Consider the following 48,548-nt stretch of genomic DNA (forward strand, 5'->3'; position numbering starts at 1 on the left):
AGTGTGTATAAGAGAGTGGGGGAGGAGTCCAGGCCGAGGGTACGGAGCCGTTCCTCGGGGTCTGACAGGGAAGGTGTGCGCCGTGACCGGCGCGAAGCGGTCATGGATTCAACGCTAGGGAGGCCGGGACGGCCTGTCATCGGCCAGTTTCGATCTGTGGATAACTCGCAGGGGGAGCGGCGTACCCGATTTCGGGCAGGCTTGCGAGGGCGAAGACACAGGCGCCCCCGATATCGAGCAAACCAGGATCGGCGCCGACGTTCCAGGGGGCCGGTGCGACCTGTGGACAACTCCGACGCGAGGGAGTTCCCAGGCCCGGAGGGTGGGCCCCACCGAGTGTGCGCCTCTGTCCCGCACTGGTTTCGAGGACCCGCGCGGGGCGGGGCCGGTGCGGGGCGGCCCGCTGCTCCGGCAATCAGCGGGGCGATCGGGCGGGCCAGCGCGGGAGTCCCCGGGCATGACGGAGGGCCCGGTCCTGGTGGACCGAGCCCTCGCGAAGCCTTCTTGCCCTGAGTCCTTAGGCGGACTGAAGAGCGTCCAGGCGCTTGGCGATCGCGCTCTTGCGGTTCGCGGCCTGGTTCTTGTGGATGACGCCCTTGCTGCTGGCCTTGTCCAGGGCGCGAGCGGCGCCACGCTGCGCGATGGTGGCCTGCTCGACGTTCCCGGCCTCGGCAGCTTCGCGGAACTTCCGAACGGCCGTCTTCAGGGAAGAGCGCACCGCCTGGTTGCGGACACGAGCCTTCTCGTTCTGCCGAATGCGCTTCTTCTGCGACTTGATGTTCGCCATGCGAAAACGTGCTCCAGTTACTGTGATCTTCGCGTCGGTCGAACAGGCGGCTCATCTCATGGGCAGCCGTTCCATGAGAGGCCTGCGTGGGCGCCGACGCAGGGTGTGTGTGAGTCCACAGGGCTCAAATTCGAACGTGGAAGTCCGAGACACGGACTTCTCAGTATGCCGCACCACGCGGACCACTCGGGACCCCGGGGGTGCGCGACGCGGGTTCGCCCCTGTGGAGTCGGCCGCCGCGTGCCCCCGGAACCGTCACGGCGCTCCCACCGGGGACAGCCAGGCCGTCCGGTAGGCGGTCAGATCGCCCTCCTCGGCCTCGTCCACCAGGTACAGGGACACACCCAGGGTCATCGTCTCCGGGACCTCCTCGACCCTCGACATCCCCAGCCGGACGGCGGCGAGCGCGGTCAGCGCGGTCTCGTTGTCCGTGGCCGGCCCCCACTGTTCGCTCTCGTAGGTCGGCACCCCGAACCTCACGGTGACGTCCTCGCGGGTGGCCAGCGCGGTCACCCCCTCGGTCACCTGCCGCACCATGAACCCGCCGTACAACCCCGCCGTGGGCATGTTCGCGTCCACGCCCGGCAGCACGACCTGGTCCGCGTACTCGGTCACCCGGTCCAGGTACCCCTTGGACCAGTACTTCTCCTCGCCGCCCGCGACGAAGGACGGGACTCGGCCACCCGGCACCAGCTCCACGTGATGGGCCTGGACCGACAGCACCGTGTCCTCGTCCAGCTCCTCCCTCACCAGTTCCATGAGCGTGGGGAGTGACGGGTCGTTCACCGTCACCGGGCGGATCTCCAGGTGCACCCCGTCGAACCCGTCCGCGCCCACCTCGGCGACGGCCGGAGCCAGAGCCTCCCGCGCCGGGGCGTCGAACCGGTCCCGGATGAGCGAGGAACCCGACTCCACGTGGCGCAGCCACGCCAGCGCCTCGATGTCGGGGAAGTTCGCGTCCAACCACGACAGCAACGCCTCGGTGTCCGCCACCCGCTCCACACCGCCGTCCGCGTCCACCTCACCGGCGTACACGTACAGCGTGCTCACCGAGCCCGTGTCCAGCAGCGCCTCCAGAGTCCCGGTGTCCTCCCACGAGCCCACCCACGCCGCGTCCGCCCCCTGGGAGGCGGTCCACTCCTCGGGCGACCCCGAGTACTGGTACGCCAGCAGCGCACCGGCGCCCACCAGCACGACCAGGACCGCCGCCACACCGGCCAGCAACCGTTTCAGTAGCCACTTCACCCGTACGCCACCCGCTCTCGTCCGGCACCCTCGCCCGCTGGGCACCCGCATCGCCCGTTTCCGGTCCCAGGTCGCATAATCTGGACTCAGGTCCCGCGCTCGCGCCCATACTGCCGTATCCTCACCGGCCGCTTCCGGTGAGGACGGTCTCGGCGCCGTGGGATGATGGACGATGCCGTGGCCGGATGGTCCTCCCATCACCGAGAGCCCGGCGGGGCGGCGCCACCCCAGGCGCGTGACGACCCACACCCAACCCTGTGAACGGAGCACGGTGGCACAGCCGAACTGGACCGATCCCGCGCTGATCCGCAACTTCTGCATCATCGCGCACATCGACCATGGCAAGTCGACGCTGGCCGACCGGATGCTCCAGATCACGGGCGTCGTCGAGGACCGTCAGATGCGTGCCCAGTACCTGGACCGCATGGACATCGAGCGCGAGCGCGGCATCACGATCAAGTCGCAGGCCGTGCGCATCCCGTTCACGGCGGTGGACGACCGGACCTACACGCTCGACCTCATCGACACCCCCGGCCACGTCGACTTCACCTACGAGGTGTCGCGCTCCCTGGCCGCGTGTGAGGGCGCGGTCCTGCTGGTCGACGCCGCGCAGGGCATCGAGGCCCAGACCCTCGCCAACCTCTACATGGCGCTGGAGAACGACCTCACCATCATCCCGGTCCTGAACAAGATCGACCTGCCCGCCGCGCAGCCCGAGAAGTACGCCGAGGAGCTCGCCGGGATCATCGGCTGCGAGGCCTCCGACGTCCTCAGGGTGAGCGCGAAGACCGGCGAGGGCGTCGAGGACCTGCTCAACGAGATCGTCAACCAGATCCCGCCGCCCGTCGGCCAGGCCGACGCCCCGGCCCGCGCGATGATCTTCGACTCGGTCTACGACACCTACCGCGGCGTGGTCACCTACGTTCGGGTCGTGGACGGTCACCTCAGCCCGCGTGAGCGCATCCAGATGATGTCCACCAAGGCCTCCCACGAGATCCTGGAGATCGGCGTCAGCTCGCCCGAGCCGACCAAGTGCCAGGGTCTGGGCGTGGGCGAGGTCGGCTACATCATCACCGGCGTGAAGGACGTGCGCCAGTCCAAGGTGGGTGACACCATCACCTCCCTGGTCAAGCCCGCCACCGACATGCTCGGCGGCTACCACGAACCCAAGCCGATGGTGTTCTCGGGCCTGTACCCGATCGAGGGCACCGACTACCCGGTGCTGCGCGACGCTCTGGAGAAGCTCCAGCTGAACGACGCCGCCCTGGCCTTCGAACCGGAGACCTCCGCCGCCCTCGGCTTCGGCTTCCGCTGCGGCTTCCTCGGCCTGCTCCACCTGGAGATCACGCGTGCCCGCCTGGAGCGCGAGTTCAACCTCGACCTCATCTCCACCGCGCCCAACGTGATCTACCGCGTGGACATGGAGGACGGCGCCGAGCACGTGGTGACCAACCCCAGCGAGTTCCCCACCGGCAAGATCGAGGGCATCTACGAGCCGATGGTCAAGGCCACGGTCCTGAGCCCCTCCGACTACATCGGTCAGATCATGGAGCTGTGCCAGGACCGTCGCGGCGAGCTCCAGGGCATGGACTACCTGTCCGAGGACCGCGTCGAGATGCGGTACACGCTGCCCATGGCGGAGATCGTCTTCGACTTCTTCGACGCCCTCAAGTCCCGGACCAAGGGGTACGCCTCCCTGGACTACGAGCCCATCGGCGAGCAGAAGGCCGACCTCGTCAAGGTGGACATCCTCCTCCAGGGCGAGCCGGTCGACGCGTTCTCCGCGATCGTCCACAAGGAGAAGGCCTACGCCTACGGTGTGGAGATGACCAAGAAGCTGCGCGAGCTCATCCCGCGGCAGCAGTTCGAGGTCCCGGTCCAGGCCGCCATCGGCGCCCGGGTCATCGCCCGTGAGAACATCCGCGCCATCCGCAAGGACGTGCTCTCCAAGTGCTACGGCGGCGACATCAGCCGTAAGCGCAAGCTGCTGGAGAAGCAGAAGGAGGGCAAGAAGCGGATGAAGATGGTCGGCCGGGTCGAGGTGCCCCAGGAGGCCTTCATCTCCGCGCTGTCCACCGACACCAGCGGTGCCGAGGACAAGAAGAAGAAGTAGGGAACGGCCCCCCGGGTGGTGCACCGCCCGGGGCCGTACCGATGAGAGAGGGGCGCCCCCGCCAGGGAGCGCCCCTCTGCTCGTGCGTCGTGCGAGCGCACGGCGTGTGCCCCGGGCCCGGCGGACCGGGAGCAGCCCTACCCCTTCACCGCCCCGGCGGTGAGGCCGTCGCTGATGTAGCGCTGGAGGAACCAGAACACGATCAGCGTGGGCAGGGACAGCATCAGCGCGCCCACCGCGAACATCCCGAAGTTGGCGTTGCGCTGCGAGGCGACCAGTTGGTACAGCCCCAGGCCCAGCGTCTTGGCGTCGGTGTCCCTCAGGAACACGCTGGCCATCAGGAACTCGTTGATGGTGGAGATGAACACCAGCAGCGCCACGATCGCCAGCACCGGGGTCACCAGCGGAAGCATGATCCGGAAGAACACCTGCGCGTGGGTGGCGCCGTCGATCTGCGCCGACTCGTCCAGCTCCTTCGGCACCGTGTCGAAGAAGCCCTTCATGAGCCACGTGTTGATGCTCAGCGCACCGCCCAGGTACACCAGCAGCAGACCCCACCGGGTGTCGAAGCCGATCGCCGGGTAGAGCTCACCGATGTTGGAGAACATCAGGTAGATGGCGACGATCGCCAGGAACTGCGGGAACATCTGGATGATGAGCAGGCCGATCAGGCCCACCCTGCGCCCCTTGAACCGCATCCGGCTGAAGGCGTAGGCCGCCAGCGCCGAGAGCAGCACCGTCACCGCCGCGTTGGTGGTCGCGAAGAACAGCGAGTTCGCGTACCAGGTGGTGAACGGCGTGTTCCGGAACAGGTCCCGGGCGTTGTCCAAGCTCGCTCCGGTGGGCCACAGCTGCGCGCTGCTCAGGGTGCCGACGGGGTTGAGGGCGGCCGAGACCACGAACAGCACCGGGAAGATCGCGAAGGCCACGACCACCACCATGACCGCGTGCCGCCACCCCAGACGTCGGGCCCACAGCGCGAACCGGGTGGCTCCGCTGCGCGTGTGGGGCGCGCGTACCGCATCGGGAACGCCGACCGTCATCGGTCCACCTCCTTGAGGGCCTTGCTCCGACTCAGACTGACCACGGAGATCACGGAGACGATGAGGAAGATCATCACCGAAAGCGCCGCCGCGTACCCGTACTGCGCCGTGGCCTCGTTGAAGGCCAGCCGGTAGGTGTAGGTGATGAGCAGGTCCGTGCCGCCCGCCGTCGGGTTGTCCGGCGAGAACGGCCCGCCCCTGGTGATCAGCCACACCGCGTTGAAGTTGTTGAAGTTGAACGCGAACGTGGCGATGAGGATCGGGGTCATGGCGACCATCAGCAGGGGCAGGGTGACGTGCCGGAAGGCCTGCCACGGGCCCGCTCCGTCGATCTGCGCCGCCTGCCCCAGCTCGCGGGGGATCGCCTGCAACGCCCCGGTGGCCACCAGGAACATGTAGGGGTACCCCAGCCACACGTTGGCGAGGATGACGGCTGCCCGGGCGGTCCACACGTCGCCCAGCCAGTCGATCTGGAGCCCGAGCATCCGGTTGAAGAGGCCGAAGTCGGTGTTGAACATGTCCCGCCACAGCAGGAACATGGCCAGCGAACTCATGGCGTAGGGCAGGATCACCAGGACGCGGTAGAGCACCTTGCCGCGCATCCTCGGCACGTGCAGGGTCAGGGCGATCCCCAGACCCACCACGAACACTAGCCCGGTGACGGACACCGCGAACACCAGGTTCCACAGCAGGATGCCGAAGAACGAGCCGGCGAAGGTCGGGTTGAGCAGGAAGCGCGCGAAGTTGTCGAGACCGACGTTGACCTGCCAGCCCTGGGCCAGCCGCTGTCCGTCCTCGTTGTAGAAGGCGCCGCGTTCGTTGTCGGCCGTGTAGACCTCACCGCTCTCGGAGTCGGTGACGCAGTCGCAGCCCTGGTCGTAGACCCGGACGGCGCTGCCCTCGAACGCGCTGGACAGTCCGCTGGAGCGGATGCCCGATCCGTCGTCGGTGGGGACCGCGAACTCCTGGAGTTCGTCGCTGCGCGCGTTCACCTCGGCGGGCGTCAGGATCGTGTACCCGAACGCGCTGGTGACCTTCCCGGCCGCGTCGACGTCGGCACCGCCGAGGTCGCTCAGACCGTCCGCGGTGCCCACGTGGGCGCGGCCCTCGGCGTCGGTGAGCAGGAAGGCCAGCTCACCGGTCTCGGGGTCTCCCGTGGTGGCGACGGTGAGCACGTACTCGGGGGAGTCGGGATCGCGGGTGACCGAGAACGCCTCGATGGCCGCGACGGCCCGGTCCTTGTCGCCCCGGTGGCCGTCGCTGAGGTTGGTCACCGAGGTGCTCATCGTGTAGAGCACCGGCAGGATCTGGAACGCCAGAAGGAACACCACGCCCGGGACCAGGTACTTCGCCGGGACGGTGCGTTTGGACAGGTAGACGTAGTAGACCAGGCCGACCACCAGGGCGACCAGGCCGATACCCCACCAGTTGCCCGCCACGTACAACGGCAGGACCGCCCACACGCCGAAGGCGGTGAACACGCTGAGCAGGGCGATCCTGACGAGCTGGCCGACGATCGACCCGTTGGCGGCGAACCGGCCCCCGGGTAGCGGTGGACGGGCGGGCGTCCCGGAGGAGGGCGGGCCCGCGCCGTCGCGGCTGGAAGCTGCCACCTCTACTGGCCGATCTGCTCGGCGATGGTGTCGTGGGCGGCCTCCATGGCCTCGCGGACGTCCCCGCCCGCGATGGCCTGGGCCTGGGCCTGGCCCAGCGGGTCCCAGGTCTCGCCCATCTCGGGGATCGACGGCATCGGCATGCCCTCGGCACCGGCCTCGGCGATCGCGGCGATGTTGGCGTCGTCGGCGGCGACGGCCTCCAGCGCCTCGTTCTGCACGGGGGTGCGCGGGTCGGCGTCGTAGAGGCTGAGGATGAAGTCGGTGGAGGTGACGTAGTTGGTCACGAACTCCTGGGCCAGGGCGCTGTTGGCGCTGCCCTCGGTGACGAAGAAGGCGTGGTAGCCGATGTAGGGGCTGGCCGGGGCCTCGCCCTCGAAGCCGGGGATGGGGCTGATCCCGAAGTCGATGCCCGCGTCGTTGGCGTCACCGATGTTCCACGGCCCGGCGATGAAGAAGGGGGCCTCCTCCTCGTAGAAGAGGTTGGCGTCGTTCTCCGTGTCGATGGAGCGGCGCAGCACGCCCTCTCCGTCCTCGCCGTACTCGGCGATCCTCTCCATGGCGGCGACGGACTCGTCCGAACCCACGCCGAGGTCGGCGGGGTCCCAGGTGCCGGTCTCGTCCTGCCCGAAGAGGTAGCCGCCAGCCGAGGTGAACAGCGCGTTCATCCGGAAGGGCTCGCCCTCCTGGCCGATCGCCATGGCCAGGACCTCGCTGGTGTCACCCGCGTCCTTGAGTTCACCGCCGACCTCGACGAGCTCCTCGAAGGTCTCCGGGGCGTCGGGGACCAGCGCCGTGTTGCGCATCAGGAAGATGTTCTCCTGGGAGTACGGGACACCGAAGAGCTGCCCGTCGTAGGAGAGCGCCTCGACGGCGGTCTCGTCCACGCCCCCGGACTGGTCGCCGGTGAGCTCGACCGGGGAGACCGCGCCGTTGCGGACCAGGTTGCCGGTCCAGTCGTGCGCCCCGATGAAGACGTCGGGGGCGTTGCCCGCCTGGTGGGCGTTGAGGAGGTCGCCCTGGATGTCGTCGAAGGCCAGACCCTGGACGTCCACCTCGATACCGTTGGCCTCGGCGAACTCGGCGGCCGCGCTCTGGATGGCGTCGGCGCGTTCGGGGTCGGACCAGATGACGAGGGTGCCCTCGGCGGCTCCCTCATCGCCACCGTCCGAACCGTCGCTGCTGCATGCGGTCGCCACCAGGGCGATCGCGGCGATACCGGCGGCCGCTGAAGCGCTGCGGGATCTCATGGTGTCTTCCTTCCGGGAGGACTGCGGAGGTGGGCGCATGCGGGTCACCGGGGGGACCGGGTCCGTTGCGGGCATGCGTGGTGATGTGACGTTAGCAATAACTTGCAGGCTTTGAAAGTCTTTGCAGACGCCGGGGATAAAGATGTGGAAACACCCCGGAAACGAATGGGGTGACCGGTGCGGGGAGTGGCTCGGCGCTCACTCCGGGTCGGTGTCGCGCTCCGCGGCGCCCTCCGGGATCAGCCGTTCGGCCTCGGCCAGCGCCTCGGCCGGGCCCCCTTCGCCGATGATGTCCGCGCTGGCCTGCGAGAAAGGGTTCCACGCCGCCTCCATCCCGGGGGCAGCGGACACCGGAAGGCGACCCTCGCCCGCGCGCTGCAAGGCCAGCAGGGTTCGGGTCCTGGCTGGCCACCATCTCCAGGGCCGTGTCCGGCGCGGGGCGCGGCCACACCCGGGTCCGTGGGGTCGGGACCGCCCGAGGCGTCCTCCCCGAACAGGTAGCCGTCGGCAGAGGGAACGGGTGGACGTGGTGGGCGTCGCCCTCATCGCCCACCTGGACGCTCAGTAGCCGGTCCACCGCACCCGAGTCCACCCAGGTCCGTACCGGTCTCCACCATTGCCTCCGACGAGTCGGGGGGCTCCGGGACCAGGTCGGTGTTGCGGGACGGCGACAGCTTCTCAGTCGGGCAGGGCACCCGTACGCGCGGCCCTCGTGGGTCAGGGCGTCCAGGGCGCCCGCGGAGAACAGGGTGGTGTCGTCGGCGGACAGCCTGGACCGACCCCGCCTACGGCAGGCCCCGGACGAGCGGGCGGAGGTGCGCCCCGCGGAAGGGGACGTGAAGGGGGAACGCGTGGAGGCGGGTGCCGGGCGGCGCTCACACCGTCCGGCACCCGGGGGCTCACGCCCCGGTCAGGCGCGCAGCCACGCCGAGGTCTCGGCGGGCAGGGACAGCGTGCCGTCGGCCAGTTCGGCGCCGGGGCCGCTGGCCACCAGGACCTCACCGGAGGCAGGCAGTTCGACGGCGTCACCGCTCAGGTTGACCGCCACCCGCACACCGGGCTCACGCTCGAAGTACAGGACGCCCTCGGGGGAGTCCAGCCAGCTCATCGAGCCGTCGCCCAGGGCCTCCAGCTCACGGCGCAGACCGAGGGCGGCGGTGTACAGCTCCAGGGTCGAACCCTCCACACCGCGCTGACAGGCGCGGGCCAGCTCCGCCCACACCTCGGGGACCGGCAGCCACGGCGAGCTGCCGTCGGGGCCGAACCCGTACGGGGCGACGTCGCCCTCCCACGGCAACGGCACGCGGCAGCCGTCGCGGCCCCGCTCGGTGCGGCCCGAACGCTCCCAGGTGGGGTCCTGGAGCGACTCCTCCGGGAGGTCGGTGACCTCCGGCAGGCCCAGCTCCTCGCCCTGGTACAGGTAGACCGAGCCGGGCAGGCCCAGCATCAGCAGGGTGGCCGCGCGCGCACGCCGCAGCCCCTGGTCGCCACCACCGAAACGGGTCACGTGCCGGGTGACGTCGTGGTTGGACAGCACCCACGTGGTCGTCGCCCCGACGGCGCCGTTGGCGGCCAGGGAACCTTCGATCACCTCGCGCAGGCGCCCGGCGTCCCACGGCGCGGTGAGGTACTCGAAGTTGAACGCCTGGTGCAGCTCGTCCGGGCGCAGGTAGCGCGCCACCCGCTCGGCGTCCTCCACCCAGGCCTCGGCCACCAGAGTCCGGTCGCCCGGGTACCCGGCGGCGATACGCGACCAGCGGCGGTAGATGTCGTGGACGCCGTCCTGGTCGAAGTAGGGCAGCGAGGTACTGCCGTCGAGCAGGTCCGCCTTGGCGTCGGGGTCGATGTCGGGCAGCGCCGGGTCCTTGACCATGCCGTGCGCCACGTCGATCCGGAACCCGTCCACCCCGCGGTCCAGCCAGAAGCGCAGGACGTCGTCGAACTCGTCGTGCACCTCCTGGTTGCTCCAGTCGAAGTCCGGCTGCTCGGGGTCGAACAGGTGCAGGTACCACTGCTCGGGGGTGCCGTCGGCGGTCTTGAGGCGGGTCCAGGCCGGACCGCCGAAGATCGACTTCCAGTTGTTGGGCGGCTCCTCGCCGTCCGTCCCCCGGCCGTCACGGAAGACGTACCGCGAACGCGCGGCGCTGCCCGGTTCGGCGGCCACGGCCTCGCGGAACCAGCGGTGCGCGGAGGAGGAGTGGTTGGGGACCACGTCGATGATCATGCGGATGCCCAGTTCGTGGGCGGTGGACAGGAGGGCGTCGAAGTCCTCCAGGGTGCCGAACCGGGGGTCGACGTCGCGGTAGTCGGCGACGTCGTAGCCGCCGTCGGCCAGCGGCGAGACGTAGAAGGGGGTCAGCCAGATCGCGTCCACGCCGAGCTCGGCCAGCTGGGGGAGGCGCTCGCGGATTCCGGTGAGGTCCCCCTCACCGTCCCCGTTGGAGTCGGCGAAGCTGCGCACGTAGATCTGGTAGATGGCCGCCTCGCGCCACCAGTGAGACTGGTCCTTCATCTGTGGGGGTCCTTCCGGATCATGGCTGCAAGTTCTTGCGCAAGATTACCGCCAACTTTCGTCCCTGTGTCAGGAATCTCGACTAGAGTTGCCGCATGGGTCCACGACTTGCCGACATCGCACGGCACGCAGGCGTCAGCGAGGCCACCGTCTCGCGGGTGCTGAACGACAAGCCCGGCGTCGGAAGCGCCACACGCAAGGCCGTCCTCACCGCGCTCGACGTGCTCGGATACGAACGCCCCGCCCGGCTGCGCCAGCGCTCCGCCGGTCTGGTCGGCATGGTCATCCCCGAGTTGGAGAACCCGGTCTTCCCGATGTTCGCCCAGGCGGCCGAAGGCGCCCTGGCGCAGCGCGGGTACACGCCTGTGCTGTGCACCCAGACCCCCGGCGGGATATCAGAGGACGAGTACGTGGAACTCCTCCTGGAGCGCAACGTCTCCGGCATCCTCTTCGTCTCCGGAAAGCACGCCGACACCACCGCCTCGCACGAGCGCTACCAGGCCCTGGTCTCCCGGAGGCTGCCGATCGTGCTGGTCAACGGATACACGGAGTCCGTCCCGGCGGCCTTCATCTCCGCCGACGACCGTGAGGCCGGACGCCTGGCCGTCAACCACCTCGTCGCCCTCGGCCACACCCGCATCGGCTTCACCAGCGGACCCGAGCGCTACGTCCCGGTCCGCCGCAAGCTGGAGGGCTACCACCAGGCCCTCGCCGAGCACGGCCTGGACGGCGACGACCTCGTCCAGCTCTCCCTTTTCGGTGTCGAGGGCGGGCACGCCGCAGCGGGCCGCCTCATCGAACGCGGGGTCACCGCCATGGTCTGCGGCTCCGACATCATGGCCCTGGGCGCGATCCGCGCCGCCCGCCAGCACGGCCTGCGCGTACCCCAGGACTTCTCCGTGGTCGGTTACGACGACTCCCAGCTCATCGCCTTCACGGACCCGCCGCTGACCACTGTCCGCCAGCCCGTCAACGCGATGGCCATGGCCGCCGTGCGGGCCCTGTGCGACGAGATCGCCGGGCACCCCGTCTCGCACGCCGAGTACGTCTTCGACCCCGAGCTGGTCGTGCGCGGTTCCACGGCGGCCGCCCCCGCAGCGACCGTGCCCGGCCCGTCCGCGCAGAGCCACCTGGACGTCCCCTCCCCACTGCGCCGGGACCCCCAGGACGCCACCCAAGGAGTCTGATCCCGGGCCTGCCCGGACGGGGCAGCCGGGCCGCGGTGAGTGTCAGGGCACGTCGTCGGGTCGGCGACACTGGAGACATGCCATCCGTAGCCCTCGACGGCGAACCCGTGCCCCGGACCGGGGAACTCCCCGAGACCTCCCTCGCCGAACTCGGCGAGCGCCCGCTCGGGTTCTACGTCCACGTGCCCTTCTGTGTCACCCGCTGCGGCTACTGCGACTTCAACACCTACACCGCCGACGAACTCGTCTCACGGGACGGAACCGCCACGGCCTCCCGGGAGACCTACGCCGGGCAGGCGGCGGGCGAGGTCGCCCTGGCCGACCGGGTGCTGACCGGCCAACGCCCGCCGGTCAGCACCGTGTTCGTGGGCGGCGGCACACCCACACTGCTCTCACCCGAGGACCTCGGGCTCGTCCTCGGTGAGATCCGCGACCGCTTCGGACTCACCCCCGACGCGGAGATCACCACCGAGGCCAACCCGGAGACGGTCGACCCCGACTACCTCGTACGTCTCCGGAAGGCCGGGTTCACCCGGGTGTCCTTCGGCATGCAGAGCGCCCGCCCCCACGTCCTGCGCGTCCTGGAGCGCGGTCACACCCCGGGCCGCCCCGAACAGTGCGTGACGTGGGCCCGCCAGGCCGGGTTCGAGCACGTCAACCTGGACCTCATCTACGGCACACCGGGGGAGAGCCACGAGGACTGGGCGGCCTCCCTGGACGCCGCCATCGGTGCCGGGCCCGACCACGTCTCCGCCTACTCCCTGATCGTGGAGGACGGAACCCGGTTGGCCGCCCGCGTCCGCCGGGGCGAACTCACCGAACCGGATGACGACGCCATGGCCGACCGCTACCTCATGGCGGACGAGGCCCTGGCCAGGGCCGGGTACACCCCCTACGAGGTGTCCAACTGGGCCCGCAGCACCGGGGGGCGCAGCGCCCACAACATGCTCTACTGGACCGGCGGTCACTGGTGGGGGATCGGCCCGGGCGCGCACAGCCACGTGGGCGGGACCCGCTGGTGGAACGTCAAGCACCCCGCCGCCTACGCGGCCCGCCTGGCCGCCGGGGACAGCCCGGCCCAGGCCCGAGAGGTGCTCACCGAGGCCGAGCGCAGGTTCGAGCGGGTCCTGTTGGAACTGCGTGTGGACGGCGGCTGCCCGCTGGAACTCCTGGACGCCCCGGGCCTGGCCGCCGCCGAACGCCTGGTCAAGGAGGGGCTCCTGGACCCCGTGGCCCACTCCGGGGGGCGCGCCGCGCTGACCCGGCGCGGCAGACTGCTCGCCGACGCGGTGGTTCGCGACCTCACCTGAGTCACACGAGAAGGAGGGGCCCGGCTTCGCGCCGGGCCCCTCCTTCTCGCGTCGATCCCCGGGTCACTTCACCCAGTCGACGTCCATCGGGTAGCGGGCCCACTCGCCCCGGTCCACCGCCGACGCCGCGCGGAAACCGGAGACGATCGAGAAGATCACCAGGCCGATCCAGGTCAGGACGCCGATGAGCAGCCAGGCCAGGATGCCGGAGATGACGTAGCCGATCAGCATCACCAGCTGGAAGCTGAGCGCCCGGGCGGCCTGGTCACGGACGTACGGTGACTCGTCCTTCTTCGTGATGTACACGATGAGCGGCAGCAGCCAGCCGAGGAAGCCGCCGCCGATGTGGGCGAGCTTCGCTGAGCTGCGCTCCTCCGGGGTCGGCATGTAGGCACCGTAGCCCTGGGCGCCGGGCTGCTGGTAGCCGCCGTACTGACCGCCGCGGGGAGGCGGGTAACCACCGGGTTGCTGGTAGCCGCCCTGAGGGTAGGCGCCGGGCTGCTGGTAGCCGCCCTGGGGCGACGGGTAGCCGCCGGACTGGGGGCCGCCGTAGGGGGCGGGCGGACCACCGGGCACGCCGCCCTGCTGCGGGTAACCGGGCGGTGGCGGGTAGCCCCCGGACTCGCCCTGACCGTAGGGGTCGTTGGGGTTCGGGGTGTTCGGGTACGACATGGTGGTTCCTTGGTGTGTGGGAGAGAGGTGGCTACTTCAGGAGTCGGATGCTCACGGGGTAGCGGGTCCAGGCTCCCTTGTTGGCTCCGGAGGCTCCCAGAACGCCGAAGACGATGGAGATGATCCACACGAGGGCGATGAGCAGGTAGCCGATCCAGGACAGGCCGGGGAAGAAGATACCCAAGCCGAAGAACGCGACGCCAGCGAAGACGTACGGGATCAGCATAGTGATCTGGAAGTTCGCCGCTTCCGACGCGTGGTGCCGGATGAACGGTGACTGGTTGCGCTTGGCGAAGTAGACGGCCAGCGGCGGGATCCAGCCCAGGAAGGCGATCACGAAACCGGACAGGTGCGCGAGCATGGCGACGAGTACGTCGTTGCCGCCACCGGCGGGCTGTTGGACCGGCGGCTGACCGTAGACCTGCTGGGGCTGCTGGAACTGCTCCCCGTAACCGGCCTGGGGATGCGCCTGTGCGGGCTGGGCCTGCTGGAACTGCGGCTGAGCGTACCCCTGGGGGGCGTAGCCAGCCTGAGCCTGGTCAGCGGCTGGCTGACCCCAGGCGGGCTGTGCGCCGCTCTGCTGGGCCTGCGCCTCCGGCTGGCCCCAGTGCGGCTGCTGCGGCTGCGGCTGGCCACCGGCGGGCTGGACCCAGGTCGGCTGTGCGCCGCTCTGCTGCGGTTGGCCGTACGCCTGTCCCTCGGGCTGGCCCCAGTGGGGCTGCTGCGGCTCGCCGCCCGTCGACTGCTCCCAACCGGGCTGGACCTGTTGGGGCTGGCCGTAGGCCTGGGGCTGCGGAGTCTGCGCCCCGGGCTGGCCCCAACCGGGTTGAGCACCGGTCTGCGGTGGGCCGTACGCCTGCGCCTGTTCCTGCGGCTGTCCCCAGCCGAGCTGTTGGGGCGCCTGGGGCTGGCCACCGGTGTTGGGTCCCCAGCCGGGCTGTGCCTGTTGGGGCTGGCCGTAGGCCTGGGGCTGCGGGGCCTGTGCCCCGGGCTGGCCCCAGCCGGGCTGGGGTTGCTGCGGGTCGCCGCCGGGTACTCCCCAGCCGGGCTGTGCGCCGCTGGGCTGTTGGGGCGCCTGGGGCTGACCGCCGGTGTTGGGTCCCCAGCCGGGCTGTGCCTGTTGGGGCTGGCCGTAGGCCTGGGGCTGCGGGGCCTGTGCCCCGGGCTGGCCCCAGCCGGGCTGGGGTTGCTGCGGGTCGCCGCCGGGTACCCCCCAGCCGGGCTGTGCGCCGCTGGGCTGTTGGGGCGCCTGGGGCTGACCGCCCGTGTCGTGACCCCACCCGGGCTGTGCGCCGCTCGGCTGCGCCTGGGCCTGTTGGGGCTGGCCGTAGGCCTGCGCCTGCTGGGGCTGACCGGACTGCTCGGGTGCCTGCGGCTGAGCTCCGGCGGGCTGCCCCCAGGCGGGCTGAGCCCCGCTCTGCTGCTGGCCGTGGGCCTGCGCGTCGGGCTGGCCCCAACCGGGCTGCGCGCCGCTCTGCTGCGCGGGATCCTGCGGCGGTCGCCGCTGTCCCTGCGGGTCGTCCGGCGACGGATGACTGGACGGGGTCTCGCTCATGCTCTTCCTTGACTCCGCTGTTGGGGGCGCTTGCTGTCTGCCCGAAGGATTCGGGCCGTACCGACGACCGCGGAGGGCCGGAGGCCGTGTCGCCCGACGGAAACGGGGGAGCGGTTTCCCGGGGGATCCATCAGACCACGTGATCGTGACAATCCTAGTGTTCCGCGGTGTGCGGTCCCGTGACGAAGTCGATGAGCTCCTCCACCCGCCCCAGCAGGGAGGGTTCGAGGTCCCCGTAGCCACGGACCGAGCCCAGGATGCGGCGCCAGGCCTCACCCGTCTCCATCCGCCAGCCAAGAGCGTCCACGACGCCCTCCTTCCAGGGCAGACCCCGAGGGATCTCGGGCCAGGCCCCGATCCCCACCGCGCTCGGACGCACCGCCTGCCACACGTCCACGTAGGGATGGCCGACCACGAGCACGTCCGCGCCCCGGGCACGCTCGGCGATCCGGCTCTCCTTGGAACCCGGAACCAGGTGGTCGACCAGGACTCCCAGACGGCGCCCCGGCCCCGGCTCGAACTCCGCCACCACTGCGGGAAGGTCGTCGACCCCCTCCAGGAACTCGACGGCCACCCCCTCCACACGGAGGTCGTGGCCCCAGACCTTCTCGACCAGTTCGGCGTCGTGGGCGCCCTCGACGTAGATCCGGCTCTCGCGGGCTGTGCGCGCCCGCGCGTCGGTCACCGCGATCGACCCCGAGGCGCTGCGCAGCGGACCCTTGGGGGCCTCCGTCGGACGCACCAGTGTCACGGGTTCACCGTCCACGAGGAAGGCGGCCTGACCCAGCTCGAACACCCTGCGGCGCCCGTCCCGGTCCTCCAGGGTCACCGCGGCCTTGTCCCAGGACACCACGGCCCCGCAGAAGGTCTCGTCGGCGTCCTCCACGACCAGGTCACGACTGAGGGGTATCTCGCGGACCGCACCCTTCTTCGGTCGCCGCCAGTCTCCCGCCAGAACGTCGCGGCCGTAACGGCCGGTTCCCTTGGTAACCACGGTGGTGCAGTCTACTGGTGAAGGACCCCGGACGCCCGCTGGCGGGTGGCGCACGTCGCGGATCCGACAAGGAAGAAGCGACCCCCGTCCCCGTGTTACTGCGTGCGGGTAGCCGTGCGGGTTTGCGGCCGGGCATAGAATTAGCACTGAGGACCTTGGAGTGCCAGGAGGTGGCGAGTTGCTGGATGAGCGCAAGCTCGCGGTCCTGCGTGCGGTCGTCGAGGACTTCGTCAACACCAACGAACCCGTGGGTTCCCGGGCGTTGGCGGACCGTCACCCCCTTGGTGTCTCCCCGGCGACCATTCGCAACGACATGGTCGCCCTCGAGGAGGATGGCTACATCACCCAACCCCACACCAGTGCGGGACGGGTGCCCACCGACAAGGGGTACCGGCTCTTCGTGGACCGGCTCTCCTCCGTCAAGCCGCTCTCGGCGGCCGAACGGCGAGCCATCGAGTCCTTCCTCGGCGGTGCCGTGGACCTCGACGAGATCGTCGCCCGCACGGTGCGGCTGCTCGCGCAGCTCACCCGGCAGGTCGCGATCGTCCAGTACCCGTCGCTGACCCGCTCGTCGGTCCAGCACGTGGAACTGGTGCCGCTCGGCGGCCAGCGCATCATGATGGTCGTCATCACCAACACCGGCCGAGTCGAACAGCGCGTCATCGACGGGTTGGGATCGGTCAGCGAGACCGTGGTTGACGACCTGCGCAACATGCTCAACCGCGCCATCGCGGGCCGACACCTCGGTGACGTGCCGGACGCGGTGGAGGACCTGCCCGCCCAGGTCGCACCGGAGGACCGCCCCGTCGCGGTCGCGGTCCTCTCCATCCTGCTGGAGAGCCTCGTGGAAAGACACGAGGAGAAGATCGTTCTGGCGGGAACCGCCAACCTGGCCGCGGTCGACTTCGCGGCCAGCCTGCGCGAGGTGCTCGAAGCACTGGAAGAGAACATGGTCCTCATCCGACTGCTCGGTGAGGCCAAGGACCCCTCCATGCTCACGGTGCGCATCGGCGCGGAGAACTTCCACGAGGGCCTTCGATCCACTTCCATCGTGTCGGCTGACTACGGCGTGGGAAACCAGTCGCTGGCCAAGATCGGAGTGGTGGGCCCGACCCGTATGGACTACCCAGGGACGATGGGCGCCGTCCGTGCGGTGGCCCGGTATGTCGGACAGATTTTGGCAGGACAGTAACTCAGTGGCCAGAGACTATTACCAGGTTCTCGGGGTGCGTCGCGACGCGTCCAAGGACGAGATTAAGAAGGCGTACCGGCGGCTCGCGCGCGAGCTTCACCCGGACATCAACCCGGACCCCGCGACCCAGGAGCGCTTCAAGGAAGTGACCCAGGCCTACGAGGTCCTCTCCGACGAGAACAAGCGTCGGATGTTCGACATGGGCCAGGACCCCTTCGCCCCCGGCGGCGGTGGCGGTGCCGGAGGTTTCGGCAACGCTGGCGGGTTCGCCTTCGACGACATCATGAACGCCTTCTTCGGCGGAGGACAGCCCGGCGGCCGCGGCCCCCGGGAACGGGTCCGGCGCGGACGCAGCATCAAGATCCGCATCGAACTCGACCTCGTCGAGACCGCTTTCGGGGTCAGCCGGGAGATCACCTTCCCGACCGCGATCCTCTGTGAGACCTGCCAGGGCGAGGGCACGGCGGCCGGTTCGCACCGGACCACCTGCGACATGTGCCACGGCCAGGGCGAGGTCTCCCAGGTCACGCGCTCCTTCCTCGGCCAGGTCATGACCTCGCGCCCCTGCCCGCAGTGCTCGGGCCAGGGCTCGGTCATCACCAACCCCTGCGGCGACTGCGCGGGCGAGGGCCGGGTCCGGGAGAAGGTCACCCGGACCGTGAAGATCCCCGCCGGTGTCGACGACGGCACCCGCATCCAGCTCGCCGGCGAGGGCGAGGTCGGCCCCAACGGCGGACCGCGCGGCGACATCATCCTGGAGATCGTCCAGAAGCCGCACCCGACCTTCGAGCGTCGCGGCGACGACCTGCACTGCACCATCACCGTCCCCATGACGGCGGCGGCGCTGGGTGCCTCGTGCGCCTTCGACACCCTCGACGGCACCGAGAACATCGACCTGCGTCCGGGGACCAACTCGGGCCACGTCATCACCCTGCCCGGCAAGGGCGTCACCCACCTCGACGGCGGCGGCCGGGGCGACCTGCGCATCCGTGTGGACGTGGAGACCCCGGGCAAGCTGGACGAGGAGCAGGAGGCCCTGCTGCGCAAGTTCGCGGAGCTGCGTGGGGAGGACCAGAACCCGGGCCGCTTCAGCCCCGGGCACGGTGGGTTCTTCTCCAAGATCCGCGACGCCTTCGGAGCCAAGTGACCCCGCCGGTCTTCCTGGTCGGGACCGCCGTGCTGGCGGGCGACCGGATCCGTCTGGACGGTCCGGAGGGACGCCACGCGGTGGCGGTCCGACGCATCGGTGAGGGCGAGACCGTCGACCTCTCCGACGGTCTCGGCCTTCGCGTGCGCTGCGAGGTCGACGAGGTCGTCGGCAAGGACACGCTCGTCTGCCGTGTGGTGGAACGCCGGAGCGAACCCGAGCCCCGACCCCGGATCACCGTGGTGCAGGCCCTGCCCAAACGGGACCGGGGTGAGCTCGCGGTGGAGATGATGACCGAGGCCGGGGTCGACGCCGTCGTGCCCTGGTCCGCCGAGCGCTGTGTCACGCAGTGGAAGGGCGACCGGGGTGCCAAGGCCCTGGCCAAGTGGCGGGCGAGCGCCAGGGAGGCGGCCAAGCAGGCCCGCCGTGCCCGGACGCCCGAGGTCACCGAACCACTGGACCGCAAGGGGGTGTCCGCCCTGCTCGCCGAGGCGGACCTCGCCGTGGTCCTGCACGAGGAGGGGGCGGGGCGGCTCTCGGAGCTCCCACTGCCGGAGGAACCCCACGGTTCGGGGATCGTCCTGGTGGTCGGGCCCGAGGGCGGGATCTCCGAGGCCGAGCTGGCCGCCTTCGACGCGGCCGGTGCGGCCCGGGCCCTGCTGGGCCCCTCGGTCCTGCGCACCTCCACAGCCGGGGTGGCCGGACTGTCCGTGCTCCAGGCCCGCACGGGACGCTGGTGAACGGACACGGACACGGACACGGACACGGTCCGGGTCCGTCCCCGGTGACCGTGACCGTGACCGGGTAGCCGGGACACTCACGGAAGACACGACGAAGGGCCCGTGGAGGATTCCACGGGCCCTTCGTCATGTCCGTTCCCTGGTGCGGTCGGGGGTCAGCTCACGCTGGCCCCGTCCTCCTCACCGCCGCCGCCGGAACCGCTGCCGGGGTCCTCGGAGCCCTCGTCGGGATCCGGGTCACCGCCGCCTCCGGGGCTGGTGGGCTCGTCGGTGGGCTCTTCCCGCGGCTCGTCGGTCGGGGCGCAGGTCTCCTTGTCGGAGCCCCTGTCGTCCCGGTCGTCGTCCTTGTTCTTCCTGTCCTCGTCACGGGCGCCGTCGGTCGCGGCCGGGACGAGCTCCTCACCGGGCGGGCACGAGGAGGTGGCCTCGAAACCGTCGTCCTCCGAGGAGGAGGGCGAGCTGTCGGGGCTGGGGGAGCCCTCGGGGTCGTCCCCCGCCTCCTCCTCCAGCTTGCTGCTGCCGGAGGTGGAGTCCGTCGACGGGTCGGGAGCCGCCACGCCGTCGCCCCCGTCGGACTGGGTCTCGGGCGGGGTGCCCGCGCGGTCGGCCCCGGCCGGGACGATCTCCAGGACCTGTTCGCGGACCTGCGGACTCGACATGATCACCGAGGCGGCGATGAGCACGGCCGCAGCCACGGCCGTCACGGGACGGAGCCACGGCAGCCCGAACCACGACGATCCGCGTTGGCGCTCGGTGCGCTCACGGATGAGGTTGAGGCCTTCGGCCGAGGGTGTGACCTCGTCGGCCTCGGCGCGCAGTATCTGGCGGAGCTGGTCCTTGAACTCCGGTTCGTTCCTATCGTTGGGGCTACTCATGACGTCTGCTCCAGTACAGAGCGAAGGGAGGAGATGCCGCGCGAGGTGTGGCTCTTGACCGCGCCTCGGCTGATGCCCATGGCGTCCGCGATCTGTGCCTCGGACAGATCACCGTAGTACCGGAGCACGATGGCCTCTCGCTGACGGGTGGGTAGCTTGCGCAGGGCGGTGATGACCGCCTCGCGCTCGAGCAGGTTCATGGCCCCGTGCTCGGCGCTGGGTGCGTCGGGCAGGGCCTTGGGGGCGTGCTTCTCGACGACTGCCCTGTGGCGCAGTACCGACCTGGCCTTGTTCACCACCGCCTGGCGGAGGTAGGAGAGGGCCTTGTTCGGGTCCCTGAGGCGACGCCAGGCGCCGTGCATGGCGACGAAGGCGTCCTGGACGACCTCCTCGGCGGTCGCGTGGTCCCGCACGAGCAGGGCGGCGAGCCGAACGAGCGGACGGTAGTGCTCCCGGTAGAGCTCCGTCACGGCATGGTCAGCGTCCCACTCGACCGAGAGTGGCGCCGTGGTGGCATTGGCCACCAAGGTTTCTGTCGTCACATCAGTTCGACGCACACCCTTGTCGCGGGGTTTACGAAAGGGCATACCTCATCATTTCCAGTAGACGTGCGTTCCGATCCGAACACGTCGGACGTGGCCGAACAGCGGGGTGTGCCCACAGTCTGACGCGCACGGAGACCAAAGACTATCGCGCTCGGATCGGTGGCTGGAGGGGAACGTGGATCGGAACGGTTGCGGAAAGGTTGAGGGTTCATCTCCCCGTGGGCCGCGCACCTGCGGCGTTTCGTGCACCTGCGGCATCATGGGCAACGGACAATCCCGAGAACCGAATGAGCGGTGCCGCCACCGAGCGCGGGCCCGCGTGACGGAAGGTGAGCGATGGTCGACCCCGACTGCCTTTTCTGCAAGATCGTGAAGGGCGAGGTCCCAGCGGACATCGTCCGCGAGGGGGAGCGCACGGTGGCGTTCCGCGACATCAACCCCCAGGCGCCCACCCACGTCCTGGTCGTCCCGCGTGAGCACCACGCCGACGCCGCCGCTGCCGCCGCCACCGACACCGGGCTGGTGGACGCCCTGGTCAGGGAGGCCCACGAGGTGGCCAAGGGCGAGGGCGTGGTGGAGTCCGGGTACCGGATGGTGTTCAACACCGGGGCCGGCGCCGGACAGACCGTCTTCCACCTGCACGCCCACGTGCTCGGCGGTCGAGGCCTGAACTGGCCCCCCGGGTAGGCGTCGCGATAATCCATCGAGCCCGCCGTGCCCCCGTTGGTAGACTCGGGGACGGGCCCCACCGGCCACTTCGGTTGTCCCACACACCCGTGGTGACCGTGTCCGACACCGTCGGGCACGGTGTGCGGCCCGTCCGCGAGGAACCCCGGGCGACCGACCCCGGGGCCGTGACCGAAGGGTAGGGACAGCGGCCGCAAGGCCACACCATGGCCGAGTCAACTCACACGAACCAGGACCCGGAGACCCAGGTCAAGGTCGTGGTTCCGGACGAACACACGATGATCAGCCTGCTGGGTTCGGGGGACGAGCTCCTCCGGGCGCTGGAGCGGTCCTTCAAGAGCGACATCCACGTCCGTGGCAACGAGTTCACGATCAGCGGTACCCCCGAGGAGACGGCCGTGGTGGTCCGCCTCGTGGAGGAGCTGATCGAGCTCGCCAAGAGCGGCACCCACGTCACCCCCGACACCATCGAGCGCATGATCCACATGCTGCGCTCGCCGGGCAAGGAACGCCCCGCGGACGTGCTGACCACCAACATCCTGTCCAACCGGGGCAAAACCATCCGCCCCAAGACGCTGAACCAGAAGCGGTACGTCGACATCATCGACGAGCGCACCGTGGTCTTCGGCATCGGCCCGGCGGGCACCGGCAAGACCTACCTGGCCATGGCCAAGGCGGTGAAGGCCCTCCAGGACAAGGAGGTCAACCGGATCATCCTCACCCGGCCCGCCGTCGAGGCCGGGGAGCGCCTGGGATTCCTGCCCGGCACCCTGTACGACAAGATCGACCCGTACCTGCGTCCGCTGTACGACGCCCTGCACGACATGCTCGACCCGGACTCCATCCCCAAGCTGATGGCGGCCGGAACCATCGAGGTCGCTCCCTTGGCGTACATGCGTGGCCGGGCGCAGCCGCTGCACACGAAGGTGCTGACCCCGGAGGGGTTCCGGCCCATCGGTGACCTGCGGATCGGTGACCTGGTGATGGGCTCTGACGGGCGACCGACCCCGGTGATCGGGGTGTACCCGCAGGGGGAGAAGGCGACCTACCGTTTCTCCTCCCAGGACGGTGCCTCCACGCTGTGCTCAGAGGACCATCTGTGGACCGTCCGGACCAGGGACGACGCACGCAGAGGCAAGCCGCCCAGGGTGCTCACCGCCAAGGAGATCGTCGAGAGCGGGCTGCGCAGCTCGCACTATCGCAAGTACGAGCTCCCTCTGCTCAGCGAGCCCGTGGCCTTCCCGGAGCGGGAGGTACCCATGGACGCCTACGCCCTGGGCCTGCTCCTCGGGGACGGTTGCCTCACGGGTTCGACCACACCGCGTTTCGCGACCAACGACCCGGAACTGGCCGAGGCACTCGAGACGCTTCTCCCCGGTGTTCGCGTCAGGCACAAGTCCGGTGTGGACTACGTTCTCAACCGCGAGAGCGCGCCGGGCGACGTGATCACCATCACCAACCCGGTCACGGCGATCATGCGTGACCTGGGACTGTGCGGGACTGGGTCCGACACGAAGTTCGTCCCGGACGACTACCTGTACAACACGGCCGAGGTGAGGTTGGCCCTGCTCCAGGGCCTGCTCGACTCGGACGGGGGACCGGTCACACAAGCGGGGCGCACCTGCCGCGTGCAGTACGGAACGGCGTCCCCGTACCTGCGTGACGCGGTGACCTTCCTGGTCCGGTCTCTTGGAGGCGTGGTCTACGAGCGTTGCCGCCCAGCCGAGGGGCGTGCACCGGGCCTCGCCCGGGGACGGGAGGTCTTCCACCGCAAGGACGCCCATGCCCTCGACCTGCGTCTGCCCGAGGGAGTTCAGCCCTTCCGGCTCCGACGCAAGAAGGAGAAGTACGACGCGACCGGTGGGGGACGCCCGATGCGCTTCGTCGACTCCGTCGAACCCGCCGGAAGCGAGGAGTGCGTGTGCATCCAAGTGGCGGCGGAGGACTCCCTCTACGTCACCGAGGACTTCCTGCTCACACACAACACACTCAACGACTCCTTCATCATCCTGGACGAGGCGCAGAACACCTCTCCGGAGCAGATGAAGATGTTCCTCACGCGGCTCGGCTTCGGGTCGAAGATCGTGGTCACCGGTGACGTCACCCAGGTGGACCTGCCCGGCGGGCAGACCAGCGGGCTCCGGACCATCGAGAACATCCTGCGTGATATCGACGACATCGCCTTCTGCCGACTGACCAGTGAGGACGTCGTGCGGCACCGGCTGGTGGGGCAGATCGTCGACGCCTACGGGCGCTACGACGCCGATCAGGGCGGCCGGAGCGACGGCGACCGGGGCCGCCCGGGACCGCGCGGCGGACGGCGCGGGGGCGGTGACACCCCGAAGGACGGGGGCGGCGGCGCCGAGGGCCCCGAACACCGGGCAGACTGAGAAGAAGTACGTAGTGACACCGGCCGGTGGGCCCGCCTCGTGCGGGCCCACCGGTGTCGGTGGGCGCCCCTCGCCGGGCGCCGGGCGGAGCGAACCCGCCCACCCACACCGAATCCAAGTGAGGCAGCCCCAACCGATGAGTATCGACGTCGCCAACGAGTCCGGCGTCAGCACCGTGGACGAGGAGCGACTCTCCCGTCTGGCCCGGCACGTGCTCGACGCCATGCGGGTGCACCCGTTGGCCGAGCTGTCGGTCGTGCTGGTGGACGAAGGACCCATGACCGACCTCCACGTGCGCTGGATGGACGAGCCCGGCCCCACCGACGTGCTCTCGTTCCCCATGGACGAACTGCGCCCCGGCGGTCCCGGACGCACCAGCGAACCCGGTGTGCTCGGTGACGTGATCATCTGCCCGCAGGTGGCCGAGCGCCAGGGCGAGAAGGCCGGTCACGGTACCCGGGCCGAGATCGACCTGCTGTGCACGCACGGCATCCTCCACCTGCTCGGCTACGACCACGCCGAGCCCGAGGAGCACAAGGAGATGTTCGGTCTCCAGGGCGAGATCCTCGCCGCCTGGAACGAGCGTGAGGCCGCCGCCGACGGGACGACCGAAGGGGACGAGAGCGCCCGATGAGCGTGTCGCTGGCCACGGGTGACCCCGTGGTGTGGTCGGTGTCCCTGGCGGCCGCCCTCCTCCTGACCGCGGTGGCCGGTTTCCTGGTGGCGGCCGAGGTCGCCGTCACCCGAGTGATCTCCATGGGCATGGAGGACGCCCACGCCGAGCGCCCCGCACGGGTGCGCGCCGCGTGGGAGCGGGTGCGGGTCAATCCCACCGAGCACCTGAACATGCTGCTCTTCCTGCGCGTGGTGTGCGAGGTCTGCGCCGTGCTCGCCGCCGTGGTGGGCATGGTCTTCCTGCTGGGAGCCGGCTGGCCCGCCCTGGTGCTCACCGCCGTGGCGATGGTCGTGGTCGAGTGCGTCCTGATCGCGGTCACCCCGCGCATCCTCGGCCGCCAGTTCGCCAGTCCTCTGGCCCGGGCCAGCGCGACGGTCGTGTACCCGCTCCAGGTGGTGCTGGGTCCGCTCGCCCGCCTGCTGGTGGGGGCGGGCCGCGCGCTCACCCCGCGCGGCAAGGGCGACCGGGACGGCCCGTTCAGCACCGAGGTGGAGCTGCGTCAGCTCGTGGACCTGGCCGAGCAGGGGGAGGTGATCGACCCCGAGGAGCGCCAGATGATCCACTCGGTGTTCAAGCTGGACGACACCTCCGTGCGCGAGGTGATGGTGCCCCGGCCCGACATCGTCTTCACGGGCCGTGACGCGGACGCCGACGCGGTCCTCTCGCTCGCCATGGCCAGCGGGTACTCGCGTATCCCGGTCACGGGTGAGGACGAGGACGACGTGGTCGGCATCGTCTACCTCAAGGACCTGGTGGAGCGCCTGCGCGACCGCTGGGCGGCCGCCGCCGGGGGCGCGGACGACGTGCCCCTGACCGCCGGGGACGTGATGCGTGACGCCACGTTCGTGCCCGACACCAAGCCCATCGACGAACTCCTGCGGGAGATGCAAAAGCGCCGCAACCACGTGGCGGTGGCGATCGACGAGTACGGCGGCACCGCCGGGCTCGTCACGCTGGAGGACATCGTGGAGGAGATCGTCGGCGAGATCACCGACGAGTACGACCACGAGATCGCCCCGGTGGACTGGCTGGACGACGACCGTCTGCGGGTCACCGCGCGACTGCCCCTGGGTGAGCTGGCCGAACTCTTCCCCGAGCGCGACCTGGAGGTCTCCGACGTGGAGACCGTGGGCGGCCTGGTGGCGTTCGTGCTGGGTCGCGTCCCGGCGGGCGGCGCCCAGGCAGAATACGCTGGACTCCGGCTCACCCTGGAGGGCAAGAGCAGCCGCCGCAACCGGATGACCACGGTGCTGGTGGAGCGGCTCGCCCCCGAAGGGGACCAGGGCCCCGACCACGACGTAAGGAGCACGGACCAGTGACGGACACGACGGGACTCGGCCCCGAGGACGCCAAGCTGATCACCCTCGCGCGCGCCTCCCGGGCACGGAACGCGGCGGCCGAGGGCGCCGCGGTACGCGACGAGACCGGGCGCACGTACGTGGCCACCACGGTGTCGCTGCCCTCGCTCCAGCTGAGCGCGCTCCAGGCCGCCGTGGCCGCGGCGGCCTCCAGCGAGGCCTCCGCTCTGGAGGCCGCGGTGGTCGTCACCCAGGCCAAGGAGCTGACCGAGGCCGACCGCGCGGTGGCGGACGACCTGAAGACCCAGCTGGTGGTGATCGCGGCCCCCGACGGGGTGCCCGCGAACATCGCCCGGCGTTGAGAAGGACCGATGAACGACCTCGACCTTGAGAAGCTCCGCGTGCCGCTGGAGCCGCTCTCCTTCCCGGAGGGCTTCCGGAGCGGTTTCGCCTGCTTCGTGGGCCGCCCGAACGTGGGCAAGTCCACCCTGATGAACGCGCTGGTCGGGCAGAAGGTGGCGATCACCAGCAACCGGCCGCAGACCACCCGGCGGACGGTGCGCGGGATCGTGCACCGCCCGGACGCGCAGCTGATCATCGTGGACACGCCCGGTCTGCACAAGCCCCGCACCCTGTTGGGGGAGCGGTTGGACTCGCTGGTGCGGTCCACGTTGGTCGAGGTGGACGTGATCGCGTTCTGTCTGCCGGCCAACGAGCCGATCGGGCGCGGTGACACCTACATCGCCAAGGAGCTGGCCGAGCAGACCAACACCCCGGTGGTGGCGCTGGTGACCAAGACCGACCTGGTGGACCGGGCGGCGGTCGGGGAGCACCTGATGGCCGTGAACGAGCTGGGCGACTGGGCCGACATCGTGCCGGTGTCCGCGCGCGGGGAGTTCCAGCTGGACACGGTCACGGACGTGCTGTGCTCGCACCTGCCGAAGGGGCCGCCGCTGTACCCGGAAGGCGACCTCACGGACGAACCGGACGAGATGCTCGTGGCGGAGCTGGTCCGCGAGGCCGCCCTGGAGGGTGTCCGGGACGAGCTCCCGCACTCGATCGCGGTGGTCGTGGACGAGATGTACGAGCGGGAGAACACCAAGCCCGGCAAGGAGCTGGTGGACATCTACGCGTCGCTGTACGTGGAGCGCCCCAGCCAGAAGGCGATCGTGATCGGCTCCAAGGGTTCGCGTCTGCGTGACGTGGGCTCGCGGGCCCGCAAGCAGATCGAGGGGCTGCTCGGGCAGCGGGTCTTCCTGGACCTGCGGGTACGGGTGGCCAAGGACTGGCAGCGCGACCCCAAGCAGCTGCGCAAGCTGGGCTTCGACCAGCAGACGTAGTTCGGCGGTCTCGAAGCGGACGAGGGGGCGTGACCACATGTGGTCACGCCCCCTCGTCGTGGTGCGGGTCAGCTCTGGTTGTTGAGGTCGGTGGCCAGGACCCGGGCGCACCGCTGCACGATGGGTGCGGCGTGGTCCACGAAGTCCCAGCTCACGCGGGCCTCGGGGCCGGAGACCGACACGGCCATGCCGGAGGGTGCGTCCTTGACCGGGACGGCCACGCATCGCACGCCCACCTCCTGTTCACCGTCGTCGATCGCGTACCCGGTCTCGCGGATGCGCCGCAGTTCGGAGAGGAAGGCCTCGGGGTCGGTGATGGTGCGTTCGGTGGCGGCGGGCATCCCGGTGCGGCGGACGGCGGCCAGGGCCTCCGCGTCGCTGAGCTGGGACAGCAGGGCCTTGCCGACCCCGGCGGAGTGCGGCAGGACGCGGCGCCCGACCTCGGTGAACATGCGCATGGCGTGCGGTGAGGGGACCTGGGCGACGTAGATGACCTTGTCGCCGTCGAGCATCGCGAGGTTGGCGGTCTCGCCGAGGTCCTCCACGAGTTGGGCGAGGTGGGGGCGGGCCCAGGTGCCGAGCATGCGGGCGGCCTTGTCGCCGAGCCCGATCAGGCGGGGGCCCAGGGCGTACCGGCGGGAGGGGAGCTGGCGCACGTAGCCGTTGCCGACCAGGGTGCGGATGATGCGGTGGATGGTGGGCAGGGGCAGGCCCGAGGAGTCGGCGAGCTGACTCAGGGAGGCCTCGCCGCCCGCCTCGGCCATGATCTCCAGCAGGGCGAAGGCGCGGTCGAGTGACTGCACGCCACCGGAGCGCCGGGCCGTCTCCTCTGGAGGGCGTGGCTGGTCCGTTTGGGGGATCTGTGAGGCTGACAAGGGTCGTGCTCCCATGCTGAGGGCCGCTGCGGTCTCGACCATCATTCTGCAATACGAAAGGAGGTTTTCGCTCTCTGTTGCGTGCGGAAGCTTCGCGTTCGCAGGCGCGGGAGTCTCGGGACCCTTGTTCTTCCGAATGGCAGAAGTTATTATCCGCATATAGAAATTAGTGACCGGACTCTCAACGACCCCCGAGGGCCGGCACCGACGACGGAGGAGGACACGACACGTGGCGAGTGACAGCCTTGCTGGCCTGACCGACCTGGTCACCGAACTCGACACCCGGCTGGCCGAGGCCGACGCCCGACTGGACCGTGAGTACCCTGGGACCAGCGGCGGCCGCCAGCCCGTCCACAGCGTCTACGTTCCCGCCGACCGCATCCAGCCCGGCCTCGCCGCCGCCTGGGGCGAGGAGGCGATCGCCTCCCTCGACGAGTACGCGCCCAGGGCCGCGGACCTGGCCGGGATCACCGGTCTGAGCGAGGCCGCCGTGGCCGACGCGATCCCGCTGGTGCGCGCCAAGCTCGCCCGCGAGCCCATCGAGGACCTGCGAGCCGACTTCGAGGACGGCTACGGGTCCCCCGGTGACGAGGCCGAGGACGCCCACGTCCTGGCCACCGCGAACGCGTTCGTCTCGGACCTGAAGCAGGGGACGGCCACCCCCTACTTCGGGATCCGGATGAAGGGCATGGAGGCCGCCGGGCGCCACCGCGGCGTCCGCACGCTCACCCTCTTCCTCCAGACCCTGCTGGAGGGACACGGCTCCCTCCCGGACAACCTCGTCCTCACCCTGCCCAAGATCACCTCGGTCGAGCAGGTCGAGGCGATGGTGTGGGTCAGCGAGCGCCTGGAGGAGCGCTTCGGCCTGCCCGCCGGACGCCTGCGGTTCGAGCTCCAGATCGAGACCCCCCAGTCCATCCTGCTCACCGACGGCACCGTCGCGGTCTCCCGCATGATCCAGGCGGGCCAGGGGCGGGTCACCGCCCTGCACTACGGCACCTACGACTACAGCGCGGCCTGCGGGATCACCGCCGCCCACCAGAGCCTGGCCCACCCGGCCGCCGACTACGCGAAGGCCGTCATGCAGGTGGCCGCCGCCGGGACCGGCGTGTGGCTCTCCGACGGGGGCAGCAACATCCTGCCCACGGGCAGCACCGAGGACGTGCGCTCCGCGTGGAACCTGCACGCCGGGCTGGTCCGCCGCTCCCTGGAGCGCGGCTTCTACCAGGGCTGGGACCTGCACCCGAACCAGCTCCCCATCCGCTACCTGGCGACCTACGCCTTCTACCGGGAGGCCTTCGCGCCCGCCGCCGCCCGTCTCAGGGCCTACCTCGGCCAGGCCGGGGGCAACGTGATGGACGAACCGGCCACCGCCCAGGCACTGGCCTCCGTGCTGGCCAGCGGCCTGCGCTGCGGCGCCCTGGAGGAGTCCGAGGTGGTCACCGCCGCCAGCGCGGACGCCGGTACCATCGTCGCCCTGGCCACCCGCCGTGTCGGACAGGAGCAGTGAGTTGACCGAGCACGCACTCGTCGTACGCGCCCACCGCGCGCTCACCCCCGAGGGTGAGCGCGCCGTCAGCGTGGTCGTGGACGACCAAAGGATCACCGAGGTCCTCACCGGTGACGACGCCCCCGTCGAAGCCGCCCGCGAGGTGCGCCTGGCCGAGGACGAGATCCTCCTCCCCGGCCTCGTGGACAGCCACGTGCACGTCAACGAGCCCGGCCGCACCGAGTGGGAGGGCTTCGCCAGCGCCACCCGCGCCGCCGCGCTGGGCGGTGTGACCACCCTGGTGGACATGCCGCTCAACAGCGTGCCGCCCACCACCACGCTCGACGGCCTCAAGGCCAAACGAGCCGTGGCCGAGGGCAAGCTCGCCGTGGACGTGGGCTTCTGGGGCGGGGCCGTCCCGGAGAACTCCGGAGCGGACACCACCGGCACCCTCTCCGACCTCTGGTCCGAGGGAGTGTTCGGGTTCAAGGCGTTCCTGTCGCCCTCCGGGGTGGACGAGTTCGGGCACCTGTCCCCGGAGCAGCTGAACACCGCAGCCACGGCGATCAGGGCGTTCGGCGGCAGGCTGATCGTGCACGCTGAGGACCCCAAGGTGCTGGACTCGGCGCCCGCCGCGTCCGGCCGCGACTACGCGGACTTCCTGGCCTCACGCCCCGACGAGGCCGAGAACGCCGCGATCGCCCTGGTGATCGACACGGCCCGCCGAACCGGGGTTCGCGCGCACATCCTGCACCTGTCCAGCGCCTCGGCCCTGCCCCTCATCGCGCAGGCCAAGCAGGAGGGCGTGCCGCTCACGGTGGAGAGCTGCCCGCACTACCTCACGCTGGCAGCCGAGGAGATCCCGGCCGGTGGGACCAGCTACAAGTGCTGCCCGCCGATCCGCGACGGCGCCAACCGCGACCTGCTGTGGAGAGCGCTCCAGGACGGCCTGATCGACTGCGTGGTCAGTGACCACTCTCCGAGCACTCCCGACCTGAAGGACCTGGACACCGGTGACTTCGGCACCGCCTGGGGCGGCGTCGCCGGGCTCCAGGTGGGTCTGTCCGCCATGTGGACGGAGGCCAGAGGCCGGGGCGTCCCGCTCGAGGAGGTCGTCCGGTGGATGTCCGCCAGGCCCGCGAGCGTGGCCGGTGTGACCGGCAAGGGCTCGATCGCCCCTGGTATGGACGCTGACCTGGCGGTCTTCGCCCCCGACGAGCCCTTCCACGTGGAGGCGGGCTCGCTGGCGCACCGCAACCCGGTGAGCGCCTACGACGGCGCCGACCTCCTGGGCCGGGTCCGCCGCACCATCCTGCGCGGCACCGAGGTCACCTCGGACAGCGTGAACGGCCGGATGATCACCCGGAACTGACCGGTTCCGGCCCCGGGCGCCCCGCCACCACCGGGGCGCCCGTTCTTGTGAGCGGAGTCGTCAGACAGACCTCAGCCCCAGGGGGGCGAAACCCACCCACGTGCCGTAGTAACCCGCACAGGACAAACCCCCTGGTGCACAGGGGTGTGGACGTGCACGTGTGTGCTGCCTTGAGTTGTGCGGGGTTCGAAGTTCCGCCATGTGCTGTAGTAACCCGAACAGGACGATCCTCCTGGGGTGCAGGGGGTGTGGACGGGTACCCGTGTGCTGCCACCGGTGGCGGGGCTTCTAGCAAACTCCCTGGGCTTGAGGGGTTCGCGCCCTGTGCATGCTCGACCACCGGTGGCGGGGCTTCGCGTAACCCTCTGGGGCTGAGGGTGCCGCACACCTGCATGTGCTCTGAGGCCTGCGGGCATGTGGAAGGGCGGGCCCGCTGACGCGTGCCCGCCCTGGTCTCTGTGTGGGGGCTGCTGGCTGTGGATCAATTCGCACTTGCTTCCCAGCCTCGGTTCCACTCCCGCCCCGTCGCCTTTCGACGGTCGCGAGTCTCGTGAGCGATCTCCGAGCACGCGTCCACGAATCAGGCCTCTTGATTTTTCGGCAATGGTTCGTAGGCATCGCGGAGGCGGCGGACAGCGGCCTCCGCCACGGCCCGGACATCCGTCGCGTGTAGCGGAGTGGGAGCAAGGGCGGAGCTGAGCGAGAAGCCTTCGACCAGGGTGATGAGCAGAAGCGTCTCGCGGTGCAGCGCCTGTTCGTCGATGGCGCGGTCAGCTAGCGCCGCGCGCAGGAGTGGATCAATCGCGGCTGCTGCCGCGGCGCTCGCGGCGGCGATCTCGGCGCCGATCTCAGCGTCCGCCCGTCCCATGACTCGGTACTCGACGAGGGCGATGTTCTCCTTGCGCTCCTGCTCGCTGGTCGGAGCGGTGAAGGTGATCACGTCCACGATCCGTGTCGTTGGGTCTTCGGACAGGGTTGGAGCGCGTTGTTCTGCGCGTTGGATCAGGACGCGCAGGGTGAAGCGCATGAGTTCGCGGACGTTGTTGCCGAAGTAGTGCCGGATGCTCCCGATGGCCAAGCCGGTGCGCTCGGCGATGCGGGCGAGGGTCACTGACTGGAGGCCGTGCACGGCGATCTCGTCGATCACGGCGTCGGCGATCAGCTCCCGGCGAGTGTCTGGGTCGACTCTTTTTGGCATGCCGCCATCCTACCCACAAATAGCATGGACATGCTAATTTGATGAGCATTCTAATGCCAGAAAAGATCCGGGGGAATGCGCCATCGCTTCGCCCGAGGCCATTGGCGGCAGCCTGCTGGATTTCGAAAGCCCACCCGCCGGGGCTCGAAGAAGCCTCTGATCCCGCACGCGGGGCAATGGGGAAGGGATACGCGACTCCGACCGCAGAATCCCCGTTGATGCCAAGGGGGCCCGTACTTACACCGACGCGAGAGACGGCCCGGGAACACTGATGCCGCGACGCATGACATTGTCTCCGCAGCCGATGGGTCCGGCGGCCTGCACGGCAGTCATACTGATGTGCTGGTGATCGGCGCGGGGATTTCTGGGATCGGTGCCGCGCACCGGCTGAGGGTTGACTTCCCGAACCTCGGATTCGTGGTCATCGAGGCTCAGGGTGAGCGGGGCGGCACGTGGTGGACACATCGATACGCCGGTGTCCGTTCGGACAGCGACCTGTTCACCTACGGCTACCGACAAACTTTGCCGGGGGTCGGTCATCGCGGGCTGAGGCGAGATCCTCGACCCTCGACTAGGTGATCGCCCAGGGCATCCACTACTGCTGCCGAGTCGCGGGACTGGAGCGGTCGTCACACGATGGGCGATGGGTCCCGCAGGTCAACCGCCTTGATACCGGCGAGCAGCTGCAGGTCACTGCGAACTTCCTCTGGCGGGGCGTCGTCGGACGCAGGCGTGCTGGTGCCTCGGGCCGCGGATCATCGTGCTTCTCCTTCGGAGGGCCGCGTGTCAAGGGGGAACGGATCGCCTCGGTCGCCGCCCGGGACGTCGCCGCGACTTCGGCCGCGATCTCGGGGTCCCGTGCGAGCCATGACGCGGTACTCCACCAGGGTGAAGTTCTCCCGGTGCTGCTGTTCGTCGGTCGGCGTGGCGAAGGCGATCAGCTCCACGATCCCGGTCGCGGGGTCGTTGGACGGCTTCGGGTTCCGGTCCTGGACGCGTCGGATGAGGACGCCCAGCGTGAAGCGCATGAGACCTCGCCCAGGGTGTTGCCGAAGTAGTGCCGGATGCTCCCGATTGCCAGCCCGGTCCGGGTGGAGATCCGTGCGAGGGTCACCGAGCGGATCCCGTGGTCGGTGATCTCATTGATCACGGCGTCGGCGACCTGCTCGCGGTGCAGGTCGGGGTCGACTCGTCGGGGCACGGACTCATCATAGACGGGTGTGGCATGCCTGTGCTACTTTATTGGCATGAGCATGCTAGAAAACTCATCGTGGCCCGAAGACGCGGGGCAGAACCGATCCGCCCATCGCCCGGGTGAGGGATCGGACGTGCTCGGAGATCTCGGCCTCGGCGACGACCAGGCAGGGGTCTGGTCGACGGACGAGCCGGCTCCGGGCGCGTCGCTGCCGCCGTTCCCACGGTCCCTCTCGATGGAACGCACCCGCTTCACCGTCGACCTCCCTGATCGCTCGACGGCCACGGTCGACGTCGATCACCTCGCTGGTCGGGCCTCCCTCTACCGGGATGATCGGCATGTCCGGACTTGCGACATGCCGGCCCGGTTCGCGCTTGGACCGGACCACCTTGAGGTCGCGGCGAGCAGGTACGGCATGAAGCGCATCCACCTCGTCCACGCCGACGGTCGCGAGCGACGTCTCGATCCCGCTCCGGGCACGCCCGAACACTGGCGTGCGCAGCTCTCTCGTGAGCATCCTGGGCTCGGGCGCGCCCTAGCCGTCTGCGCGGTCCTCGTGCTCGCGATCAACCTGATCCTGCTCGCCCCGCAGGCACTCGACCTGCTCACCCACCAGGCGTTCTGGGCCGATCACTTCAGCTCGTTCGACTCACCGGTGACCCTGCCCGCTTGGGCCAACACCGCGCTCACCCTCGCCACGTGCCTCGCTGGCACCGAGAGGGCGCTTACCTTCCGTCATCACCGCCTCCTCGACGTCGAAACCGACGGCATCGCGGACTGACGACCCACCCAGACCATGAAGGAGACACCCATGTCGACCCGACCCCCCGCCCAGCGTGGACCACGGTGCTTCACGATCGGGCTCGCCGTTGTGACGCTCCTGCTGCTTGCCGCGTGCACGCCCGGCTCCCCCTCATCGGGCGCCGACCCCGGCCTGGATCCCTACCTGGAGCAGGACGTCGACTGGGGTGGGTGCGAGGAGCGCGCCACCACCGCGGTGGACGCCGAGTTGTTCGCTGACCCTGCGCTGGAGTGTGCCTCGGTCGAGGTCCCGATCGACTACGACGATCCGCAGGCCGAGCGTGCGCAGATCGCGCTGATGCGCCTGCCAGCCACCGGCGAGGCAGAGGCCGAGGGCTCCTTGCTGATCAACCCGGGCGGGCCCGGCGGGTCCGGGATGAGCTTCGTCGCGTCCCTCCTGCCCATGTGGCAGGACAATCCCATCGCCGAACGGTTCGACGTCGTCGGCTTCGACCCGCGCGGCGTCGGGGCGTCGACGCCCTCTCTCGGCTGCCATACCGACGAGGAGCGCGACGCGGGCGACGTCCCCGGGTTTGCCGCCGTCTACGACATCACCAGCGCCGAGCAGGCCACCGAGCTCGCGCAGCGGTGCATCGACGGCTCCGGCGGCGTCGACAATCTCGTCAACGCTGGGACCACGAACGTCGTGCGGGATGTGGACATCCTGCGCGCGGCGCTCGGCGATGAGCAGCTGACCTACCTCGGCTACAGCTACGGCTCTGAGCTCGGAGCGATGTACGCCGCGACCTACCCCGACAAGGTCCGCGCGATCGTGCTCGACGGAGCCACTTCGCCCGAACTCACAGCGCTCGAGTTCCGACGCACCCAGTTCATCGCTGCTCAGGAGCGCTTCGACGATGTCGCCGCGCTCTGCGCAGAGACGTCGGACTGCGTGCTCGGTCCCGACCCGGCGAAGGCGACCGATCGGCTGCACGAGATCCTAGAACCGGTCGTCGAGAACCCGGTACTCACGTCCGATGGCCGGGAGGTCAGCGTCTGGGACGTCTACCTCGGGCTCACCGCCGGGTTGGCCTCGGAGTCGACGTGGCCCGAGGTCGTCTCCGCTCTGACCGAACTGGACGCTGGCGACGCCGACGAGATGCTCGTTCTGCGCGACAGCTACTTCGAGCGCGGTCCGGATGCTGTCTACGCCAGGAACCTCGACACGAACATCGCCGTGCGGTGCATGGACTGGCCTCGGCCGACGTCGCAGGAGCTCACCGAGCACGCCCGTGAGCTCGGTGACGTGGCCCCGATGTACGACCTCGACCTGCTCACGGGAGGGACCTTCCACAGTGAGTGCGAGGCGTGGCCAGCGCCGCCCACGCGCAACGAACCCTGGCTCCCTGCTGACGTTGAGGACCTGCCCGAGACGCTGGTCGTGTCGATCACAGGTGATCCCGCGACGCCGCACGGGGGCGGTGTGGCGATGGCCGAAGCCCTCGGCGCGAACCTGTTGACCGTTGACGGCAAGCAGCACGGCGCCTACCTCCTCGGCGGCAGCAGCTGCGTCGACGAGGTGGTCGAGACCTACCTCCTGGATCTGCAGACCCCGCCCGACGACGCCACGTGCAGTCTCTGAGGTAGTCGGCGCGCGGCCAAGGGCGCCGTGGACTGTCAGGGCCGCGCAGTGCGATTGGCGCGACACCCGTCCGTCGTAGCGTGCTGCCCGTGATTGGAACCACGATGGAAGCATCCGCGAGCAGCATGTGGCGGCGCGCCTCACAAACGGTCGCTTCCGAGGGCCGGGTCCCGCTGGTGGCCAAGATCAAGGTGCGCGGTCCGGTGGGCCGCCCCAGGAGCCGACCGATCGTGGTCGCCGCAGACAAGGCGTACTCATCCCGAGTCAACCGCACCCACCTGCGCAGGCGCGGTATCAGGTCGGTGATCCCGGAGAAGGCTGACCAGGCCGTCAACCGTAAGAGGAAGGGGGCGGCCGGGGGCCGCCCCCTCAGCCACGACAGCGAGTTGTACAAGGACCGCAACACCGTGGAGCGGACCATCAACAAGATCAAGGAATGGCGGGGGCTGGCCACCCGGTACTCCAATAGAACCGGCACGAAACACGCGGGGCTCCATCTGCGCGGGCCGTCCTGTGGTTGCGCGGCCCGCCCGCCGCACCATGATCCAAACTCAGAACAGGCCCTGGCTCCGGGTGGCTTCCCAGCGGTCGCGGAGGTCGGCGGAGCCGGTCTCCGTGAGGGAGCCGAACACGTTCAGGCGGGCCATGCCGCCGTCGGGGAACACGTCGGTGCGCACGTGGGTCACGGTGACCGGCGAGTCCAGCACGAAGCGGTGGGCGCTGTCGGGCTGGAGCTTGGTGCGGCCGACGATCTCGAACCACTCGTCCGGGGTGTCCGAGTGCGTGTCACGGCCCAGGATGGCTACCCAGCCAGCCGAGTTGCCCTTGAGGTAGGCGGTGTCCAGCTCGATGGCGCGGACCGAGGCCTGGGCGGTGAGGCGGAAGCGGACCCAGTCGTTGCCGGTGTCGCGGCGGCGGCGGTTCTCCCAGCCGTCGTCCATCTTGTGCGAACGGCCCGGCAGGATGATGTTCTCCGGCGAGGAGTAGAAGCGGTCCGAGGCGTCCTCGACGGTGCCGCCGTTGACCAGCGCTGCCAGGTCGAAGCCGCCGAGCGCAGACAGCCAGGCCGGGTCGGCGACGGGCTCGCCGTGCACGCGCAGGCGCGCCACACCGCCGTCGGGGAACTGCTTGAGGCGCAGGTGGGTCCAGCGGCGCTCCACCTCGATCCTGAAACCGTTCTCGGCGTGGCCGTAGACGGGCGTGCGCGCCACGATCTCGGTCCAGTCGGCGGCCAGGAGCTCTTCGGTGGTGGGGGTCCCGTCGACGTGCGTGACCTCGACGCTGATCTCCGTGGGGTGGTTGCCGCGGAAGTGCGCGGTGTCCACCACGATGCCGTGGATGACTCCGGGCAGGGCGAGGCGGACCAGGGCCCAGTCGTGGTCGTCGGCGGTGGGGTGCGGCTGCTCGGCGCTCACTCCACGGCGGCGGCGGGTCTCCCACCCGTCCATGACCTTGCCCTTGTGCCCGAAGTGGTGCGGGTCGAACACCGCGGGCTCGGTCCGCAGCATGTTCTCGCGGTGGGCGAAGAACTCGTCGTTGGCGGCGACGACGCCCCCGCCCAGTCGGCGGTCGGCGAGGTCCACCAGCCCGGCGAAGTCCAGTTCGGTCTTCTTGAAGTCGGCGTAGGGGTCGCCGCCGGGGTAGGGCTGGGCGTTGTAGGCGCGGGGGTCGAAGGACGGGTCCTTGCTCACGTTTCTCCTGTCGTTCGCTGCTTCAGTCCAGCGTCGCAGGAGAGACTGGTTAATTCCAGCGAAAGTTTTTGATCACTATGTTCGCTTTGGCTGAACGTTTGACAGGCGCGCGGCGGCGTCGGCGAGAGCCCTGAGGGCGAGGGCGATCTGGGGGCGCCCACCGGCGCCGGAGCGCACGGCGGTGACCACGTGGCGGCGGGGCTGTTCGGAGTGGGGAACGCGCAGCGTGACCCCGGGGGTGTCACCAGCGGCGGCCAGTCGGGGGATCAGCGCCACCCCCATGCCTGCGGCGACCATGTCGAGGATGGCCCGCCAGTCCGAGGCCACGTGCGCCTGCTCGGGGACGAACCCGGCCTGGGCGCAGGCGGCGAGGGTGATGTCCCGCCAGGGCCCGGCGGCCCCGTAGATCCAGGGCTCTTCGGCGAGTTCCCTCATCCGCAGCGCGGGTGTGGTGGCGAGCCGGTGCTGGGCGGGCAGGGCCACGTCGAGGGGGTCGGTGAGCAGCTCGGTCCGGTCGTAGCGGCCGTCGTTGCTGGTGGGAGCCTGCGCTGCCAGGGAGAGACCGATGTCGATCTCCCCCGCGGAGAGGAGGTCGTACACCTCGGCCGCCTCGGCCTGGTGCACTCGCGTGCGCAGCCCCGGGTGGTCGGCGCGCAGGGCGTTGAGCGCCGGGACCACCAGTCCCGGGATGGCGGTGGCGAAGGTGCCCACGCGGACCCGTCCGGCCTCACCCCGGACGAAGCCGTCCAGTTCGGCCTCGGCCCTCTCCAGCTGGGCCAGCACCACGTCGGTGTGCCGCAGCAGCACGTGCGCGGCGTCGGTGAGCCGCACCCGGCGCCCGTGGGCCTCCAGCAGGGCCACGCCCACCTGTTGCGAGAGGGAGGAGAGCTGTTGGGAGACGGCCGAGGGCGTCATGGACAGGGCCTCGGCCGTCGCCCGGACGGTTCCGAGCTCCTCGAGGGTGCGGAGTACGCGCAGCTTGCGCAGGTCCCAGTCGGTCACCCTCACAGGCATACCATTCACCGTCACTTAACAGAAGCGGGGCGGGCGCGTGGTCACGGCGCTCCGCCCCCGGGGATGGGACTCGGGTCAGGTCCTCTCGTGCTCCCCGCCCCGGTAGGTGGCGCCCGCCTGGTCCGTGTACTTGGCCTCACCGGGCCCGGCGCTGCCGATGTCCGCCTGGTCGATCTCGGCGGGGTCCGCGGAGGGGCCCCGACCGATCACGTTGAAGCAGATGTTCAGCAGGATCGAGACGATGGCCGCGCCGATGATGCCCGAGTGCGCGATCAGCTCCACGGACTCCGGCAGGAACGCGTAGAAGGTCGGGTAGGCCAGCGGGATGACGGCCACGCCGATGGAGGCGGCGACCAGGATGAGGTTGAGGTTGTTGGTGAAGTCCACCTTGGCCAGGGTCTTGATGCCGCTGGCCGCCACGCTGCCGAACAGCACCAGCCCGGCACCGCCCAGGACCGGGGTGGGGATGGCGGCCATCACCCCGCCGAGCACCGGGAACATACCCAGGACCAGCAGGATGCCCGCGCCAGTGGCCACCACGAAGCGGCTGCGGATGCCGGTGAGGGCGAGCAGACCGATGTTCTGCGCGAACGAGCTGGTGGGGGTGGCGCTGAAGATCGGACCGATGATCGAACCGCTCACGTCGGCGCGCAGTCCGGCGGAGATGCGCTTGGCGTCCACCTTGGAACCGGTGATCTCACCGACCGCGATGATGTGCGAGGCACCCTCGGTGAGGACCACGAGCATGATGATGCACATGGTGATGATCGCGGCGACCTCGAACTGCGGAGCACCGAAGTAGAACACCGAGGTGGGGTTGAAGACGACGTCGGCCTCTCCCACCCGGCTGAAGTCGGTCATGCCGAGCGGAACGGCGACCAGTGTGCCCACGACCAGGCCCAGCAGGATGGACAGGCGTCCCCAGATCCCCGGGAACAGGCGGGAACCGACGAGGATGACGGCCAGGGTGAGCCCGGCCAGGGCGAGGTTGGCCACGGGCGCGGCCGGGACCTCGGCGCCGTCCTCCATGACGCGCACGGAGTCGTCCATGATCCAGCGCGCGGCCACGGGCATCAGGCTGACGCCGATCACCGTGATGATCGTGCCGGTGACGATCGGGGGGAAGAAGCGGATGAGCTGCCCGAAGAAGGGGGTCAGGAGCAGCGCGAACACACCGGCGGCCATGGACGCGCCGAAGGCGATGGGGAGGTTCTCCCCGTCCTGGCCGGCCGCGAGGGCGGTGATCGCGCTGACGGGCACGAAGGAGCAGGCCACCACGATCGGCATCTGCGCGCCGATCCTCTTGTGACCGACGGTCTGCATGAGGGTGGCGATTCCCGCCACCAGGAGCGCGCCGCTGACGAGGATTCCCATGGCGGCGGGGTCGTTCGCGAGCCCAGCGGCGGCGCCGATGACCAGGGCCGGTGCCACCGCACCGGCGTACATGGTGAGGATGTGCTGGAGCCCGTAGACAAGCATGAGCCGCACGGGCAGCTTCTCGTCCTCGGGCCGGGAGGGGGTAGTGGCGGTTGTTGTGGCCGAGTCCTTCGCGGACGGACTGTTCGACATGGCCAGTTTCCAGCCTTTGCGATCGGCGGTCACCGAGAGAGGGGGGTGACCGGGTTCTCCGGGGCGGGTGCCCGGTGGTGTCGCGCCGGCCTCGAACGCCCGGGACAGCTGTTTCCGGGCATGACGAAGGCCGGTGTGGCCCAACTCGGGTGGGCAGGCGAGGGTGACCTCGGGTGATGGAGGGTCCGGGGCCCGGCCGCACGCACGGGCCCCGGCGTTCAGAGAGCTCCGAAGAGCACAGGGGGCGGGCCGGGGGAGCGCCCCGGAGCCGTCACCGGGAGAGGGGGCTAGATGAAGCCCGGGACCGCCCTCCAGGCGTCGCCAGCGTCGGGGGCGTCGTCCCGCTCGACCGTGGCCTCGATCTTGCCGTAGGGCCGGTCGGCGGCGAAGAAGACCTCGTTGGGGTTGTCCAGGCCGAACGGGGACAGGTCCACCAGGAAGTGGTGGTTGTTCGGCATGGAGAAGCGGATCTCGGCGATCTCGGGGTGGGCCTCAAGGACGGCCGTGCCCATCGCGTACAGCGTCTGCTGGAGGGCGAGGCTGTGCGTCTCCGCGAAGAGCTCCAGGCAGAGGGCGCGGACCGACGCGTAGGCCTTGTCGAAGTCGTGGTCGGTGCCGACGTAGCGCCAGCGGGCGGTGACGTCGGTGGCCAGGATGCGGTCGTTGGTCTCGGGCAGGGTCGTGTACCGGGTCCGGGGATACCCGTGGAACTCCGAGCCGGTGGACTTGAGGACGGTCAGGCCCTCGAAGCCCGAGACCACCCACTCCTTGTCGCCGTCCTTGTTGACGACGGTGGTGCGGGTCTCGGCGCCCCTGCGGGAGAACGCGTGGTCGTGCGGGCCCCTCGAGGTGGCGATCCGGTCCCAGGAGTACTCCTCGATCTCCTGGCGCGCGCCGTACACGTACTCGTGCTCATCCACGAAATGGCGGGCCAGGCGCAGGGCGAAGTCCTCGATCGCGCCGACGCCGCCCCACTCACGGGCCTTGGCGTAGACGGTGTTCTTCTGCGTGTCCGTCGGCAGACACTTGGCGTTGTCGCCGACGGTGTGGACTTCCTCCAGGTCCCCGCGGAGCTGGGAGGTGACGTTGACGTCCTTGATCTGGTGGACGTCCGTGTCGCGCTGGACGTGGACGAGGCGGACCTCCGCCTTGCCGTACTGGTTGTCTCCGAGTCTGATGCCCATCAGGGGGAACTCCATCCGTGTGGATTCGGTTTCATCGCTCGCGCCGTGCGTGCTGCCACGCGTCGGTGCGCTGTGCGTATGAGGGAGGACCGCTGTGGTCATGCGGAAGGACCTGTCACGCACTCGAAGAGGTGAGGGTGCTACGTGGTGGGTGCCGCCAGGCGGGGCTCCTTGGTTCGTGGTCGGGACCGGGGGAGGGGCGTGCCCGTGGTCGGGCGCGGCCCGGTCTATGAGCCCCGGTAGGTCGAGTAGGCGAACGGGCTCAGGAGGAGCGGCACGTGGTAGTGCTGGCTCTCCTCCGCGAGGTCGAACACGATGGTGACCTCCGGGTAGAAGCCCCTCTGGCCCGTCGCCGCGAAGTAGGCCCCGGTGTCGAAGACGACCCGGTAGTAGCCGGCGGAGAGCTGGTCGGGTCCGAGGTCGGGCACGCGGCCGTCGTCGTTGGTGCGGCCCTCCGCGACGGTGGTCCACGAGGTGCGGCCGGGATCGACGGCGGCCTCCAGGCGCACCGGGACGTCGCGGGCGGGCGCGCCCAGGGCGGCGTCCAGGATGTGGGTGGTCACGTGGCTCATGCTGCCTCCAGGAGTTTGACCAGGCGGAGTCCGGAGATCCTACGGAGCTCCTCGCCGACCACGGTCAGCTCGGTCTCGGGGTCGTTGCCGAGTCGGCCGACCAGGTCCGCGAGGAGTTCGCGGCTGCTGCGGCCGCTGGCGCAGACAAGGTAGATCTGTCCGAACCTTCCCTCGTACTCACCCTGGGCGAACGTGAAGATCCGCTGAACCCTGGCGGAGGCGTCGTCGGTGTCGGCGGCGAACGCCGACTGTTCCCCGCGGGACCACGCCGACTCGGTGTCCTTTCCCTTGGCCTTCTCCCCGATGCGTGGGTGGCGGGCCAGGGCGGTGGCGACCTCGTCGGAGGTGATTTCGCGTGCGTGCGCGTCGGCCACCGAGAGCAGGCTCCGGCGGTCGGCGTAGGGCGCTTCGGAGGCCACGGCCTCGACCCAGCGGTCCACGTTCAGGCACTGCGCGAGCTCGGTGCGCAGGTCCTGCCGGGACAGGGTGTTCAGACGCGCCAGACCCGGATCGGGGGCGTCCCCCGACTGGTCCGGGGTGGTCTCGGGCATGTGTTCTCCCGTGGCTCGGCCGGCACTCGGCCCCGGCGCCGCACGCGGCGCCGGATCGTCGTACCGGCCTGGGCTTTCGTAGTGCAGATACCTGATTCCGTATTACGGATTGCAGGGACTCTAGTTGATGGCAGTGTGACCTTGTCAACACTCGCAAGGGGAGAAATCGGAAAAACAGGCGAATCTGTGGCCTGGTGCGAAGAAATCATGAAGTTCCTGCTCGCTCCTGAGGCCTCCGGGATGGGTGGGGTCGTGGCCTCGGGTTTTGTCGGGCGCGTTCGCGGGGGCTCGGGCGGTGAGGGTTCGAAGGTCGGCTCGGCGGGTGGTTGACAAGTGGTGGTGGTCCGGCCCACACTCAGATCATTCCTTAAAGTGAAAACTACTTTCCGCAATACGGAAGTGGATGCCGGAGGCAACGCATGAGCCACACACTCGGGTACACGGTGAACTGCTCCCTGCTGTTCACCGAGCTCCCCGTCAACGAGCGCCCCCGGGCCGCACGGGACGCGGGCTTCCACGCCGTCGAGTACTGGTGGCCCTTCGAGAGCGCCACCCCGGCGCAGGCGGAGATCGACGCCTTCGTCGCCGCCCTCGACGAGGCGGACGTGCGCCTCAGCGGCCTCAACTTCTTCGCCGGACAGCTCCCCGGTCCCGACCGCGGCGTCCTCTCCCACCCCTCCCGCACCGACGAGTTCCTCGCCAACGCCGAGGTGGTCGCCCAGATCGCCGAGCGCACCGGCACCACCGGCTTCAACGCCCTCTACGGCCTGAGGCAGGACGGCGTGGACCCGGCCGAGCAGGACCGCCTCGCCGTGCGCAACGCGGTGGCCGCCGCCGACGCGGTGGCCAAGGTCGGCGGAACCGTCCTCGTCGAGCCCATCAGCGGCTCCGAGGACTACCCGCTCAAGACCGCCGCCGACGGCCTCGCCTTCGTCGCCAGGGTCAGGGAGGCGGGGGCCGAGAACGTCGCCCTCCTCGCCGACTTCTTCCACCTGGCCGTCAACGGAGAGGACGTCGCCGCCGTCGTCCGCGACCACGCGGCCGAGTTCGGGCACATCCAGATCGCCGACGCCCCCGGACGCGGCGAGCCCGGCACCGGCGACCTGCCCATCGACGAACTCCTCTCCGCCGCCCAGGCGGGCGGCTACCGGGGCCTGGTCGGCCTGGAGTACAAGCCGACCGTCCCCAGCGCCGAGAGCTTCGGCTGGCGCGACTGACCCACCGGTCACCACGGCGACTACGGTCGCACCAGCCACCGCAATACCAGCCACACCCACAGCCTGAAAGGGGGCCGACATGGCCGCCAAGAAGATCGCCTTCATCGGCCTGGGCATCATGGGCCTTCCCATGGCCGTCAACCTCGTCCGCGCCGGACACACCGTCACGGGCTTCAACCGCAGCAGCGCGCGGGTGGACGCCCTGGTCGCCGAGGGCGGCCTGCGCGGCGGAAGTGTCGCCGAGGCCGTCACCGACGCCGACGTCGTCATCACGATGGTCCCGGACTCCCCGGACGTCGACCAGGTCCTGCGGGGCGAGGGCGGCGTCTATGACAACGCCAAACCCGGCACCCTGGTGATCGACATGAGCACCATCCGCCCCGACGTCGCCAGGGAGGTCGCCGCGGCCGGTGCCGAGCGCGGCCTGCGCGTCCTGGACGCGCCGGTCAGCGGCGGCGAGGCCGGAGCCATCGAGGCCAAGCTGTCCATCATGGTCGGTGGCGCCGCCGAGGACTTCGAGGCGGCGCGCCCCGTCTTCGATGTCCTGGGCACCACCCCGGTCCTGGTCGGTCCCAGCGGCTCCGGCCAGACAGTCAAGGCGGCCAACCAGCTCATCGTCGCGGGCAACATCCAGCTCCTCGCCGAGGCCCTGGTCTTCCTGGAGGCCCACGGCGTGGACACCGAGTCCGGCCTGGAGGTCCTGGGCGGCGGGCTCGCTGGCAGCACCGTGCTCCAGCGCAAGGGCAGGGCCATGCGCGAGCGCGACTTCAACCCCGGCTTCCGGATCGCCCTGCACGACAAGGACATGCGCATCATCACCGACTCCGCGAGCGCCGCCGGTGTGGCGATCCCGCTGGGAGCACAGGTGGCGCAGTACGTGGCCGCGCTCAAGAACCAGGGCCACGGCGGCCTCGACCACTCGGCCCTGCTCAAGATCGTCGAGCAGCTCTCGGGCCGCGAGGCCGAGTAGGCGCCCGGCCCACCGGCCGCGACCGCGGCAGCAGTACCCCTGGCACAGAGACTCCGTATGAACGGGGCGGCGCGCCGCCCCCGGGTGTTGGCCCACCCGGGAGGCAGGCGGCGACGTCGCCCCACCCCTGGCACTCACCCCTGGCAGCCGGGGCGTCCACGCACCAAGGACGTCCCCGGCACACCAGCCACCCCAGCACTGAAGGGTTCGCTCCCATGGCGAAAATGCCCGCGATGAACGCCGTCGTGGAGGTTCTCAAGGACGAGGGCGTCGACACCGCCTTCGGCTGCCCCGGCGCGGCGATCCTCCCCCTCTACAAGGCGATGGAGGAGGTGGGCGGCATCGAGCACCTGACCGTCCGCCACGAGGAGGGCGCCACCCACATGGCCGACGGTTGGTCGCGCACGACCGGCAGGGTCGGCGTGGCCATCGGCACCTCCGGGCCCGCCGGGACCAACATGATCACCGGCCTGTACACCGCCATCGCGGACTCGGTCCCGATCGTGTGCATCACCGGCCAGCAGCGCACCGACCTGCTGGACAAGGAGGGCTTCCAAGCGGTCGACATCGTCGAGATCGCCAAGCCCGTCACCAAGTGGGCCGTCCAGATCAAGGAGGCGGCCACCGCCCCGTGGATCTTCCGGGAGGCCTTCCGGATCGCCCAGGAGGGCCGCCCCGGACCCGTGCTGGTCGACATCCCGGTGGACGTCGCCCAGCAGCTCATCGAGTACGACCCCGAGCTGGACGCCGCTCTCAAGATCAACACGGTCGAGCCGCACCCGCCCCGGGTGGAGAGGGCCCTGGACCTGCTGCTGGAGGCCGAGCGCCCGCTTATCCTCGCCGGTGGCGGCGTGATCCTGGCCGAGGCCTCCGACGACCTGCGCGCGCTGGCCGAACACCTCCAGGTCCCGGTCCAGGTCACCCTCATGGGCAAGGGCTCCTTCGACGAGGACTCGCCCCTGTACTCCGGCATGACCGGCGTGCAGACCTCCCAGCGCTACGGGAACGCCTCCTTCCTGGAGTCGGACCTGGTCCTGGCCGTGGGCGCGCGCTTCGCCGACCGCCACACCGGCCAGATCGACGTCTACCGGGGCGAGCGCAGGTTCATCCACGTGGACATCGAGGCCACCCAGATCGGCCGGGTCTTCGAGCCCGACCTCGGCGTGGTCTCCGACGCCGGACTGTTCCTCCAGGAACTGCTGGCCGCCGCCAAGCGCCGCGACGCCAAGGCCAGGGTGGGTGCGTGGATCGAACGGATCAACGAACTCAAGTCGACCCTGATCCGCCGCGAGGACTTCGACACCGTCCCCGTGAAGGCGCCCCGCGTCTACAAGGAGATCAACGAGGTCTTCGACGAGGACACCTACTTCGTCACCGCCATCGGCCTCTACCAGATCTGGGGCGGCCAGCACCAGAAGGCCTACAAGCCGCGCCACTACCAGATCTGCGGCCAGGCGGGCCCGCTCGGCTGGGAGATCCCTGCGGCCATCGGCGTCAAGAAGGCCCTCAAGAACACCGAGCCGGACGCCGAGGTGGTCGGCATCGTCGGTGACTACGGCTTCCAGTACATGGTCGAGGAACTCGCGGTCGCGGCGCAGTACAACGTGCCGTACGTGATCATCATGCTCAACAACGAGTACCTGGGCCTGATCCGCCAGGCGTCGATCCCGTTCGACATGAACTACCAGGTGGACATCCACTACGACGAGTACGGCACCGACAGCGTCAAGCTGATGGAGGCCTACGGCTGCTCGGGCCGCCGCGTCTGGGAGCCGGGGGAGATCCGGGAGTCCCTGGAGTGGGCCCGCAAGCAGGCCCAGTCCACCTCGCGCCCGGTGCTCGTGGAGATCATGATCGAGCGCGAGGCCAACACCCCGCACGGCCCCGCGATCAACGCCGTCAAGGAGTTCGAGCCGCTGCCCGGCGAGTAGCTCCGAGGCCCGGGCGCCCCGGCGCCCGGAGCCCACAGACCGCCACGGGGTCGGACCTGCACCCCGACCCCGTGGCACGGGCCCCCTCCGCGACCGGCAGGAGGGGGCCCGCACCAGCCCCGGGGGGTGGTGACGTTCTTCGCTGGCTCAGCGCCACCCCCCGGTTTCCTCGCGTCCGGGCTCCGGGAGGACCTCTCCGAGCCCCGGGCGGTGGCGTGCCCCGACGCGCGCGCTCCCATGAACGACGGAACCCCCTCACACGTGCGGACCTTATCTCGGCACGTGCAAGGGGGCGTTCTGTCGGGCCTACGCGGGTGTGACCCTGTGGGTCAGGAGCAGTAGGCCTCCTCCTCACCGATGATGCGGTACGGGCAGTCCGCGTAGTCGAGCAGGCGCAGCACGGCCTCCTCGTTGCGGGCGGTCTCGCGTTCGATCACCGACGAGGGCGGGTAGAAGCCGCCGTCCCCGGCCGACTTCGGGTACATCTCATAGGTGTAGTTGACGATTGACTGGTCGGCCCAGAGCCAGTCGTTGATGGAGCCGTCCGTGACGTAGAGGTCGCTGGACTGCTGGGGCGTGTAACCGTTGGCCTCGGCCATGTACTCACCCAGGGCACGGTGGGTGTCGTACTCCTCGCGGTTCATGCCGTCGGTGACCTCGTCGTAGGTGTACCCGTACGGCCACAGGATCAGCTCGCTGTAGGTGTGGAAGTCGATCGCGCTGGTGATCTGCTGTTCGCCGTCCACCACGCGGCTCCGGACGAAGTCGGCGACGGCCCGGACCTCGGGGGCCGACTCGGCCGAGTCGCCCCGGTAGGTGATGCTGCTCGGGTCGCCGGAGGAGCCGTTGCAACAGCCCCAGTTGTACGCCCAGTTGCGGTTCAGGTCCGTGCCGATCGACGACGAACCCTCGTCGGGCTGACGGTTCTTGCGCCAGTCCCGCCAGGTGTCGCCCGCCATGTCGTACTCGCTGCCGTCCGGGTTGACGTTCGGCAGGATCCAGATCTCCCGGCTGTCCACCAGCCCGGTGACGCGCTCGTCCTCGCCGTAGCCGTCCGTGAACAGGCGCATCAGGTGGATCGCCATCTCCACGGTCAGGTGCTCTCGCGCGTGCTGGGAGTGGGTGAACAGCACCTCGGGCTGGTCCTCGTCCACGGACACGTTGTCACTGATCTTCACCGCGACGAGGTCCTGGCCCTCGTGGGACCGTCCGTACACCTCCTTGGCGGCGATGTCGGGGTTGGCCGCGACCAGCTCGTCGACGATCTCCAACAGCTCGGGATAGGTCGTGTAGCCCGGGTCGGGGTTGGCGAGGGTCTCTGGGATCGCGTAGGGCTCGGCGGCGTAGCCGAGGTCGTCCAGCTCGGCCATGTCGTGCACCGAACCGGTGACCAGGACGGAGTCCTCGCCCACGTGGTCGATGGCCACTCCGGACGCGGCGATCTCCTCGGCGGTGCTCACGCCGGTGATCTCGTACAGGTCGTAGGAGGGTTCGGCGGTCGCTCCGCCAGGGGCTAGCAGGCCGAGCAGGAGGGCGCTCGCCGCCACCGGGACCAGGGTTCTTCGGACGGGGGTGAGGGACACGATGCCTCCGTTGAGCGGGGGTGAGGCTTCGGATATCTGGCGATATTGGAGATCGGGGCGCCGTGAACTGTCAATGTGGGTGGCTTCGAGGCGCAGGGGTGCCCCATTGTCTGGTTTGGCGTCCTTGCCACGTGAAGCCCGCTTTTTCTGTCACGAGACCCTCGCTCTCCGTGTCCGGATGTGGCCACGGCGGGACTCCGTTCCCCAGCGGTGGGGGTGAGAGAGGAGTGAACGTGAAACGTCCCGTGGCGGACGGGCCACGGGACGCGTTTGCGGGTGGTGTGAGGAGAGAGGTCCGTCCCGACGGGAGAAGGGGGGTCCGTGCCCGGATCGGAGCCTTGGTCGGACGGTGGAGGGGGCGTCCGCCGCGCTGGTGTACATGCGCCGCTGTGCCGCCGGATGTCCCAGGCGGCCCCGCCCTCGGCGTCCGGGTCCAGGACGGCGTGGTGGCGGGTCCGGGGCCGGTCGCCCCTGGCCCGGTGTGAAACCGCCCCCGAACCGCTCCGTCACCTCCGAGCTGAGGCCGGGTTCGGTGGGGGCGGTTTCACACCGGGCCAGGGGCGACCGGCCCCGGACCCGCCAC

42 protein-coding genes and 3 pseudogenes are annotated in these 48,548 nt (G+C 69.9%); 23 read left to right on the forward strand and 22 right to left on the reverse strand.

What is annotated here, in order from left to right:
• Positions 1-517: 517 nt before the first annotated feature.
• Positions 518-787, reverse strand: coding sequence for a 30S ribosomal protein S20 (gene rpsT / locus ADX84_RS15175; RefSeq protein ID WP_049574246.1), 270 nt, complete (start codon positions 785-787; stop codon positions 518-520).
• 255 nt (positions 788-1,042) lie between these two features.
• On the reverse strand, positions 1,043-2,032 hold the full coding sequence (locus ADX84_RS15180) for a hypothetical protein (RefSeq protein ID WP_049574251.1): 990 nt from the start codon (positions 2,030-2,032) through the stop codon (positions 1,043-1,045).
• A 271-nt stretch (positions 2,033-2,303) separates the two neighbouring features.
• Between ADX84_RS15180 and lepA the strand changes: the two genes are divergently transcribed.
• Positions 2,304-4,145 carry a translation elongation factor 4 gene (gene lepA / locus ADX84_RS15185; RefSeq protein WP_049574255.1) on the forward strand — a complete coding sequence of 614 codons (1,842 nt, stop codon included), beginning with the start codon at positions 2,304-2,306 and terminating at the stop codon, positions 4,143-4,145.
• A gap of 137 nt (positions 4,146-4,282) precedes the next feature.
• Here the strand turns inward: lepA and ADX84_RS15190 are convergent, their stop codons facing one another.
• The 5 genes from ADX84_RS15190 to ADX84_RS15205 all read right to left on the reverse strand — a co-directional run bounded on the left by ADX84_RS15190 (position 4,283) and on the right by ADX84_RS15205 (position 10,563).
• Positions 4,283-5,188: a sugar ABC transporter permease gene (locus ADX84_RS15190; protein ID WP_049574259.1), complete on the reverse strand. Its 906-nt coding sequence runs from the start codon at positions 5,186-5,188 to the stop codon at positions 4,283-4,285.
• The gene (locus ADX84_RS15195) at positions 5,185-6,801 is read right to left on the reverse strand and encodes an ABC transporter permease subunit (protein WP_049574263.1); all 1,617 of its coding nucleotides are present in this window, start codon (positions 6,799-6,801) and stop codon (positions 5,185-5,187) included. Before ADX84_RS15195 ends, ADX84_RS15190 begins: the two co-directional genes overlap by 4 nt.
• Before the next feature lie 2 nt (positions 6,802-6,803).
• The gene (locus ADX84_RS15200; protein WP_049574267.1) at positions 6,804-8,051 is read right to left on the reverse strand and encodes an extracellular solute-binding protein; all 1,248 of its coding nucleotides are present in this window, start codon (positions 8,049-8,051) and stop codon (positions 6,804-6,806) included.
• 198 nt (positions 8,052-8,249) lie between these two features.
• Positions 8,250-8,402, reverse strand: a complete 153-nt coding sequence (locus ADX84_RS26045; protein ID WP_156208097.1) for a hypothetical protein — start codon at positions 8,400-8,402, stop codon at positions 8,250-8,252.
• A gap of 559 nt (positions 8,403-8,961) precedes the next feature.
• On the reverse strand, positions 8,962-10,563 hold the full coding sequence (locus ADX84_RS15205) for a glycoside hydrolase family 13 protein (RefSeq protein ID WP_049574270.1): 1,602 nt from the start codon (positions 10,561-10,563) through the stop codon (positions 8,962-8,964).
• Between the two features lie 95 nt (positions 10,564-10,658).
• Between ADX84_RS15205 and ADX84_RS15210 the strand changes: the two genes are divergently transcribed.
• Together ADX84_RS15210 and hemW are read left to right on the forward strand one after the other, a co-directional pair.
• The gene (locus tag ADX84_RS15210; RefSeq protein ID WP_049574273.1) at positions 10,659-11,750 is read left to right on the forward strand and encodes a LacI family DNA-binding transcriptional regulator; all 1,092 of its coding nucleotides are present in this window, start codon (positions 10,659-10,661) and stop codon (positions 11,748-11,750) included.
• 77 nt (positions 11,751-11,827) lie between these two features.
• Positions 11,828-13,060, forward strand: coding sequence for a radical SAM family heme chaperone HemW (hemW, locus tag ADX84_RS15215; RefSeq protein WP_049574276.1), 1,233 nt, complete (start codon positions 11,828-11,830; stop codon positions 13,058-13,060).
• A 63-nt stretch (positions 13,061-13,123) separates the two neighbouring features.
• Here the strand turns inward: hemW and ADX84_RS15220 are convergent, their stop codons facing one another.
• Together ADX84_RS15220 and ADX84_RS15225 are read right to left on the reverse strand one after the other, a co-directional pair.
• The gene (locus tag ADX84_RS15220) at positions 13,124-13,732 is read right to left on the reverse strand and encodes a DUF4870 domain-containing protein (RefSeq protein WP_049574280.1); all 609 of its coding nucleotides are present in this window, start codon (positions 13,730-13,732) and stop codon (positions 13,124-13,126) included.
• Between the two features lie 31 nt (positions 13,733-13,763).
• On the reverse strand, positions 13,764-14,093 hold the full coding sequence (locus tag ADX84_RS15225) for a DUF4870 domain-containing protein (RefSeq protein WP_049574283.1): 330 nt from the start codon (positions 14,091-14,093) through the stop codon (positions 13,764-13,766).
• On the opposite strand from ADX84_RS15225, the gene ADX84_RS15230 reads away from it, so the two are divergent.
• Entirely contained in the window at positions 14,082-15,299 is a 1,218-nt protein-coding gene (locus ADX84_RS15230) for a hypothetical protein (protein WP_049574287.1), read from the forward strand. The two genes, ADX84_RS15225 and ADX84_RS15230, sit on opposite strands and share 12 nt — an antisense overlap.
• Before the next feature lie 142 nt (positions 15,300-15,441).
• Here ADX84_RS15230 and ADX84_RS15235 read toward each other — a convergent pair whose 3' ends face one another.
• Positions 15,442-16,281 carry a DUF3097 domain-containing protein gene (locus ADX84_RS15235; RefSeq protein WP_017546306.1) on the reverse strand — a complete coding sequence of 280 codons (840 nt, stop codon included), beginning with the start codon at positions 16,279-16,281 and terminating at the stop codon, positions 15,442-15,444.
• Between the two features lie 178 nt (positions 16,282-16,459).
• Here ADX84_RS15235 and hrcA point away from each other — a divergent pair, with 178 nt between their 5' ends.
• From hrcA to ADX84_RS15250, 3 genes are read left to right on the forward strand one after another with little or no spacing between them, the layout of a single operon-like run.
• Positions 16,460-17,473: a heat-inducible transcriptional repressor HrcA gene (gene hrcA, locus ADX84_RS15240; RefSeq protein ID WP_049574291.1), complete on the forward strand. Its 1,014-nt coding sequence runs from the start codon at positions 16,460-16,462 to the stop codon at positions 17,471-17,473.
• Positions 17,474-17,477: 4 nt separating this feature from the next.
• Positions 17,478-18,620, forward strand: a complete 1,143-nt coding sequence (gene dnaJ, locus ADX84_RS15245; RefSeq protein ID WP_017546304.1) for a molecular chaperone DnaJ — start codon at positions 17,478-17,480, stop codon at positions 18,618-18,620.
• Positions 18,617-19,360 carry a 16S rRNA (uracil(1498)-N(3))-methyltransferase gene (locus ADX84_RS15250; protein WP_049574294.1) on the forward strand — a complete coding sequence of 248 codons (744 nt, stop codon included), beginning with the start codon at positions 18,617-18,619 and terminating at the stop codon, positions 19,358-19,360. Before dnaJ ends, ADX84_RS15250 begins: the two co-directional genes overlap by 4 nt.
• A gap of 155 nt (positions 19,361-19,515) precedes the next feature.
• On the opposite strand, the gene ADX84_RS15255 is transcribed toward ADX84_RS15250, so the two are convergent.
• Together ADX84_RS15255 and ADX84_RS15260 are read right to left on the reverse strand one after the other, a co-directional pair.
• A complete protein-coding gene (locus ADX84_RS15255) occupies positions 19,516-20,235 on the reverse strand; it encodes a hypothetical protein (protein ID WP_049574297.1) in 720 nt (239 codons plus the stop codon).
• Positions 20,232-20,762 (reverse strand): SigE family RNA polymerase sigma factor, encoded by a 531-nt coding sequence (locus tag ADX84_RS15260; protein ID WP_017546301.1) that lies wholly within the window; start codon positions 20,760-20,762, stop codon positions 20,232-20,234. The genes ADX84_RS15255 and ADX84_RS15260 overlap by 4 nt, the downstream gene beginning before the upstream one ends.
• 354 nt (positions 20,763-21,116) lie before the next feature.
• Here ADX84_RS15260 and ADX84_RS15265 point away from each other — a divergent pair, with 354 nt between their 5' ends.
• From ADX84_RS15265 to era, 7 genes and pseudogenes are all read left to right on the forward strand, one after another.
• Positions 21,117-21,467 carry a histidine triad nucleotide-binding protein gene (locus tag ADX84_RS15265; RefSeq protein ID WP_049574300.1) on the forward strand — a complete coding sequence of 117 codons (351 nt, stop codon included), beginning with the start codon at positions 21,117-21,119 and terminating at the stop codon, positions 21,465-21,467.
• Positions 21,468-21,673: 206 nt separating this feature from the next.
• Positions 21,674-22,372: pseudogene (locus tag ADX84_RS27095) on the forward strand (PhoH family protein); the annotation flags it as partial.
• Between the two features lie 1,080 nt (positions 22,373-23,452).
• Positions 23,453-23,857: pseudogene (locus tag ADX84_RS27100) on the forward strand (PhoH family protein); the annotation flags it as partial.
• A 136-nt stretch (positions 23,858-23,993) separates the two neighbouring features.
• Positions 23,994-24,491 (forward strand): rRNA maturation RNase YbeY, encoded by a 498-nt coding sequence (gene ybeY / locus ADX84_RS15275; RefSeq protein ID WP_049574307.1) that lies wholly within the window; start codon positions 23,994-23,996, stop codon positions 24,489-24,491.
• The gene (locus ADX84_RS15280) at positions 24,488-25,852 is read left to right on the forward strand and encodes a hemolysin family protein (RefSeq protein ID WP_049574311.1); all 1,365 of its coding nucleotides are present in this window, start codon (positions 24,488-24,490) and stop codon (positions 25,850-25,852) included. The genes ybeY and ADX84_RS15280 overlap by 4 nt, the downstream gene beginning before the upstream one ends.
• Positions 25,849-26,193 (forward strand): hypothetical protein, encoded by a 345-nt coding sequence (locus tag ADX84_RS15285; RefSeq protein WP_017546295.1) that lies wholly within the window; start codon positions 25,849-25,851, stop codon positions 26,191-26,193. Before ADX84_RS15280 ends, ADX84_RS15285 begins: the two co-directional genes overlap by 4 nt.
• A 9-nt stretch (positions 26,194-26,202) precedes the next feature.
• Entirely contained in the window at positions 26,203-27,171 is a 969-nt protein-coding gene (gene era, locus ADX84_RS15290) for a GTPase Era (protein WP_049574314.1), read from the forward strand.
• A gap of 68 nt (positions 27,172-27,239) precedes the next feature.
• On the opposite strand, the gene ADX84_RS15295 is transcribed toward era, so the two are convergent.
• Positions 27,240-27,974 (reverse strand): IclR family transcriptional regulator, encoded by a 735-nt coding sequence (locus tag ADX84_RS15295; protein ID WP_049574318.1) that lies wholly within the window; start codon positions 27,972-27,974, stop codon positions 27,240-27,242.
• A gap of 301 nt (positions 27,975-28,275) precedes the next feature.
• On the opposite strand from ADX84_RS15295, the gene ADX84_RS15300 reads away from it, so the two are divergent.
• Together ADX84_RS15300 and allB are read left to right on the forward strand one after the other, a co-directional pair.
• Positions 28,276-29,556 carry a DUF6986 family protein gene (locus ADX84_RS15300; RefSeq protein ID WP_049574322.1) on the forward strand — a complete coding sequence of 427 codons (1,281 nt, stop codon included), beginning with the start codon at positions 28,276-28,278 and terminating at the stop codon, positions 29,554-29,556.
• Between the two features lies 1 nt (position 29,557).
• The gene (allB, locus tag ADX84_RS15305) at positions 29,558-30,907 is read left to right on the forward strand and encodes an allantoinase AllB (protein ID WP_049574325.1); all 1,350 of its coding nucleotides are present in this window, start codon (positions 29,558-29,560) and stop codon (positions 30,905-30,907) included.
• Positions 30,908-31,487: 580 nt separating this feature from the next.
• Here the strand turns inward: allB and ADX84_RS15310 are convergent.
• Positions 31,488-32,105 (reverse strand): TetR/AcrR family transcriptional regulator, encoded by a 618-nt coding sequence (locus ADX84_RS15310; protein WP_017546290.1) that lies wholly within the window; start codon positions 32,103-32,105, stop codon positions 31,488-31,490.
• 345 nt (positions 32,106-32,450) lie between these two features.
• Between ADX84_RS15310 and ADX84_RS27105 the strand changes: the two genes are divergently transcribed.
• Positions 32,451-32,684: an NAD(P)-binding protein gene (locus tag ADX84_RS27105; protein ID WP_369801087.1), complete on the forward strand. Its 234-nt coding sequence runs from the start codon at positions 32,451-32,453 to the stop codon at positions 32,682-32,684.
• A gap of 176 nt (positions 32,685-32,860) precedes the next feature.
• On the opposite strand, the gene ADX84_RS26665 is transcribed toward ADX84_RS27105, so the two are convergent.
• Positions 32,861-33,133, reverse strand: a complete 273-nt coding sequence (locus ADX84_RS26665) for a hypothetical protein (protein WP_049574328.1) — start codon at positions 33,131-33,133, stop codon at positions 32,861-32,863.
• Positions 33,134-33,352: 219 nt separating this feature from the next.
• Here ADX84_RS26665 and ADX84_RS15320 point away from each other — a divergent pair, with 219 nt between their 5' ends.
• The 3 genes and pseudogenes from ADX84_RS15320 to ADX84_RS25535 all read left to right on the forward strand — a co-directional run.
• Positions 33,353-34,081: a hypothetical protein gene (locus ADX84_RS15320; protein WP_156208098.1), complete on the forward strand. Its 729-nt coding sequence runs from the start codon at positions 33,353-33,355 to the stop codon at positions 34,079-34,081.
• A 30-nt stretch (positions 34,082-34,111) separates the two neighbouring features.
• A complete protein-coding gene (locus tag ADX84_RS15325) occupies positions 34,112-35,683 on the forward strand; it encodes an alpha/beta hydrolase (protein WP_049574334.1) in 1,572 nt (523 codons plus the stop codon).
• A 137-nt stretch (positions 35,684-35,820) separates the two neighbouring features.
• A pseudogene (locus ADX84_RS25535) lies at positions 35,821-36,186 on the forward strand (transposase); the annotation flags it as partial.
• Positions 36,187-36,234: 48 nt separating this feature from the next.
• Here ADX84_RS25535 and alc read toward each other — a convergent pair.
• The 6 genes from alc to ADX84_RS15355 form a co-directional block, all read right to left on the reverse strand.
• Entirely contained in the window at positions 36,235-37,374 is a 1,140-nt protein-coding gene (alc, locus tag ADX84_RS15330; protein ID WP_049574337.1) for an allantoicase, read from the reverse strand.
• A gap of 75 nt (positions 37,375-37,449) precedes the next feature.
• Positions 37,450-38,388, reverse strand: coding sequence for a LysR family transcriptional regulator (locus tag ADX84_RS15335; protein WP_049574340.1), 939 nt, complete (start codon positions 38,386-38,388; stop codon positions 37,450-37,452).
• Positions 38,389-38,463: 75 nt separating this feature from the next.
• A complete protein-coding gene (locus tag ADX84_RS15340; RefSeq protein WP_049574343.1) occupies positions 38,464-39,957 on the reverse strand; it encodes a nucleobase:cation symporter-2 family protein in 1,494 nt (497 codons plus the stop codon).
• 287 nt (positions 39,958-40,244) lie between these two features.
• Positions 40,245-41,141: a factor-independent urate hydroxylase gene (pucL, locus tag ADX84_RS15345; protein ID WP_049574367.1), complete on the reverse strand. Its 897-nt coding sequence runs from the start codon at positions 41,139-41,141 to the stop codon at positions 40,245-40,247.
• A 227-nt stretch (positions 41,142-41,368) separates the two neighbouring features.
• A complete protein-coding gene (gene uraH / locus ADX84_RS15350) occupies positions 41,369-41,713 on the reverse strand; it encodes a hydroxyisourate hydrolase (RefSeq protein WP_049574347.1) in 345 nt (114 codons plus the stop codon).
• Complete coding sequence (locus ADX84_RS15355) at positions 41,710-42,264, reverse strand: 2-oxo-4-hydroxy-4-carboxy-5-ureidoimidazoline decarboxylase (protein WP_049574350.1); 555 nt, start codon at positions 42,262-42,264, stop codon at positions 41,710-41,712. Before ADX84_RS15355 ends, uraH begins: the two co-directional genes overlap by 4 nt.
• Positions 42,265-42,683: 419 nt before the next feature.
• Between ADX84_RS15355 and ADX84_RS15360 the strand changes: the two genes are divergently transcribed.
• The 3 genes from ADX84_RS15360 (at position 42,684) to gcl (ending at position 46,382) form a co-directional block, all read left to right on the forward strand.
• A complete protein-coding gene (locus ADX84_RS15360; protein ID WP_049574354.1) occupies positions 42,684-43,481 on the forward strand; it encodes a hydroxypyruvate isomerase family protein in 798 nt (265 codons plus the stop codon).
• Between the two features lie 79 nt (positions 43,482-43,560).
• Positions 43,561-44,451, forward strand: a complete 891-nt coding sequence (locus ADX84_RS15365) for a 2-hydroxy-3-oxopropionate reductase (protein WP_049574358.1) — start codon at positions 43,561-43,563, stop codon at positions 44,449-44,451.
• A gap of 215 nt (positions 44,452-44,666) precedes the next feature.
• Entirely contained in the window at positions 44,667-46,382 is a 1,716-nt protein-coding gene (gene gcl, locus ADX84_RS15370; protein WP_049574361.1) for a glyoxylate carboligase, read from the forward strand.
• Between the two features lie 329 nt (positions 46,383-46,711).
• Here the strand turns inward: gcl and ADX84_RS15375 are convergent, their stop codons facing one another.
• A complete protein-coding gene (locus tag ADX84_RS15375; protein ID WP_234003987.1) occupies positions 46,712-47,965 on the reverse strand; it encodes a M14 family metallopeptidase in 1,254 nt (417 codons plus the stop codon).
• Between the last annotated feature and the right edge of the window lie 583 nt (positions 47,966-48,548).

The sequence above is a fragment of the Nocardiopsis sp. SBT366 genome (assembly GCF_001083815.1).
Taxonomy (GTDB): domain Bacteria; phylum Actinomycetota; class Actinomycetes; order Streptosporangiales; family Streptosporangiaceae; genus Nocardiopsis; species Nocardiopsis prasina.

Coding starts and splice junctions, on each gene's coding strand:
- ADX84_RS15365 (WP_049574358.1), top strand. CDS start 43,561: ATGGCCGCCAAGAAGATCGCCTTCATCGGCCTGGGCATCATGGGCCTT.
- ADX84_RS15335 (WP_049574340.1), bottom strand. CDS start 38,388: ATGCCTGTGAGGGTGACCGACTGGGACCTGCGCAAGCTGCGCGTACTC.
- ADX84_RS15225 (WP_049574283.1), bottom strand. CDS start 14,093: ATGCTCGCGCACCTGTCCGGTTTCGTGATCGCCTTCCTGGGCTGGATC.
- pucL (WP_049574367.1), bottom strand. CDS start 41,141: ATGGGCATCAGACTCGGAGACAACCAGTACGGCAAGGCGGAGGTCCGC.
- ADX84_RS15355 (WP_049574350.1), bottom strand. CDS start 42,264: ATGCCCGAGACCACCCCGGACCAGTCGGGGGACGCCCCCGATCCGGGT.
- ADX84_RS15310 (WP_017546290.1), bottom strand. CDS start 32,105: ATGCCAAAAAGAGTCGACCCAGACACTCGCCGGGAGCTGATCGCCGAC.
- ADX84_RS15200 (WP_049574267.1), bottom strand. CDS start 8,051: ATGAGATCCCGCAGCGCTTCAGCGGCCGCCGGTATCGCCGCGATCGCC.
- ADX84_RS15220 (WP_049574280.1), bottom strand. CDS start 13,732: ATGTCGTACCCGAACACCCCGAACCCCAACGACCCCTACGGTCAGGGC.
- ADX84_RS26665 (WP_049574328.1), bottom strand. CDS start 33,133: ATGCGCTTCACGCTGGGCGTCCTCATCCGACGCGTCCAGGACCGGAAC.
- ybeY (WP_049574307.1), top strand. CDS start 23,994: ATGAGTATCGACGTCGCCAACGAGTCCGGCGTCAGCACCGTGGACGAG.
- ADX84_RS15340 (WP_049574343.1), bottom strand. CDS start 39,957: ATGTCGAACAGTCCGTCCGCGAAGGACTCGGCCACAACAACCGCCACT.
- rpsT (WP_049574246.1), bottom strand. CDS start 787: ATGGCGAACATCAAGTCGCAGAAGAAGCGCATTCGGCAGAACGAGAAG.
- ADX84_RS15265 (WP_049574300.1), top strand. CDS start 21,117: ATGGTCGACCCCGACTGCCTTTTCTGCAAGATCGTGAAGGGCGAGGTC.
- ADX84_RS15190 (WP_049574259.1), bottom strand. CDS start 5,188: ATGACGGTCGGCGTTCCCGATGCGGTACGCGCGCCCCACACGCGCAGC.
- ADX84_RS15280 (WP_049574311.1), top strand. CDS start 24,488: ATGAGCGTGTCGCTGGCCACGGGTGACCCCGTGGTGTGGTCGGTGTCC.
- hemW (WP_049574276.1), top strand. CDS start 11,828: ATGCCATCCGTAGCCCTCGACGGCGAACCCGTGCCCCGGACCGGGGAA.
- gcl (WP_049574361.1), top strand. CDS start 44,667: ATGGCGAAAATGCCCGCGATGAACGCCGTCGTGGAGGTTCTCAAGGAC.
- ADX84_RS15210 (WP_049574273.1), top strand. CDS start 10,659: ATGGGTCCACGACTTGCCGACATCGCACGGCACGCAGGCGTCAGCGAG.
- era (WP_049574314.1), top strand. CDS start 26,203: ATGAACGACCTCGACCTTGAGAAGCTCCGCGTGCCGCTGGAGCCGCTC.
- uraH (WP_049574347.1), bottom strand. CDS start 41,713: ATGAGCCACGTGACCACCCACATCCTGGACGCCGCCCTGGGCGCGCCC.
- ADX84_RS15255 (WP_049574297.1), bottom strand. CDS start 20,235: ATGAGTAGCCCCAACGATAGGAACGAACCGGAGTTCAAGGACCAGCTC.
- ADX84_RS15205 (WP_049574270.1), bottom strand. CDS start 10,563: ATGAAGGACCAGTCTCACTGGTGGCGCGAGGCGGCCATCTACCAGATC.
- ADX84_RS15360 (WP_049574354.1), top strand. CDS start 42,684: ATGAGCCACACACTCGGGTACACGGTGAACTGCTCCCTGCTGTTCACC.
- ADX84_RS15325 (WP_049574334.1), top strand. CDS start 34,112: ATGTCGACCCGACCCCCCGCCCAGCGTGGACCACGGTGCTTCACGATC.
- ADX84_RS15320 (WP_156208098.1), top strand. CDS start 33,353: ATGAGCATGCTAGAAAACTCATCGTGGCCCGAAGACGCGGGGCAGAAC.